Origin of the sequence: Psychrobacter sp. H7-1 (genome assembly GCF_904846585.1) — a bacterium.
GTDB classification, from domain to species: domain Bacteria; phylum Pseudomonadota; class Gammaproteobacteria; order Pseudomonadales; family Moraxellaceae; genus Psychrobacter; species Psychrobacter raelei.
Map to the genome: position 1 here is coordinate 1 of NZ_CAJHBH010000014.1, position 57,671 is coordinate 57,671.

The 57,671-nt window shown below is 46.0% G+C and carries 46 protein-coding genes, 2 tRNA genes and 1 pseudogene (1 of these 49 running past the window's edge); 25 read left to right on the forward strand and 24 right to left on the reverse strand.

The features are described 5' to 3' along the window. Window positions 1-122: 122 nt before the first annotated feature. The 8 genes from JMX92_RS06065 to JMX92_RS06100 form a co-directional block, all read right to left on the reverse strand. Window positions 123-1,244 (reverse strand): FAD:protein FMN transferase, encoded by a 1,122-nt coding sequence (locus JMX92_RS06065; RefSeq protein WP_201544499.1) that lies wholly within the window; start codon window positions 1,242-1,244, stop codon window positions 123-125. A gap of 124 nt (window positions 1,245-1,368) precedes the next feature. Continuing rightward, complete coding sequence (locus JMX92_RS06070; RefSeq protein WP_011959389.1) at window positions 1,369-2,169, reverse strand: SDR family NAD(P)-dependent oxidoreductase; 801 nt, start codon at window positions 2,167-2,169, stop codon at window positions 1,369-1,371. A gap of 148 nt (window positions 2,170-2,317) precedes the next feature. Beyond that, a complete protein-coding gene (nqrF, locus tag JMX92_RS06075; protein ID WP_011959391.1) occupies window positions 2,318-3,556 on the reverse strand; it encodes an NADH:ubiquinone reductase (Na(+)-transporting) subunit F in 1,239 nt (412 codons plus the stop codon). A 64-nt stretch (window positions 3,557-3,620) separates the two neighbouring features. Beyond that, on the reverse strand, window positions 3,621-4,229 hold the full coding sequence (gene nqrE / locus JMX92_RS06080) for an NADH:ubiquinone reductase (Na(+)-transporting) subunit E (protein WP_011959392.1): 609 nt from the start codon (window positions 4,227-4,229) through the stop codon (window positions 3,621-3,623). Further along, window positions 4,229-4,903, reverse strand: coding sequence for an NADH:ubiquinone reductase (Na(+)-transporting) subunit D (locus tag JMX92_RS06085; RefSeq protein WP_011959393.1), 675 nt, complete (start codon window positions 4,901-4,903; stop codon window positions 4,229-4,231). Before JMX92_RS06085 ends, nqrE begins: the two co-directional genes overlap by 1 nt. Before the next feature lies 1 nt (window position 4,904). Further along, entirely contained in the window at window positions 4,905-5,768 is an 864-nt protein-coding gene (locus JMX92_RS06090) for a Na(+)-translocating NADH-quinone reductase subunit C (RefSeq protein WP_155586764.1), read from the reverse strand. Next, window positions 5,752-6,984: an NADH:ubiquinone reductase (Na(+)-transporting) subunit B gene (locus JMX92_RS06095; RefSeq protein WP_011959395.1), complete on the reverse strand. Its 1,233-nt coding sequence runs from the start codon at window positions 6,982-6,984 to the stop codon at window positions 5,752-5,754. The genes JMX92_RS06090 and JMX92_RS06095 overlap by 17 nt, the downstream gene beginning before the upstream one ends. Before the next feature lie 5 nt (window positions 6,985-6,989). Further along, on the reverse strand, window positions 6,990-8,354 hold the full coding sequence (locus tag JMX92_RS06100; RefSeq protein WP_201544501.1) for a Na(+)-translocating NADH-quinone reductase subunit A: 1,365 nt from the start codon (window positions 8,352-8,354) through the stop codon (window positions 6,990-6,992). Window positions 8,355-8,743: 389 nt separating this feature from the next. On the opposite strand from JMX92_RS06100, the gene hisA reads away from it, so the two are divergent. Together hisA and JMX92_RS06110 are read left to right on the forward strand one after the other, a co-directional pair. Next, complete coding sequence (hisA, locus tag JMX92_RS06105; RefSeq protein ID WP_011959397.1) at window positions 8,744-9,523, forward strand: 1-(5-phosphoribosyl)-5-[(5-phosphoribosylamino)methylideneamino]imidazole-4-carboxamide isomerase; 780 nt, start codon at window positions 8,744-8,746, stop codon at window positions 9,521-9,523. A 172-nt stretch (window positions 9,524-9,695) separates the two neighbouring features. Further along, window positions 9,696-11,309, forward strand: a complete 1,614-nt coding sequence (locus JMX92_RS06110; RefSeq protein WP_201544541.1) for a mechanosensitive ion channel family protein — start codon at window positions 9,696-9,698, stop codon at window positions 11,307-11,309. A gap of 152 nt (window positions 11,310-11,461) precedes the next feature. Here JMX92_RS06110 and JMX92_RS06115 read toward each other — a convergent pair whose 3' ends face one another. Continuing rightward, the gene (locus tag JMX92_RS06115; RefSeq protein WP_201544503.1) at window positions 11,462-12,730 is read right to left on the reverse strand and encodes an alpha-hydroxy-acid oxidizing protein; all 1,269 of its coding nucleotides are present in this window, start codon (window positions 12,728-12,730) and stop codon (window positions 11,462-11,464) included. Window positions 12,731-13,245: 515 nt separating this feature from the next. On the opposite strand from JMX92_RS06115, the gene JMX92_RS06120 reads away from it, so the two are divergent. From JMX92_RS06120 to JMX92_RS06130, 3 genes are all read left to right on the forward strand, one after another. Continuing rightward, the gene (locus tag JMX92_RS06120; protein ID WP_110815909.1) at window positions 13,246-14,199 is read left to right on the forward strand and encodes an MBL fold metallo-hydrolase; all 954 of its coding nucleotides are present in this window, start codon (window positions 13,246-13,248) and stop codon (window positions 14,197-14,199) included. A 398-nt stretch (window positions 14,200-14,597) separates the two neighbouring features. Next, window positions 14,598-15,902, forward strand: a complete 1,305-nt coding sequence (locus JMX92_RS06125; protein WP_227675285.1) for a hypothetical protein — start codon at window positions 14,598-14,600, stop codon at window positions 15,900-15,902. A gap of 142 nt (window positions 15,903-16,044) precedes the next feature. Continuing rightward, the gene (locus tag JMX92_RS06130; protein ID WP_201544505.1) at window positions 16,045-17,034 is read left to right on the forward strand and encodes an NADP-dependent oxidoreductase; all 990 of its coding nucleotides are present in this window, start codon (window positions 16,045-16,047) and stop codon (window positions 17,032-17,034) included. Window positions 17,035-17,139: 105 nt separating this feature from the next. Here the strand turns inward: JMX92_RS06130 and JMX92_RS06135 are convergent, their stop codons facing one another. The 3 genes from JMX92_RS06135 to JMX92_RS06145 all read right to left on the reverse strand — a co-directional run bounded on the left by JMX92_RS06135 (window position 17,140) and on the right by JMX92_RS06145 (window position 20,836). Then, window positions 17,140-17,778: an alpha-ketoglutarate-dependent dioxygenase AlkB family protein gene (locus JMX92_RS06135; protein ID WP_011959402.1), complete on the reverse strand. Its 639-nt coding sequence runs from the start codon at window positions 17,776-17,778 to the stop codon at window positions 17,140-17,142. 26 nt (window positions 17,779-17,804) lie between these two features. Next, window positions 17,805-18,752, reverse strand: a complete 948-nt coding sequence (locus tag JMX92_RS06140) for an alpha/beta fold hydrolase (protein WP_201544507.1) — start codon at window positions 18,750-18,752, stop codon at window positions 17,805-17,807. A gap of 173 nt (window positions 18,753-18,925) precedes the next feature. Continuing rightward, window positions 18,926-20,836: an ABC transporter ATP-binding protein gene (locus JMX92_RS06145; RefSeq protein ID WP_201544509.1), complete on the reverse strand. Its 1,911-nt coding sequence runs from the start codon at window positions 20,834-20,836 to the stop codon at window positions 18,926-18,928. Window positions 20,837-21,322: 486 nt separating this feature from the next. Between JMX92_RS06145 and JMX92_RS06150 the strand changes: the two genes are divergently transcribed. Together JMX92_RS06150 and JMX92_RS13750 are read left to right on the forward strand one after the other, a co-directional pair. Next, a complete protein-coding gene (locus JMX92_RS06150) occupies window positions 21,323-22,207 on the forward strand; it encodes an EamA/RhaT family transporter (RefSeq protein ID WP_201544511.1) in 885 nt (294 codons plus the stop codon). A 62-nt stretch (window positions 22,208-22,269) separates the two neighbouring features. Further along, window positions 22,270-22,335 (forward strand): annotated as a pseudogene (locus tag JMX92_RS13750) (IS3 family transposase); the annotation flags it as partial. 73 nt (window positions 22,336-22,408) lie between these two features. Here the strand turns inward: JMX92_RS13750 and JMX92_RS06160 are convergent. Next, window positions 22,409-23,374 (reverse strand): D-2-hydroxyacid dehydrogenase, encoded by a 966-nt coding sequence (locus JMX92_RS06160; RefSeq protein ID WP_201544513.1) that lies wholly within the window; start codon window positions 23,372-23,374, stop codon window positions 22,409-22,411. Between the two features lie 602 nt (window positions 23,375-23,976). Here JMX92_RS06160 and rapA point away from each other — a divergent pair. The 3 genes from rapA to JMX92_RS06175 all read left to right on the forward strand — a co-directional run bounded on the left by rapA (window position 23,977) and on the right by JMX92_RS06175 (window position 27,908). Continuing rightward, window positions 23,977-26,859 carry an RNA polymerase-associated protein RapA gene (gene rapA / locus JMX92_RS06165; protein ID WP_201544515.1) on the forward strand — a complete coding sequence of 961 codons (2,883 nt, stop codon included), beginning with the start codon at window positions 23,977-23,979 and terminating at the stop codon, window positions 26,857-26,859. A 141-nt stretch (window positions 26,860-27,000) separates the two neighbouring features. After that, the gene (gene ybaK, locus JMX92_RS06170) at window positions 27,001-27,468 is read left to right on the forward strand and encodes a Cys-tRNA(Pro) deacylase (protein ID WP_011959409.1); all 468 of its coding nucleotides are present in this window, start codon (window positions 27,001-27,003) and stop codon (window positions 27,466-27,468) included. A gap of 65 nt (window positions 27,469-27,533) precedes the next feature. After that, entirely contained in the window at window positions 27,534-27,908 is a 375-nt protein-coding gene (locus JMX92_RS06175; protein WP_201544517.1) for a 5-carboxymethyl-2-hydroxymuconate Delta-isomerase, read from the forward strand. A gap of 4 nt (window positions 27,909-27,912) precedes the next feature. On the opposite strand, the gene JMX92_RS06180 is transcribed toward JMX92_RS06175, so the two are convergent. Then, window positions 27,913-28,401, reverse strand: coding sequence for a hypothetical protein (locus JMX92_RS06180; RefSeq protein ID WP_201544519.1), 489 nt, complete (start codon window positions 28,399-28,401; stop codon window positions 27,913-27,915). Between the two features lie 166 nt (window positions 28,402-28,567). Continuing rightward, entirely contained in the window at window positions 28,568-30,388 is a 1,821-nt protein-coding gene (locus JMX92_RS06185; protein WP_011959412.1) for an acyl-CoA dehydrogenase C-terminal domain-containing protein, read from the reverse strand. A 483-nt stretch (window positions 30,389-30,871) separates the two neighbouring features. Here JMX92_RS06185 and JMX92_RS06190 point away from each other — a divergent pair, with 483 nt between their 5' ends. Beyond that, on the forward strand, window positions 30,872-31,975 hold the full coding sequence (locus JMX92_RS06190; protein ID WP_201544521.1) for an FUSC family protein: 1,104 nt from the start codon (window positions 30,872-30,874) through the stop codon (window positions 31,973-31,975). A 72-nt stretch (window positions 31,976-32,047) separates the two neighbouring features. Here the strand turns inward: JMX92_RS06190 and aroE are convergent, their stop codons facing one another. Beyond that, window positions 32,048-32,845: a shikimate dehydrogenase gene (gene aroE, locus JMX92_RS06195; RefSeq protein ID WP_201544543.1), complete on the reverse strand. Its 798-nt coding sequence runs from the start codon at window positions 32,843-32,845 to the stop codon at window positions 32,048-32,050. Window positions 32,846-33,417: 572 nt separating this feature from the next. Here aroE and JMX92_RS06200 point away from each other — a divergent pair. After that, window positions 33,418-34,113 (forward strand): hypothetical protein, encoded by a 696-nt coding sequence (locus JMX92_RS06200; RefSeq protein WP_011959416.1) that lies wholly within the window; start codon window positions 33,418-33,420, stop codon window positions 34,111-34,113. Window positions 34,114-34,173: 60 nt separating this feature from the next. Next, window positions 34,174-35,145, forward strand: a complete 972-nt coding sequence (locus JMX92_RS06205) for an aminotransferase class IV (RefSeq protein WP_201544523.1) — start codon at window positions 34,174-34,176, stop codon at window positions 35,143-35,145. Here JMX92_RS06205 and JMX92_RS06210 read toward each other — a convergent pair. Continuing rightward, a complete protein-coding gene (locus JMX92_RS06210) occupies window positions 35,117-35,938 on the reverse strand; it encodes a DNA-methyltransferase (protein ID WP_201544524.1) in 822 nt (273 codons plus the stop codon). The two genes, JMX92_RS06205 and JMX92_RS06210, sit on opposite strands and share 29 nt — an antisense overlap. 3 nt (window positions 35,939-35,941) lie before the next feature. After that, on the reverse strand, window positions 35,942-36,196 hold the full coding sequence (locus JMX92_RS06215; RefSeq protein WP_201544525.1) for a hypothetical protein: 255 nt from the start codon (window positions 36,194-36,196) through the stop codon (window positions 35,942-35,944). Window positions 36,197-36,286: 90 nt separating this feature from the next. Here JMX92_RS06215 and JMX92_RS06220 point away from each other — a divergent pair, with 90 nt between their 5' ends. Beyond that, complete coding sequence (locus JMX92_RS06220; protein WP_201544526.1) at window positions 36,287-36,505, forward strand: helix-turn-helix domain-containing protein; 219 nt, start codon at window positions 36,287-36,289, stop codon at window positions 36,503-36,505. Between the two features lies 1 nt (window position 36,506). Continuing rightward, the gene (locus tag JMX92_RS06225; RefSeq protein WP_201544527.1) at window positions 36,507-37,193 is read left to right on the forward strand and encodes a hypothetical protein; all 687 of its coding nucleotides are present in this window, start codon (window positions 36,507-36,509) and stop codon (window positions 37,191-37,193) included. Here JMX92_RS06225 and JMX92_RS06230 read toward each other — a convergent pair. Continuing rightward, window positions 37,190-38,089, reverse strand: a complete 900-nt coding sequence (locus JMX92_RS06230) for a DNA adenine methylase (RefSeq protein ID WP_201544528.1) — start codon at window positions 38,087-38,089, stop codon at window positions 37,190-37,192. The genes JMX92_RS06225 and JMX92_RS06230 overlap by 4 nt on opposite strands. Before the next feature lie 184 nt (window positions 38,090-38,273). On the opposite strand from JMX92_RS06230, the gene mltG reads away from it, so the two are divergent. Next, on the forward strand, window positions 38,274-39,455 hold the full coding sequence (gene mltG, locus JMX92_RS06235) for an endolytic transglycosylase MltG (RefSeq protein ID WP_011959421.1): 1,182 nt from the start codon (window positions 38,274-38,276) through the stop codon (window positions 39,453-39,455). Window positions 39,456-39,551: 96 nt separating this feature from the next. Then, a complete protein-coding gene (tmk, locus tag JMX92_RS06240) occupies window positions 39,552-40,178 on the forward strand; it encodes a dTMP kinase (protein ID WP_201544529.1) in 627 nt (208 codons plus the stop codon). 143 nt (window positions 40,179-40,321) lie between these two features. Here the strand turns inward: tmk and JMX92_RS06245 are convergent, their stop codons facing one another. After that, window positions 40,322-42,604 (reverse strand): cation:proton antiporter, encoded by a 2,283-nt coding sequence (locus tag JMX92_RS06245; RefSeq protein WP_201544530.1) that lies wholly within the window; start codon window positions 42,602-42,604, stop codon window positions 40,322-40,324. Between the two features lie 704 nt (window positions 42,605-43,308). Here JMX92_RS06245 and JMX92_RS06250 point away from each other — a divergent pair. Further along, complete coding sequence (locus JMX92_RS06250; RefSeq protein ID WP_227675286.1) at window positions 43,309-44,847, forward strand: Do family serine endopeptidase; 1,539 nt, start codon at window positions 43,309-43,311, stop codon at window positions 44,845-44,847. A gap of 206 nt (window positions 44,848-45,053) precedes the next feature. Here JMX92_RS06250 and JMX92_RS06255 read toward each other — a convergent pair. The 3 genes from JMX92_RS06255 to JMX92_RS06265 all read right to left on the reverse strand — a co-directional run bounded on the left by JMX92_RS06255 (window position 45,054) and on the right by JMX92_RS06265 (window position 46,368). After that, window positions 45,054-45,129: transfer RNA gene (locus tag JMX92_RS06255), tRNA-Glu, on the reverse strand. Window positions 45,130-45,261: 132 nt separating this feature from the next. Next, window positions 45,262-45,337: transfer RNA gene (locus JMX92_RS06260), tRNA-Ala, on the reverse strand. 146 nt (window positions 45,338-45,483) lie between these two features. Beyond that, entirely contained in the window at window positions 45,484-46,368 is an 885-nt protein-coding gene (locus tag JMX92_RS06265) for a pirin family protein (RefSeq protein WP_011959425.1), read from the reverse strand. 206 nt (window positions 46,369-46,574) lie between these two features. On the opposite strand from JMX92_RS06265, the gene JMX92_RS06270 reads away from it, so the two are divergent. After that, complete coding sequence (locus JMX92_RS06270) at window positions 46,575-47,081, forward strand: YgjP-like metallopeptidase domain-containing protein (RefSeq protein WP_011959426.1); 507 nt, start codon at window positions 46,575-46,577, stop codon at window positions 47,079-47,081. Between the two features lie 126 nt (window positions 47,082-47,207). Here the strand turns inward: JMX92_RS06270 and gltX are convergent, their stop codons facing one another. Continuing rightward, window positions 47,208-48,725 (reverse strand): glutamate--tRNA ligase, encoded by a 1,518-nt coding sequence (gene gltX / locus JMX92_RS06275; RefSeq protein WP_201544532.1) that lies wholly within the window; start codon window positions 48,723-48,725, stop codon window positions 47,208-47,210. Window positions 48,726-49,193: 468 nt separating this feature from the next. Between gltX and rsmH the strand changes: the two genes are divergently transcribed. From rsmH to mraY, 6 genes are all read left to right on the forward strand, one after another. Then, window positions 49,194-50,213: a 16S rRNA (cytosine(1402)-N(4))-methyltransferase RsmH gene (rsmH, locus tag JMX92_RS06280; protein WP_011959428.1), complete on the forward strand. Its 1,020-nt coding sequence runs from the start codon at window positions 49,194-49,196 to the stop codon at window positions 50,211-50,213. 153 nt (window positions 50,214-50,366) lie between these two features. Then, window positions 50,367-50,825 (forward strand): cell division protein FtsL, encoded by a 459-nt coding sequence (locus tag JMX92_RS06285; RefSeq protein ID WP_011959429.1) that lies wholly within the window; start codon window positions 50,367-50,369, stop codon window positions 50,823-50,825. Continuing rightward, window positions 50,818-52,920: a peptidoglycan D,D-transpeptidase FtsI family protein gene (locus tag JMX92_RS06290; RefSeq protein ID WP_201544534.1), complete on the forward strand. Its 2,103-nt coding sequence runs from the start codon at window positions 50,818-50,820 to the stop codon at window positions 52,918-52,920. Before JMX92_RS06285 ends, JMX92_RS06290 begins: the two co-directional genes overlap by 8 nt. 104 nt (window positions 52,921-53,024) lie before the next feature. Beyond that, on the forward strand, window positions 53,025-54,734 hold the full coding sequence (locus JMX92_RS06295; protein ID WP_201544536.1) for a UDP-N-acetylmuramoyl-L-alanyl-D-glutamate--2,6-diaminopimelate ligase: 1,710 nt from the start codon (window positions 53,025-53,027) through the stop codon (window positions 54,732-54,734). Between the two features lie 63 nt (window positions 54,735-54,797). Continuing rightward, window positions 54,798-56,315, forward strand: coding sequence for a UDP-N-acetylmuramoyl-tripeptide--D-alanyl-D-alanine ligase (locus JMX92_RS06300; protein ID WP_201544538.1), 1,518 nt, complete (start codon window positions 54,798-54,800; stop codon window positions 56,313-56,315). A 315-nt stretch (window positions 56,316-56,630) separates the two neighbouring features. Continuing rightward, window positions 56,631-57,671: the 5' portion of a phospho-N-acetylmuramoyl-pentapeptide-transferase gene (mraY, locus tag JMX92_RS06305; protein ID WP_011959433.1), read on the forward strand. It continues 81 nt past the right edge of the window; 1,041 of the gene's 1,122 nt are visible here — the first part of the coding sequence; the start codon lies at window positions 56,631-56,633; its stop codon lies beyond the right edge, outside the window.

Here is a 57,671-nt window from a genome sequence, read left to right on the forward strand (position 1 = left end):
AACCGCACCTGCTGTGATGGCAGGATTGTTCCAGTGGCTTAATTTTAACGAACTGGTAAATCATTATTCCCCTGACAAACTACGTCAATTCGCTGATGCGGCTAGTAAATTTGTGTAGATACCTATGAAGCTAGAGGGTCGGCTTTGTTCTTTTTAATCTCCTCAAGAGAGGGCACTTCATCATGGATCTTACCATCTTTGGGTATCACAAATAGCACTGCCAAATTATGCTGCTTAGCGGTGGCTAGCGCTTTTTCGTAAGTCATGGCGGTCAAAGCAGTCGCCCAAGCATCGGCCAAAGAGACACTATCTGCCACGACAGACACAGAGGGCGCACCGCCGGCAATGGGCTGGCCGGTGGTGGGGTCTATGGTGTGGCTGTAGCGGCGACCATCGAACACCACCGAGTTACGATAGTTGCCCGAGGTGGCCAGATGCAGCTTGTTGCTTAAGAGGGGCTGACGAATGGCCGCTAGGGTATAACGCTCGCTGACGGTACTGTCTATGATGGGCGCATCAATGGCAATTTGCCAAGGTTGGGCGTTTTGGTTCACCCCTGAGGTGGACACTTCACCACCAATTTCCACCATGTAGTTATTAATTTTATAGTCTTTGTGCAGCACCTCAGCAATCACATCGACCCCATAGCCCTTGGCGACAGATGAGAAGTCCAGCGCCACGTTTGGCTTGTCTTTGCTAAGCTTATCTTCGGTGAGCTTGATACCTTTAAAGTCGAGTAGGGCTTTGGCTGTGGCTATCTCAGAGGCGCTTGGCGGGTTTTGTAATCTTTCGGCCGTCATTACTGTGCCAAATCCCCAAAGATTAATTAGCGGCATCACAGTAGGGTCAAAGGCGCCGCCTGATTGTTGATACACCTGTTTGGAGTCATTCAATACTTTTATAAAATCAGCATCTACCGTGATTGACTCACCAGCGCCCAAACGGTTGAATTTAGAGATGGTCGAGTCTTGCATGTAAGTCGACATACTGAGGTTAATCTGCTGTAGACGCTTATCGATGGCTTGCTGAATCTCGTCTTGATTCACCCCTTTTGGGTTTTGGAAAGTGATGTGATAGCTGGTTCCCATGGTCTCACCCTTGATATAGTCATAGGTAGGAGGTTGATCACAGCCGCTCATCATCACAGTAGTGGACAGCATAAGCGTGCCCATTATGGCTTTTGAAGCAGATAAGTTGGAGGATGACCCGGTGGGTGATAACAGTGCGGAGAATAAAGGCGTCATAAGTATATTTTTATAAAAATAAAGGAGAGGGGCTGATATAAGGTCGTCTTATATCAGCAGGAGGGGATATATTTTAACGCTATTAATGGGCTTTGTGGCAGCTTTACTACTTAACTTTACTTTACTACTTAACTTTTGCGCCGCGGATAAGTTTATACAGCTTAGGCGGTGATACCCGGTTGACTAAGGTGGCAAACTTCTCTTTTTGACCTGCGACGATAATGTACTCCTCGTCTTGAACCAAGGCTTTCACCGCTTGCTTGGCAAAGGCTTTGGCACTTAGGCCTTGGTCAGTGGCGTCATCCATCGTGCCTTGAGCGCTGCCATCTGCAGTCAGGGCATTGATGGAGACGTTGGTCTGGATAAAGCCTGGGAATATGGTGGCCACTTTAATATTGTCCTCACTTAATTCGGCACGCAAGCTATTGGCCCACATGTGAATGGCCGCTTTGGCCGCACCATAAGCACCGCGATATTGTGTGCCCAGTAATCCGGCCACACTTGAGACCATCACCACCTTGCCGCCACCCTGGGCAATCATATCTGGTAGTACCAAACGCGTTAGTCGGGTCTGAGCAAAATAATCAATTTCCATCAATTGGCGCTCAACAGCCTCACTGGTCTGCATAATTAATGAGCGCTGACTGACCCCCGCGTTATTAATCAGCCAATCGACATGGCCCGCATTTTGGATAACGGTGGCATAAGCCGCTTCAGCTTGTGCGACGTCTAAGATATCAAAGGGCACCACGACGTGTTTTGTCGGTTTTTTACATTTGGCTTTAACGGCCTCGAGCTTTTGTTTATTGCGCCCGCTTAATATAATTGTGGCACCGCGGCGAGCGAATTCTATCGCCAGCGCTTCACCCAGCCCACTTGAGGCACCAGTAATCCAAATGGTTAGGTTATTTAGTTTGGTTTTCATAAGCATCCTTTCTTATGTGACAGAGTTAGTAGGGCAGATTTTATAAATAGTGGCCATAAAAAAAGAGCCTCCATTGAGGCTCTTAATTTATCACAGTTTATCGGCTTAAGAGCAGTGGCTCTTTGTCAGCAGGCATTCATCCCGCTCACTAACCACCGAAATCATCCAATAAGATGTTTTCATCTTCGACACCTAAGCTGTGTAGCATGTCGATAACCGCGGCGTTCATCACCGGTGGCCCACACATATAGAATTCACAGTCTTCTGGGTTTGGATGGTCTTTTAGATATTCCTCAAACAACACGTTGTGAATGAATCCTGTATATCCTTCCCAGTTGTCTTCAGGCTGTGGATCAGACAGTGCCACGTGCCATTCGAAGTTATCGAACTGCTCCGCTAACATGTCATAATCTTCAACATAGAACATCTCGCGAACCGAACGTGCACCATACCAGAAGCTGATCTTACGATCTGAGTGCAGACGTTTTAACTGATCGAAAATGTGCGAGCGCATTGGCGCCATACCTGCACCACCACCGATGAATACCATCTCAGCTTTGGTGTCTTTAGCGAAGAATTCACCATAAGGACCTGATACAGTGACCTTATCACCTGGCTTTAAGCTAAATACATAAGATGACATCTTGCCTGGTGGGATACCTTCAGGGCCACGAGGCGGCGGACTGGCAATACGGATGTTAAACTTGATAATGCCTTTTTCATCCGGATAGTTGGCCATTGAATAGGCACGGATCACTGGCTCATCTACTTTTGAGACATATTTAAATAAGCCGAAATGATCCCAGTCACCGCGATACTCTTCTGCAACATCGAAGTCTTTATAATGCACTTCATGCGGCGGCGCCTCAAGCTGTACATAACCACCGGCACGGAAGTTGACCTCTTCACCATCTGGAATTTTTAATACCAGCTCTTTAATAAAAGTGGCCACGTTGTCGTTCGAGACAACCTCACATTCCCACTTTTGTACATCAAAGAATTCTGGGTCAATCTCGATTTTCATGTCTTGCTTCACCGCAACCTGACACGCTAAACGCATGTTGTCACGGATTTCGCCTTGAGTGAAGTGACCTTCTTCAGTAGGCAGAATAGAACCACCACCCTCGATGACTTTACAGCGGCACTGGGCACAGGTTCCACCACCACCACAAGCGGATGATAAGAAGATACCTTCGCTGGCGAGAGTTTGTAATAGTTTACCACCGGCTGGGGTTACCACATCATTGTCAGGATTGCCATTAATATGAATGGTGACATCCCCTGAGCTGACCAATCTTGAGCGGGCAATCAAAATAATGGCTACCAAGCTCATGATAATCAGGGTAAACATGGCGACGCCGCCAATGGCGGTACCAAATAACTCCATGATTTTTGTCCTTTTTTAAATATTAAAATCGCTTGTTATCTATTAAACGGGCAATGTAAATCGGTTAAATTGACATGCCACCAAATGACATAAATCCAAGCGACATCAATCCGACAGTAATAAAAGTAATACCTAAGCCGCGTAGTGGGGCAGGTACGTCTGAGTATTTTAGCTTTTCACGGATACCCGCTAATAAAGCAATCGCTAATGCCCAACCAAAACCAGCACCCACACCATAAGTTAAAGATTCAGTGAAGTTGTAGTCACGCTCAACCATGAACAGTACGCCGCCCATGATGGCACAGTTTACAGTGATTAGCGGTAAGAACACCCCAAGTGCGTTATATAGTGAGGGCACAAATTTATCCAAGAACATCTCAAGGATCTGAACGGTAGCAGCAATCAAAGCGATGTAGCTTAGCAGCCCTAAGAAGCTTAAGTCGATATCTGGGAAACCTGCCCAAGCCAGCGCACCATTTTTTAGGATGAACTGAAACAAGAGGTTGTTTAGTGGTACGGTGATACTCATTACCACGATAACGGCCACACCAAGACCAATGGCAGTAGATACTTTTTTCGATACCGCCAAGAAGGTACACATGCCTAGGAAGTAGGCAAGCGCCATGTTTTCAATAAAAACAGACGTGATAAATAAGCTGACATAATGTCCCATTAGTGACCTCCTCCATGAGCCATGCCTTTCGACTGCGGCTTAATAACAAACTCAGGCTCTTCTACTTGCTCAGGCTTCCAGATACGTACTACTGTGATAAACATCGCAATAATAAAGAAAGCAGAAGGGGGAAGTAGTAATAAGCCATTTGGCACATACCAGCCACCATCGGTGACGGGTTGTAGTAGGGTAATGCCTAAGATGCTGCCATTACCTAAGAGTTCACGAATAGTGGCCACAAATAGCAATACCGCTGAATAGCCAAGACCGTTACCAATACCATCTAAAAAGCTTGGTACAGGAGGATTACTCATAGCAAACGCTTCAGCACGGCCCATAACGATACAGTTGGTGATAATCAAACCAACGAATACCGAAAGTGACTTACTCACATCATAAGCCACTGCTTTTAGAATCTGATCCACCACGATTACCAGTGAGGCAATAATGGTCATCTGTACAATAATACGGATGCTTGAGGGAATACGATTACGGATGGTTGAGATAAAAAAGCTTGAAAAAGCCGTTACCAAGGTCAAAGCAATACACATAACCAACGCGTTTTTTACGCTGGTTGTTACTGCCAGTGCCGAACAAATACCCAAGATTTGTAACGCAATGGGGTTATTGTCAAAAATCGGCGTGGTTAAGATTTTTTTAGTTTCTGTAGCCATGTTATGCCTCCTCGCCCGCAGTGGTTGATGTCTGAGCGTTAGCTGTGTTGTTCGGAGTGCCACTACGTAAGTTGTCTAAAAATGGTTTGTAACCGCGGTCACCCAACCAAAATTGGATAAGGTTTTTTACACCGGCGCTGGTTAAGGTTGCCCCACTGATGCCATCTACCCAGTTTTCGTTTGGCTTAGGTTGACCGGCTTTAGTAACCCCTGTGGCCACTTCGCCTTGGTCATTATAAGCATGAACGCCTTTCCACTGATCACGCCATTTATCTTCTTCAATACGGGCACCAAGACCTGGGGTCTCTTTATGAGCGTACCAACTGATACCTTTTACCGTATTTAAGTCGCCCTCTAAGGTTAAGAAGCCGTACATGGTGCCCCAAAGACCATAGCCATGTACCGGAAGTACCATCAGCTCAGGTTTGCCATTGGCATCATTTTTTACATAAACTTTGGCAAATTTTGGCGTTGAGCCGATACCAGCTGGGTCATCATTACCTAAGTCGATGCTTAGCGCCTTGTTTTTAGAAGCTTGGTCGGCATCGTACTTGTCAATATCTGTGATACCGGCAGTCGTTAGCTCTTGCTCGGTTGCGTACTGACCTTTTTGTAGGTCCACCAATTTTACTTCAAAATCTTTAAAGCGCTCTTCGACATCTTGGTTGGTGTCTTTCGCTGGGTCAAATAAGCCGGCTGCTACCAAGATGTTTTTGTTACGGTCAAGTAGCTGGTTGTCTACTTGAGCGGGTTTTAAGCCTACTGCTACGGCGGATACCATTACGGAACACACCAAACATAAGACTAGGGCCACCATAATGGTGGTCATGTTTGAGTTTGAGCTTTTCTTAGTCTGCTGGGACATGACGCATCCTCCGAGCCGTTTGACGTTTGATGTTTGCTTGAGTGACAAAGTAGTCAAACAAAGGCGCAAACAAGTTAGCAAATAAGATGGCTAGCATGATGCCTTCTGGGAAGGCGGGGTTGATGACGCGAATTAACACCGTCATAAAGCCAATCAAGATACCATATGCCCAGCGGCCTTTGTTGGTGTGAGCAGCTGATACAGGGTCGGTGGCCATAAATACTGCACCAAAAGCGAAACCGCCCAATACCAAATGCCAGTACCAAGGTAGACTCATCATTAAGTTGTCGCTTGAGCCGACAGCGTTAAATACCATTGAAGTGGCTACCAGACCGACCACACAGCCGGCGATAATGCGCCATGAGGCAATGCGAGTCCAGATAAGCACAATCATACCCAGTAAGATAGCTAGGGTAGATACTTCACCAATACTGCCTTGCATGTTGCCTAAGAAAGCATCCATCCACGTAATGGCTGAGCCGTAAGCGTCGACGAATTTATCTGGTGTCACACCAATGGCCGCTAGACCTAAAGGTGTTGCCCCTGAGAAGCCATCAACAGCCGTCCAAACAGTATCGCCTGACATGTAAGCGGGGTAAGCAAAATACAAAAACGCACGACCTGATAGGGCAGGGTTTAAGAAGTTTTTGCCGGTACCACCGAACACCTCTTTAGCGACAACCACACCGAAGCTGATGCCAAGGGCAACTTGCCATAAAGGAATATCAGGTGGCAAACACAGTGCAAATAGCACTGAGGTGACGAAGAAACCTTCGTTCACTTCATGACCACGCACCACAGCAAACACGATCTCCCAAAAGATACCGACTGCGAAAGTTACGATATAAATGGGTAAAAACTGCATGGCGCCATAAACGAAGGCGGCCCACATACTGTTTGGATCATAGCCGACCATGTTGGTAATAGCCGTGCGCCAGCCTTCAGGCTGTAGTCCTAACTGGCTAATGGCCATTAACGCTTGATGACCGACGTTGTACATACCCCAAAACATGGCAGGGAACGTACATAACCACACCACAATCATGATGCGTTTTAGATCAATACCATCACGGACGTGCGCCGCTGAATGGGTTGTGCTGCTTGGCTGACGTAAGAAAGTATCGAACATTTCAAACACAGCGTAGTATTTCTCAAGTTTGCCACCTTTGGTGAAATTAGGCTCTAAGCGGTCAAACATATTGTGTAAAAATTTCATCAGCGTTAGCCCTCCAGCTCGATGCGAGTTAAGTTATCACGCAAGATGTCGCCAAACTCGTATTTACCCGGTGATACAAAGGTACAAAGTGCCAAGTCTTCTTCATCAAGCTCTAAAGCACCGAGGTCTACTGCTGAGATGATATCTTCAACAATTAGGGCACGTAGTAATTGGGTTGGCAAATAGTCTTGTGGCATGACTTCCTCGAAGACGCCAATGGGCACCATGGCACGAGGAGAGCCATTTGTGGTCGTGGTAAAGTTGTATTTTTTGCTCTTAAAAAACTGCGAGATATAAATAGGCAGTTTTGAGAAGCGGTTAAAGCCTGGGCTAAAGAAGTGGAACGCTGGGCGCTCATAGCCTTCTTGTAACACGCTTACTTGGTTGTGAAAACGGCCCAAATAAGCGGTGGTGCCAATGGTTTTACGGCCGGACAATACCGAGCCGGTAATAATACGGTTGTCACCAGAGATTAATTCACCTTGAGTCAGCTGAGTTAACTCGGCACCGCGCTCAGTAAGCACCAGATGTGGCTTGGCCACCGCAGGGCCTGCCAAGCTAATAAGACGGCTGGTATATAAGCGGCCTGTGGTAAACAACTTACCAATGGCAATCACATCTTGAAAGCCAATGGTCCACACCGTGACATCACGGCTGACGGGGTGTAAAAAGTGAATGTGGGTACCGGCATTACCTGCAGGGTGCTTACCTGCAAAAGCATGATATTCGGTGCTGTTGCCAGGCGCTGTTTTGGCGACTTTTGGCAAATTGGCATTGCCATGATGACACACATAAGTTTTGGGAGATAAGGTCGACAAAACGGCAAGACCATCATCGAAGGCTTGCTGTTCTTGCTGGATAAGCAGCATCGGGTCGAAGGCTAATGGACTGGTATCCATTGCGGTGACGAAGATAGCTTGTGGACGCGCACCAATTTCAGGTGTACGGCTATAAGGGCGGGTACGAAACGCCGTCCATTCACCAGATTTGATTAATTGCGCTTGCACAGCTTCAGCATCTAATCCCGCCAACTCGTTTGAGGCATATTGCTTGAACGTCACCTCATTAGCATTTGGGCCGGCATTGGGATCAATCTCAATGACGAGGCTTTCAAATACTCGGCGGTCGCCACGATTAACAGCAACGACTTTACCTGAGGCGGGTGCGGTGTAGATCACACCAACGCGTTTTTTGTCTTCAAAAACAGGTTGGCCTTTTGTGACAATATCACCTTCTTTAACGTTCATTGTGGGCTTCATACCGACATAGTCGTAGCCCACAAGTGCAACGTGCTTTGGCGAATGCTGGGTGATTTCACTGCTGGGAGCGCCAGCAATGGGCAAATCAAGCCCCTTTTTGATGGTAATCATAAGCGAACTTATTCCATAAGCGAAGAAAGGCCAGACGTCCTGTCGGGTTTGCACAAGTCAAGAACGGCGCAGTGACCGAGATATGATCTTGCAAAGATAAGATGTAGCAGCAGTACGACAAAAACGCACTTCAGAACTATAAAACCCGCGAGATTTAGGAAAAATGCTTACGAATAGTTATACCTGTGCTAACCTCTTAGCATAGAAGACAGTGGCGACTGGCTACCAAAATACATATACAATATAACCTAGGATTATACGTTAAATTACCCTAAAATTGCCAGTATGTTTGCTAATTTAAGCAGTTTGAGGCTACAAATGTAACCTAAAAATGCTTTTTACTCACCCTATATTTTTCCTCGCTTACTATTTAAGCTAAGGCCTTTGATATGCGTACTCAATCTCCTTTTACCCAAAATACCGATGTAACGACCGCTGTGGCACCACTTCTTATTCCTGCCATTGATCTAAAAGATGGCAAGTGCGTGCGTCTTAAGCAAGGCCGTATGGAAGATGACACCGTATTTTCTGACGACCCTGTGGCGATGGCCACTCGCTGGGTGAATGAGGGTGCCCGTCGTTTGCATTTGGTGGATCTAAACGGTGCCTTTGATGGTGTGCCGGTGCACAAAGATGTGGTGATGCAAATCGCTAAGGCGCATCCGAACCTACCTGTACAGCTTGGCGGCGGTGTACGCAGCCTACAGACCATTGAGCATTATCTGGCTGCGGGATTGACCTATATTATTATCGGTACCAAGGCGGTTGAAAACCCAGAGTTTGTGGAAGAGGCTTGCCGAGAGTTTGCCGGTCATATCATCGTCGGCATTGATGCCAAAGATGGCATGGTTGCTACCCATGGCTGGGCCAATGTCACCGATACTAAGGCCACTGAGCTTGCTAAGCGCTTTGCTGATGCTGGCGTATCTTCTATCGTGTATACCGATATTGCGCGTGATGGCATGATGCAAGGCGTGAACGTCGAGCAAACCGTGAATTTGGCCCGTGTTGGTGGTCTGCCGGTTATCGCATCAGGCGGCGTGACTGATATGAAAGACATTGAGCTGCTAAAACCCTATGGCGACTGCATTGAGGGTATCATTACGGGCCGGGCTATTTATGAAGGCACCCTAGATTTGGGCGAGGCTCAGGCTTATTTGGATAAGTAGTGCACCCCAAAGCCCAGTAGATATTCAGATAAGCAGACCCTCAACCTAAAAACATCAGAGTAACCGGAGAACAATGCCCTTTTTTTTAAAGCTGTCTCATAGCCACCGCACCACTGAATCTGGCTTGCGCCTAAAACCCATCACCGCTGATAGGGGCAGGCTAGGGGCTGTGATGCTCCTTGTTAGTGCGTGGCTATGGTGCTTGCCGGCGCAAGCGCTAACTGAAGCAGAGCAGCAAGGTACTAACAGTGAGGCCGCAAGCGTCAGTGCCGAGCCGGTGGCGAGTAATCAAGAGATTGAGCAGCAACCGGTGGACTCAGATAAGCCAGACATAGCTGAGATACCGGGCGCGGTCAATGTGCCTACCGCGGGCAATATAACCGACAAAGATACCGTGATTGCCACCAAGCCTGATCAGGTCAATGATCAAGATATCAAGCAGCGCATTAGCGGTATCTACTCTGAGATTGAAGGATTAAAAGCGCTTAGCGTTACGGTTAGCCAAGGTGTGGTCAGTATATCGGGTGAAGTGCCCAATGAAAAAAAGGCGCAGCAAGCCATTAGCTTAGCCAATAGGGTCAGCGATGTGGTGGCCGTCGAGGACCGCATTAGTCGTACGCTGGATGTGCAAGACAATGTCACGCCGGTAATTAGTTCGCTAAACCAGCAAATCCGTGCTTTTATCCAGGCGTTACCGCTGCTGGTAGTGGCCATTTTAGTATTTGCTGCGGTGGTCTGGTTTGGGTCTTGGCTGGCACGGCGTGAGTCGTTATGGCAGCGCATCACTCCCAATCCCTTTATTGCCGAACTGCTGGCACAAACGGTTAAGGTGCTGTTCTTTATTATTGCGCTGTTGCTCGGCTTAAGCCTGATGGGGGCTGAGGCCATCATTGGCACCTTGCTCGGAGGTGCCGGTGTCATCGGTATTGCAGTGGGCTTTGCAGTAAAAGACACCATTGAAAACTATATTGCCTCTTTGATGCTTAGTATCCGTCAGCCCTTTCAGGCGCGAGATTTGGTCAGTATTAATGGTCAGCAAGGCATTGTGGTACGTCTGACCAGTCGGGCCACCATTTTGATGACCTCAGATGGCAATCAATTGCGGTTGCCAAATTCAGAGGTGTTTAAAGGTACTATCTTAAACTATACCAAAAACCCCGAGCGCCGCTTTACCTTTCAGTTGGGCGTCGATGCTAATGATGACCCCTTAGCAGCAATCAAGGTAGGCTTAGAGGCAGTTAACAGTCTGGATTTCGTCCTTGATAACCCAAAAGCTGTGTGCATTATTACTGAAGTCGGTGACTCCAATATCATGCTCGAATTTCAAGTATGGGTCGATCAAACCGATACCGATATCATGAAAGCTCGTAGTATTGCTATTCGTGAAGCCAAGCATGCTCTTGAGGACCATGGCTTTAGCTTACCTGAACCGATTTATCGGTTGCGCTTTAACCAAGATGTAGAGCATGCCATCATGCAATTGCATAGCGCCTTATCCGGTGAATCAGCAGAGTCTACTGAATATGACAACAGCTTTGTGGCAAATAACCCTAAGCTGATTGAAGCGCTGAGCAAACAAATAGCGGCACTCAATAATCAAGCCAAACCAGATACCGTGCAAAAAGAGCAAGCCAAGCAGCGCGCCAAGCAGATACTGGGTGATAAGGCGGTCAAAGAGATCTTTGATGCCAAGCCTGATCCAAAATTGATGCAAAAAGTAGAAGAGGAAATCCAAGACCACAGCGGTGATAAAGACTTATTAGATGGCAATAGTCCGCAAGAGTAAGCCGTTGTCATTTGAATGTACAGTCAATACCTTCATGTACAGTCAACACATTAATATACAGTCAGAACCAAAAAAAAGCTGAGCTCCCATATCGGGGCTCAGCTTTTTTTGGTATTCACACCTATAGGCTTTTAGCGCTTAATTATCAGCTCTTAGCCATTATAAGTGTCGTATTTCTCATTCTCACCAACGATATCAATGTAGCTTGGATTTAAATCAGACAGTTTGGCCGCACCACTAAGTAGCATGGCTGTTTTTAAATCTTGCTCTAAGAACTCAAGCACTGACTGAACGCCTTGCGCGCCGCCTAAGCCTAGACCATATAATACTGGACGACCAACGGCCACAGCATCTGCACCCATTGCCAAAGCACGTACAACATCAATACCACGGCGTACACCACCATCTAAAATGATAGGCACACGGTTGTTTACAACCTTAGCAATGGCCGGTAGCGCAGTCATACTGGCAGGTACACCATCGATTTGACGACCACCATGGTTGGATACTTGAATGGCATCGGCGCCGGCACGGATAAATTTATCCGCATCATCAGGGCGTAAAATACCTTTAACAACGACAGGTAGACCGGTGAAGCTCTTGATGAACTTAATGTCTTTGGTGGTTAAAGAGGTCTTTTGATCAAAGAAGTTACCAAAGCCGCCTTTTTTCGGATCATGGTTACCGAAGTTTTTGTCAGGACGGAATGGGCTGCCCATGGTTTTAAAGTTATCAGGCTGACCTGGGCCTAAGGCATCAGCAGTCAAGATGATGGTTGAGTAACCTGCTTTTTTGGCACGAGTAAGTAGCTGACGTGTCACAGCTTCATCATTGTTGTAGTACAACTGGAACCATTTTGGACCAGTTGTGGCACTTGCAATCTCTTCTAACGTGGCATTTGAGGCCCCAGAAGAGCAATATAAAGTTTTGGCTAGGCCGGCACCACGTGAGGTATCTTGCTCAGCTTTTTCATGCACCATAGCATGAGCACCCATTGGCGCAACCATGATGGGTGAGTTTAAATCTAAGCCCAATAGGCGGGTTTTGATATTAATGTCATTGTTTGATAGACCGACTAAGCGCTTAGCTGCGATACGGTAGTCGTTAAAAGCACGGCGGTTTTCACGTAAGGTCCATTCTTCACCAGCTGCCCCTGATACGAATTCATAGCCGGCTCTAGGAATGACGGCACGCGCTTCAACTTCCAAGCGGTCTAGACTGATGACGTTTAATTTCTTTTCTGCGGTGCTGGCAAGATAGGGCGCAGGTGGCGTCTTGGCATCATTCGCCGCCGCAAATACTTGGGTACTCATTAACGGTAGGGCAGTGGCGCTTAGACCAATACCGGCAGCGCCGATTAGCTGACGTCTGGAAAGTGATTTGTTAGCCAACGCTTCAGCTGATTTGTTAGAAGTTGTCATGATAGTATCCTCAAATTAGGTAAAAAACCAAGGTTAAAGGTTTATTAAACAAGCATAAAACAGCTGTTAGGTTACGCTGTCAAAGGGGTGTAATCATTTACTTAGCAATTTCTTATAATCCTTATAACTAACGCTTTTATATTTTTCTAGGCGTCTTTTCAGCAAGCTGAAAACTCAGTTATTCGGTATAAGGGATATATTATGCTTAGGTTTTTATTTTACCTTGTATAAACAATCCTTGCACTATGTTAAATTTTATTAATGAAAGATTGCTGATATAATAGAGTAACAAATCTATAGAGCTTTTACCACAAGGTATAAGCTCTAAAATCTCTATTAATCCATCTGTATTTTTTTACAAAAGTTAATCATAAGTTACTTAATGAATCACAAGTTAACATAATGAAATAAAACTTTAGGAATTAAACACACTAAGATATAGTCTACATTATAAGTTAAAGATTATGAGTAGTGGTTTAATTTCATTACCTATTATAAAATTTTGGAGGTTTATTATGAGTTTTTTGAAAAAATCTATGTTGGCATTGGCAGGGTTAACCTTGTCATTGGCTGCAACAGCGGCCTCAGATACCGGGGTAGCGGTTGATAAGTCGAAGATTGGTGCACGTCCTGTGTTGCCTGACTTTACTGTAGGCATGTGTGATGATGCGGCACCTACTCTCGTGCATCTAAAAGACAACTTATATCGCCATACCAACGGCAAAGGTTTGGCCGTGCACAGTGGCATCGTTATGATTACCGATGAAGGTGCTTTGGTTGTTGATGCCGGCGCGACTTGTGCGGCTGAATGGTTAAATAAAGAGATTAATGAGCGCTTTAAAGTACCCGTCAAATATGTGGTAGTGACTCATGCTCATGCTGACCATATGGCTGGAACGGATGTGTTTCAAAGAGCAGGTGCAACAGTGGTCGCCAATCAGCGCGCACTTGAGCCAATTATTGGTGAAAAACTACCTTATGCCGTGCCAGATAAAGTCTTTGACAAGGACATGAGCATTACTTTGGGCGGTGAAAAAGTAGAGCTACATCACGTAGCGCCAAGCCACTCAGACAGCATGACCATGGTGTTATTCCCCCGTCAGAAAGCGCTACAATGTACCGACGTGTGTCAGCATAAGACCATGCCATACAATGACTTCTTAGACTTTTATTATCCAGGCTGGATTGATACTTTAGATTGGGTAGTGGCTCAAGATGTGGATATCATTGATATTGGTCACTACACCCCAGCCACTAAAGCGGATCAAGTGGCCTTACGCAACTATATGGTAGATTTGCATCAACAAGTACTCGACTTAACCCGTAGAGGCCAGACTTGGGATCAGTTATATCGTAACGTGAAATTTAGTCCAGAAGTACAAGAGTGGACTAACTTTAGTAACATGAAAACCCTAAATGTCCTAGGTATGCACCGCTGGGTAACGAACCATCGCCGTGGTATGTGGTAGGCCACCTCTATAATTAAAATCTAAGTGATAAAGACTTATCGTCTATCACCTTAACGCTACAATATCGAAAACTAAAAAAGACGGGTATCGGTTAGGCCCGTCTTTTTTTGTGTCTAAAATTTGTCTAAGCAAAGAGTAGGTATGAGCTATGTCAAATTTTACTTAACCTTTGTTAATCATATATTAATATAACTACCACATTTTTTTGCAAAAAAAACAATAAAACTCAGCTATCTTATTTATTAACCTTCGCCGTAAAAGAGTCCGTTTAACGTATCTAATTATAGTTAGTTTTAGATTAGGGGTGACTTTAGGGAGGGCGGATGTCAATTAAATGCCCATAAGCGAATAACTCACAACTTAATAATCAGCAATCAATAAATAAAAAGGCAAATACCATGAGTCACATTACAACTTACAATGAATTAGTCCAAGCAGTCATGAAAGGTGAACAAGAGCTGGTCATCGGCCGAAGCATCTTGGTCAGTAGCTCGTTTACCTTAGCCCCTAATGTGATATTGCGAGGTGAAGCACAAGAAAACGGCGAGCTGCCAACCTTATCGTTTTCGCGTACCGATGGTATTGCCTTAACCAAGAATAACCGCATCAAAGACTTAAACATTCAGGCCGATGCCTCACACCGTGCTATTTATAACATCTTGCAAGAACAAGATTTGGGCAACTTTCAATTTGAAAATCTAAGCCTAGTCGGGCAATTGTCATTCATCACCCGTCCAGGTACTAAGTCGGCCAAGGTCAGCATTAAAGATGTAGACATTATCGCCTGTGATGCGCGCCATTACCCAGAGCAGCCGCAAAAGTACGGCGTCAATGTGCTTCAAGGTGCGCTGACTGTGTATAACTTTAATAGCGAAAAAGACAGCCGGATTGATTTAACGATAGACAATATTACGATTGGTCGTAAAAATGCCCCTGTATTAGGCTCAGGCTTATTTGTTTCAGGCTTTGGTGATGAGGGTGGTACGGTTGTGGCTGATCGCATTACCACCGGTGCGGTGTATTCAAATGGTAAATTGCCGTTTGGCGTACCCGATATCATTACTGCCGCAATCTTTATTGTCTATGGTGCCACTGTCAAACAGCTCACCCATAATGAGACCATCGTGACTTATGGCGTTAGCGATATGGTGTTAGATACTTGGGGACATGTGGATAACTGGCTGTCAGAAAAAGATGTTATCTCGTACGGCCCAAGCGGTATAGGATTCGTAAACTTCGGTACTGTGGGTAACTTTGTGGTAAAAGGCGATGTGAAGACTTATGGTCTAGGGGCACGTGGTTATAACCAGTATGATGGGACAGTGGATAATATCGAATTTGGCAGTATCGAAACCTTCGGCGATGGCTCAATTGGTATTCAGTTAAGCCGTAAAATTGGCAAGCTGACTGTGCACCGTGATGTGATTACCCACGGTGGTGAAGGCCAGTCACTGGTGAAAGGGGTATTATCTACCCTAAAAGCCATTGGCTTATCGGTTAAAGAGGGTGGAGAAGCTGAGCAAATTAATATCGGTGGTAATTTAGAGACCCAAGGCAATGAGGTAAATACAGTAGAAGTTAATAAAGGCGGTAAAATTCATGCCATACAAGTGGGTGGTGGGATTGTTGCCAAAGGCGAGAAAAGCAAACGCCTAGATATCGAAGACGGTGCAGACGTACCTGAGTCTTTAAAAGAGGCTTAATGCAGACATTGTAGTGATGCTTTAGGCAAGGTGGCAGTCAAGATGGCATCGATATACAGAGTTAGGCTAGAGTTCTTAGCATAACGGTATTATGCTGTAGGACTACCACTCACTAAAGCAATAACAATACAAGGAGTATGTCATGTCTTCAATGTATCCACAGACACAATCGGCCATCATCATCACAGAATTTGGTGAGGCAGATGTCTTGCAATATCGCTCAGATATGGTGGTGCCTAGTCTTGATACAGGTATGGTCTTAGTCAAGATTGCATACGCTGGCATTAACCCAGTCGATTATAAAACCCGTCAAGGTTTGGGCTGGGGCGCACAAAGTCTCAAAGACAATCAGTTTGCTGCCAATCAGCCTGCGATATTGGGCTTTGATATGGCAGGCGAGGTGGTCGACAGTACCGTAGCGGACTTTAAGCCAGGAGATAAGGTGGCTGCCTTAAATTTCCAAGGCGGCTGCTATGCTCAATATAATACTGTGGACGCTCAAGTGTTGACAAAAGTGCCTGAAGCGGTTGATCTAAAGACAGCCGGTGCGCTGCCTTGCGTCGGTACCACTGCCAAGCAAATGATTGATTTTGCTGATATTAAACCAGGTGAGCATGTGGTTATGAGTGCACCTGCCGGCGGGGTGGGCCATCTCACCTTACAAATGCTGGTGAATGCCATCGAGGAAAAAGGCATTAAGATTACCCTTATTTGCTCGGCTGAGAAGTATCAAAAAATCGGTAGTTTCATTGACCCAAGCAAACTTGAAGGCTGGATCGACTACACCAAACAAGAGGCTTTTCCAGAGCTTGAGGCCGATTTATTATTAGACTTGGTGGGCGGTGAAGCGGGTAAAAAAGCATTAGCCGTGGTCAAGACCGGTGGCCGTGTGGTGGTATTGCCTTCGATTTGGGCCGATGAGCTAAAAAAAGCGGGGGCGGATAAACAGCTACAAGTAGAAGGCTTTATTGCTAAGCCCAATGCTCAAGACTTGGCCGCAGTCTTAAATCAGATTGCCCAAGGTAAGCTTGTGCTTCAGATCCAAGATACTTATCCATTGGCAAAAACTGCCGACGCACATCAGGCGCTAGAGACAGGGGACAGCTTTGGTAAGATTGTGCTGGAGATGTAGGGCTTTATTTAAGTGTGATGCAAGCCAATTGTCTAATACACAGCAGATTACCGTATTAAGATTACAGCTCTAAGATTACCGTATTAAAATTACCGTATTAATGCATTAAGGATGGTTAAGCATATGGCGGAAGGTTAGACTTATCCGCCCGGTATCCACCTTTTTAGTCTTAGTGATACTGTGTTTCCAGTACTGCTGAGTATCACCACGCATCACGACCAGTTGTCCTGACTCAAGATAAAGCTCGACTTTATCTTGAGTTTTTTTATGCTTAAACACAAATTTACGGGTGGCACCCAATGACAGTGAGGCGATAATTGGCTGATACCCAAGCTCAGGCTCATCATCGGCATGATAGCCCATGCCCTCCTCGCCACTAGGGTAGTAATTTAGCAGACAACTGTTAAATTGAGTGCAAATTTTTAGCGGTTGTAATTGCTGTTCAATCATATGTTTCACGTGAAACACAGCCGGATGCCAAGGCTCAATAGGGCGGGTATGTCCTGAATAAGTATAGCTAAGTGCCTGTGTGGATGCGCTTGGGGTATCTCCCATCCACACAATCTGCCGAGTGGTTATATGGGTTTTGCCAAACAAAGTAACTTTGTCAGACTGCCAAGGCAACTCGGCAAGCAGCTGCTGATACAGCGCTTTATCATCAGTGATGAGTCGCCCCAAATCATTGACAATACCGTCATAGGGCAACAGATTATCGGTCGGGGCTGGTGCAAATAAAGTGCTCATAAGCTTATATCTTTATGGCACACCAGCTAGCGTGACTGCAGCTTAAAAATAAGCTTGGCACACTGCTCTGGTGCTTCCATCGGCACTAAATGGCCATAGTCTGCTAAGGTGGTTATCCGGTCGCGGGGCACAATGCCTTGCCAGCTTTTGCGAACATCATCGCTGACAAACATGGTGGGCTTGGCCAAAATCAGATGGTAGGGCAGATTTAATTGATTAAGTTTTTTTAGGGCAGGGGTAATATAGGGCGTGCCAAAGTAGCTGGCCAGCTCATATTGTGGGCCAAACAATAGCGTAAATCCGCCTTCAGGCTTTTCAATTAAGCTATTGGCAGCAAACAGGCGCAAGTTCTCATCACTGATACGGCGAAAAGGTGACTGAGCGCGCAGATGTTGATAGTAGGCCTCGACGCTCTCCCAGTCTGCTTGTTTGACTTTGGTGCTTTTAAAGGGCTGACGAGTTAATAACACACGTCTGGGTATACGGCTATACAGCAGCGATTGCGCTTTGGTAAAGGTCACTGGGTCAATTAAATAAATAGCACAAAACAAATCCGGGCGTTTGGCTGCTGCCAGTGCAGTAGCCGTAGCGCCTTGGGAATGACCGATGCCGATGACCGGGCCACTTTGGGTTTGCTCTAAGAATTCAATCAGCATGTCAGCGTCTTGCTCCCGAGTCATCACCTTATCTTGGGGTAGGTCATGCCAGTAGCCACGCATCGCCAAGCTGGTCACATGAAACTGGTCACTTAGTGCACTGAGTAACGGCTGATACACACCCACTGTAAAGCCATTACCGCCATAAAAATGAGCCATAGGTTTGGGCTGCGGCTGATTATTTGATGACTCAATCTCTGACACAGTGCTGTCAGAGGCAGTATGTAATTGAGCAAAGTCATAGTAGCGGGCCTGTTTGCCCGAAAGCTTGATACTATGCTCAAATTGGGCGGTGTCATTGACCTGAAGTCCTTTCATGTATGCATCCTTTTTTTAGCTGTTTGATAGCCAGCGGCCTGCTAGCCAGCTGTGTAATAGTATAAGCGGCGCTAACAGGCTTGCTTATCTAATTATAAGCTCACTAATCATAAGCCTACTAATCATAAGCCTACCAATCATGAGCCTAGGTTAGTCTCATGCTAAACTTAAGCTTACGTCGTTATGTCCTCATCATCGCCTAAGAAGCCGCCACTTTGTCTTTGCCACAGACTGGCATAAACACCGTTTTTCGCCAACAACTCTTCGTGACTGCCTTGCTCAATAATGCAGCCTTTGTCCATGACCACTAAGCGATCTAACGCGGCAATGGTCGATAGACGGTGGGCAATGGCGATCACAGTTTTACCCATCATCATGCTGTTTAAGCTTTCGGTGATGGCGTGCTCAACTTCTGAATCGAGCGCACTGGTGGCCTCATCTAACAATAAAATGGGCGCATTTTTTAGCATAACTCGGGCAATAGCGATACGCTGACGTTGCCCCCCTGATAGCTTAACCCCACGCTCACCAACCTGTGTATCAAGCCCGGTATTGCCTTTGGCATCGTGCAGGCCTTGGATGAAGTCCCAAGCCTGTGCCTGCTTACATGCCGCGATAATCTCAGCGTCTGTGGCAGTCGGGCGGCCATAAGCAATGTTCTCACGCACTGTACGGTGCAAAAGCGAGGTGTCTTGAGTGACCATACCAATCTGTTGGCGCAGACTCTCTTGCGTCACCGCATCAATGGCTTGACCATCAATAATAATATGTCCGCCATCGACATCATAAAAGCGCAGTAGCAAATTAACCAAGGTCGATTTACCCGCCCCTGAACGCCCCACTAAGCCAATCTTTTCACCAGGTTTGATATCCAGATTAAAGTTATCGAGCAGCTTAATGTAGTTTTTGTGCTTGGTTGATGCTTCAGGCTTGCTGTCTTCTGTGGCGATACTCAGGTCGCTGCCTTCATAGCCGAAGTCGACGTTTTTAAACTCAATATGACCCTCACGAACCACCATATCCGGAGCACCGGGCTTGTCCACCACGCTTTGCGGTGCAGACAACGTGCGAATACCATCTTGCACCGTACCCACGCTTTCAAACAAGCTGGCCATTTGCCACATAATCCAGTGGGTTAAGCCATTTAAGCGCAGTGCCATAGCGGTAGCTGCGGCAATAGCGCCCACACCCACATCACCGCGCTGCCATAAGTGCAGACCAATGGCGGCGGTACTGCCAATTAAGATGACGCTAATGAGATGGTTCACAAATTCCAGCGCCGTCACCCAGCGCATCTGACCATGTACTGTGGCCAAAAACTGCTTCATCGCTGATTTGGCATAACTTAGCTCACGCTGAGAGTGGCTAAATAGCTTGACGGTCATAATATTGGCATAAGCATCGGTAATGCGCCCAGTCATTAGGGCGCGTGCATCGGCCTGAATGCTGGCTGTTTGCTTTAATTTGGGCAAAAAATACCAAAGCGTAAACCCAAACAACACCAACCATAGCGCAAAGGGGATAAGCAGTAGACTATCGAGCTTGAATAAAATAATGCCACTGGTGACGAAATACACCAGCACATAAATCATCATATCCACCACAGTTATCACGGTATCGCGCACCGCAAGCGCTGTCTGCATCACTTTAGCAGAGACGCGTCCTGAGAATTCATTTTGGTAGAACTGCATCGACTGACCCAGCATACGCTTATGAAAGCGCCACCGCATCTGCATTGGGAACACGCCTTGGATAACTTGGAAGTGAACCAAAGCGGCAAAGCCGACCCAAAATGGACTGATAATCAGCACCACAGCCATCAGCTTTAATGGTCCGCTTTTTTCTGCCCACAGACTAGAGGGGGTATACATCCCAAGCCAGTCGACCAGATTGCCAATCCACGCAAACAGCATGGCCTCGTACATACCGATACCGGCTGTGAGAATCATAAATAACAGCAGCCAGCCACGCAGACCATAGGTACAGGCCCACAAAAACTTAAACAGTCCCTCTTTGGGTAGCGGGATCTTGTTCTCTGGGAAAGCTGAAAGACGGGTTTCAAAATAGTGAAAGAGCTTTTTCATAAAAGTCAGCAGGATCGATGTTGGTTGTGATGAAAGATAGTGGTTTTAGAAGGCACAAATCGTCATAGTAGAGGAATAATATGACAACGCAGCACTATCTTTTTTTGAGTGTCGCATATCGATGCGATACCAGATAAAAAGCTGAGTAGCACAAAAGCTGGATGCTATATTTGAACAAGCAATAGGTATATAAACAACAACTACACGTTTAACCCTAAAAAGTCGGCTATAAAGCCGGCTCTATAAGTATAGGTCTGATAGTCCGTATAATCAGAGCTGATATGGGCATAAGACAGATAGTTTGTACTAGATAGGGATAAACCGGCCAGAAACAAGGGCTTATTTTAACAAATTGCTGACTGCCAAGGCTGATTTTGCGTTAAGCTGTGATATGAGGTGTCAAAATTAGGTCGAGCAAAATATCTTGTATCTTTCGAAATAAATTGTTATATTCTTCGCTATTTTTATGAATTGGGCTCAAAAACTATGACATATCTGGTTATCGCTGTGCTATGCAGTGTGGCAGTTTCTATTTTGCTCAAAGTGCTTCGTCATCAACAAGTAGATATCCGCCAGACCATCGCGGCCGGTTATCCTGTGGCATTTTTGCTCACATTTGTATTACTCAAGCCAGACTTGTCAGGAATAGGGCAGCTTGGTGATGCGTGGGGTATTATTCTGCTGCTGGGCATATTACTACCTTTGGTGTTTGTCATCTTAGGCCGAGCCATTGAGTCTGTTGGCATTATCGCTACTGACGCGGCGCAAAGACTGTCACTGATTATTCCTATTTTTGCCGCCTTTGTCTTATTTGGTGAAACCTTGACCACGCAGCGCACCTTGGGCATAGCGCTTGGGTTTTTGGCATTATTGGCGCTCATTACTCGTAATCCGGAGCCGGCGGTGGTTGGACAATCGGTCTACTCCTCAACACCCAATACGGCACCAATAAAAAGACCAGTTGGGCTATGGCTGCTGGGGGTGTGGCTGGGTTATGGGGTGATTGATATCTTATTTAAGCAAGTGGCCAAACAAGGGGCTGCTTTTGCGTTGACCTTATTTATGGCCTTTGGTCTATCTGCTGTCTTGCTATTTATGTATCTGATTGCCAAAAAGACCGTGTGGGACAGCAAAGCCTTGATTGCAGGCGTGCTGCTTGGGGCATTAAATACGGGTAATATCTATGCTTATGTCAAAGCGCACCAAGTGCTGTCTGACTCGCCAAGTGTGGTGTTTACGGGTATGAACGTTGGGGTTATTGCTGTGGCCACATTGGTTGGCGTATTTGGCTTTAAAGAGTCACTCAGTAAGCTTAATATTGTGGGTATCTTACTGGCCATGGCTTGCGTGTTTGTGCTGTTTTGGGCGTAGTCTGTTTATGGGCTAGGTAGCCTAGGTAGCCTAGGTCGCCACGGTGTGAGCTCTCTTGCCATGAGCGTATTCAACTTAAACTAAAAGGACTGAGTCCTGTGCAATACAGAACTCAGTCCTTGATCTAAACTAAACCGTCAAACATTTGGGGTTCAGTTAAATGCTATGGGGCTTTTTTGATAAACGGCTACTGCTCAATAGCTAGGATGACACTGAGTGTTTGTGTGTGGTAATAAACTCACTGACCTGTTTGGTTAAAATATCCCACAGCTTTTGCTGCGCAGCCTTACTGGCCCAAGCATTGTGCGGACTAAAAATCAGGCGTGGATGATTTTTTTGCCCCAATTGCCATAATGGATCCTCCTGAGTGGTCGGCTCTTGTTCAAACACATCAGTGGCGTAGCCCAGTACTTGACCTTGCTCTAGCGCTTCAACCATGGCTTTTGAGTCTACAATTCCGCCGCGTGCCACGTTCACCACCAAGGGTTTTTTGCTCATTTTGGCCAAAGTATCAGCGTTAATGAGGTGCGCTGTTTTTTCGGTCAATGGACAGTGCAGGCTAATCACATCAGAGGTCTCGAGCACAGTGTCAAAGTCGGTATACTCATCATTGCGCGGCGCTTGACCTTGATGCTCGGCCCAAAGCACAGTCATGCCAAAGGCTTTGGCAATTTCGGTGACCCGTTTGCCAATGGTGCCGACACCGATAATGCCCAAGGTGGTATCCTCTAAGTCAATTAATGGCACATCCATCAGGCTGAAGTTGCCTGAGGCCTCCCAGCTGCCATCGATGACTTTGTTGTGATAATGAACACCGGAGCGCAGTGCCGCCAACATTAACATAAAGGTATGTTCTGGCACACTTTTTACGGCATAACCGGCGACATTGTATAGCTCAATACCCTGTTTTTTACAGGCGTCAGCATCCACATTGTTCATGCCAGTGGCCGTTAATTGAATGAGCTTTAGGTCCGGCAAAGCGGCGATAACCTCAGCGCTAATTTTTACCTTATTGGTAAATATAATCTGCGCCCCTTGGCAGCGCTCGATGATTAACTGATCGTCTTGGGGCGTCTCATCAAAGGTTTGATATTCATCAATACCTTGAGGTTTTGGCAGCGCCAATCCTTCCAAAAAAGTGCCTCTGTCTAAAAAAACCGCTTTCATTTGTTGCTCCTTATGACTAAATGGCTTATTGAGTGGCCCATTCATTCATCTGTTAACTGATACATTGGCTGATAACTGATACCTTGATTAATGAGCTGGTCTAGAACAATGGCCATTTAAATTTTTTATTATTGTGTACAGTGGGGGTATAAACAGTTGTTGATACAAAATTATGGCTGTAAGGGCTCATCCTAACATTGTGGCGCCAAGTTCAAAAGGGCGTCTTTAAAGACAATGGCCAGCCTACATCGCTTAGTATCTTAATAGATGGTAAGGTGACAGCGCCCAAAACTGCATTAAAATCGGCAGATAGTGAACAAAATTTGATTAAATCAGCCAAACAGACGCAAAATTGGTTAAAAAAGAGTCAAATTAGGCGTAAAATTGATTCCTTTTACATTATTTATTATAAGTTGCCGTAAAACCCTGCCTGACTCTAAAGGGCTTTTTAAAGATTAGGTATAGAATTTACGAACTTTGACCTCATTAACGTAGATAGTGCTTATAATCCTTTATAATAAGACATAACTGACAGCGTGCTAGATATCGTTGTGGCTTGTGCCTAAGCAAACTCCACATTTAATAAAAGAACTGATAGATTTATGACAATAGCTGCTTTAATTCCCGAATTCGCCGTTGGTCAACGTTATTTATCCGACACCGAAGCCGAGCTTGGCTTAGGCGTGGTTATTGATGTTGACGACCGCTGCGTGCATATCTTATTTGCCCAAAGTGAAGAGACCCGGGTATATGCCAAGAACTCTGCGCCTTTATCCCGAGTGACCTTTAAGGTGGGCGATGAAATTACCGATCAAGATGGTAATGCTCATATTGTCACCGGCGTTGATGAGGTGATGGGCGTGATTAAGTATCATGTGGACGGCCATCCGCGCGGTATTATGGAGACCCGTTTGGCAGCCAATATCACCCTAGCTAAGCCATTAGAGCGCTTATTGGCAGGTCGTGTTGAGCGTGGGGATTGGTATGAGCTACGTCAAGATATCTTGCGTATGCAGTCAGCCTTAGCCGGTCACCCGCTTAAAGGCTTGATGGGTGCCCGTGTGGATATTATTCCGCATCAGTTATATATCGCTCATGAAGTGGGTAAGCGCATTGCACCCCGTGTGTTATTGGCAGATGAGGTGGGTCTGGGTAAGACCATCGAAGCAGGACTGATTATCCATCAGCAGCTGCTAACAGGTAAGGCGCAGCGCGTACTGATTTTGGTACCTGACAGCTTACAGTATCAGTGGATGGTTGAGATGCGTCGCCGTTTTAACCTAAACTTTGCCCTATTTGACTTGGTGCGTACTGCGGCTATTAAAGAGCACAACCCAGATCAAAATGTGTTCACCACTGAGCAGTGCATCATTGCAAGCTTAGATTTGCTGCTTGATCATCATGATTTATATGAGCAGGCGATGGAGGCGGGCTTTGACTTATTGGTAGTCGATGAGGCGCATCATCTGCACTGGGACCCCGAGCAGGGCGGTAATGATAAGTATGAGCTAGTAGCAGACTTCGCGCATGAGACACCCGGTGTTCTATTATTGACTGCTACCCCAGAACAGTTAGGCATTGAGAGTCACTTTGCGCGTTTGCGTTTGCTAGATTCTGACCGCTTTGATGATTTGGATGATTTTATCGCCGGTCAAGCGGCTTTTTCTGATACTGCGGCAGTGGCTGAAGTGTTGATGGATGACAAGCCACTGACTGATGGTCAAATCAACGCATTGACCCACTTATTAGGTATGCCTAACCCAGAAGAGCTGGCCGGCATTAATGAAGATGACAAGCTGCGCACCTATGCGCTAAACCAGTTATTGGACCGTCATGGTACAGGCCGTGTGCTGTTTCGCAATACGCGTGATAGCGTCCAAGGCTTCCATGGTCGCACCAGTCGTCCGCATCCACTGCCTTGTCCAGACAGCTGGCAGGGCAATTATCAAACTTGTGGCAAATTACGTGAGCAGCTTTGGGGTGAAGAAAATCAACCCGATGGCGGCTGGCTAGAAGATGATCCGCGTGTGCCTTGGCTCATTAGTCTGTTAAAAGAGGAGCTCAAGCAGAAAAAAGTTTTGCTGATTGCCAGAAGCGGTGCCACTGTTGAGAGCTTAGAGGCGGTTCTGCGCCTACATGCCGGTATCAAGACGGCCATCTTTACTGAGCAAATGAGTCTGCTTGAGCGAGATCAGGCGGCAGCCTTCTTTGCCGATGATGCCGGCGCACAGATTTTGCTGTGCTCAGAGATTGGCTCAGAGGGGCGTAACTTCCAGTTTGCCAGCCACTTGATTTTATGGGATTTACCGGCCAACCCTGATACCTTAGAGCAGCGTATCGGCCGCTTAGATCGTATCGGTCAAAGCCAAAAGATCACCTTACATGTCCCTTACGTGCAAGGCACTGCCCAAGAGCGTATGTATAAATGGTACGATGCGGCGCTGAACATCTTTAACCACATCTCGCCCACAGCGCAGACGGTACAAGAGCAGTTTATTGTGGATCTCAAGCCGCTGCTTGAAGGGGCTGATACACCCGAGAACCGAACAGCATTAGAGGATTTAATCACTGAGGCAGGTGCAGTACGTCAAGCGTTAGAGGCAGAGTTACAATCAGGTCGTGACCGTCTGCTTGAGTACAACTCGTGTCGTCCACGTGTGGCAGGCCGTATCGCTGATGCGATGAGCGACTTTGATGCCAATAACCTATTGCCGGCTTTCTTAGACCGCTTCTTCTCTTCACTCAATCTAGATCACAGTGTACAGCGTGATGGATCTTGGATTATCCATCCACCAGAGGCCGAAAACAGCCAGCATACTGATGTGGATAATCTACCCATTTCTGAAGATGGTATGACGCTAACCTTTAAGCGTAGCCAGGCACTGATGCGTGAAGACATGGACTTCTTGACCCATGAGCATCCGCTGATGTTGGCCATTTATGACATGGCCAATTCTGGTACCTTTGGTAACACTACAGTAGCTATGTTAAAGAGCAACACAGTACCTGAGGGCATGCTGCTGCTTGAGGTGAATTTTAGAATCACCACCATTGCGCCAAAAGTACTGAACTTAACTGCCAACCTGCCCACCCAAATGCTGCGAGTGTTCTTAGGGGAGCAAGGCGGGGACTTGTCAGAGCGCATCACCGCAGATATGATTTTGCCACACATTGAGCGCCTGGACAAAAACCGTGCTCGCCAAGTGGTGAAAGTGCGCAGCCAAGTGATTGAATCGCGTTACCATGATGCTGAAGCCATTGCTCAAGGTAAACTTGACACGATTAGCGCTCAGGCTTTGGCACGCTTTAGTCAAATTTGGGAGCGTGAGATTAACCGCCTAAAACAGCTACAGCAAGTGAACCCCAACGTGCGTGATGAAGAGATTGAGCGCCTTGAATCGCTTAAAGCACAAGGTGAGCAGGCCTTGACCAATTTGTCATTGGTGCCAGATAGCATTCGAGTATTGGTGGCGGTTAAGCCTTAGACTCAGTCTCTACCAAAAAAATCAGCGACAATTTAGCCTGATCGAAGTTGTTAGATGCCCCACTTATCAGTGGGGCTTTTAGTTTTTGGTGTAATGCGTTACTCTAAAACCACTTCAATGATATTGTAGAGGGCAGTGCATATGACCCCAGCTGTGAATTTAGCCAAAAAACTCAAACTCGATTATCAACTACATGAATACCAGCATGATCCCAGCGCTGAGTCTTATGGACTAGAGGCCGCTGACAAGCTGGGTCTGCCACCCGAGCACGTGTTTAAGACCTTAGTGGTGGCCACTGAGAGTGATAAATTGGCGGTGGCCATTTTGCCAGTAATTGCCACCCTTAATTTCAAAAAAATGGCCAAGGCTATGGGCTGCAAGAAGGTGCAAATGGCCGACCCCAAAGTGGTCGAGCGCAGCAGCGGTTATGTGCTGGGCGGCGTCAGTCCCTTAGGACAAAAAAAACGACTGCCAACTGTCATTCATGAGTCTGCCCAGCAGCTGACGACGATGCATGTCAGCGGCGGCAGACGTGGGCTGGAGATTGAGTTACCGCCGGCGCAATTGGCGCAGGCACTGACGGCTAAATTTGCCGATATTATTGATTAATACTTTAGATTTAAGTCACTTATGTCACTTTTTTGACTTCAACTTACCTTATATAGAGTATCCTAATGCCACATGTTATTGTTCAAGCCACCCCCAACGTTACCATTAATCGCCCTGAGCGCTTACTAAAACAGCTCAACAGCTGCCTATGGGAAACTGGTCATTTTGATAAGCCGCAAGCCATTAAAGCGCGCCTGCTTGATGTAGAGACTTTCTTAGTCGGTATAGAGGATGATCAGCAGCAAGAGGGGTTTATTTATCTGCAATTAAGACTGATGCCCGGACGCAGCCAGCAGATTCGTGATGAGCTGGCTGAGAAGCTACGCATCTGTTTGCAGCAAGAGCTTGAAGCACAGCAGTCTGGCCGAGTCACTATTCAGTACTGTGTTGAAGTCATTGAGCTTAGCGCAGCTTACAGTAAGGTGCGCGTGCAGCCGTAGTCCACTACTGACAGAGGTCTTGACTGGCGTAGGTGGGCAGGATAATCACTTCAGCTTGATAGCCGGCCTTGCCGCCTTGAGTTGCCATTAAGTTGCGGGCAATGCGCAGCTTATAGGTACCCGTCTCGGGCAAGCAGTTTTGATAGACGATACCGCCCTTACTGCCGTCTTGCTGACCTGATGGCATGTGTAGTACGCCGACATTTGCCGTTTCTGCAGTGCCTTTTAGTGGGGTAATATTGATTAAGGCAAACTGACCTTTTTGTGCTTTAAACTGATACCAAGTATCTTGCTGCTTGGCCGCTAATATCCCAGATACTTTACTGCTGACCGCCCCTTTCTCGAAGTGCAGAGGCTTGATAGAAGCCGCTACACCGAGCTGACTTACTCCTAGCAGCGCCAATAAACAAAGCTTAGCACCGCCTATTTTGCTGCGGCTTTTAAGGCTTAATTTGTGTTTATGTGATGCGTTAACGGGGTGAATAATAGCCATAACTTGTCCTCGGGTTAACTAAAAATGAGTTAATCGGCTGATAAAAGGCGAGCTGTTTAGTATGAGCTGAGCTTGCTTTGGTGTGAAGTAAAAAATTGTAGAGGTAAAAAAACCGCCCTAATAAATAGGGCGGTTTTTTTAATCTAGTGGCCAAATAGCCGATAGATTAGTCTAAGAAAGCAAAGTGCTCGATGTCCATGTCAGTCATAGACGAGCTTGGCGCTACCATGCTCTCAGCATGACCTGAGGTGCGTGGTAGGATCTTATCAAAGTAAAATTCAGCAGTTTGAATTTTGGCTTTGTAGAATTCAGGGGCTTCTACACCACCGTTTTCAAGCTTGTCATAAGCGACAGCAGCCATACGTGCCCAGTGATAAGCCATCATGATGTAGCCTGAGTACATTAAGTAATCCACAGAAGCTGCTGAGATGATTTCACGGTCTTTACGGGCGCTTAGCATTAGACGTACAGTTAGCGTATTCCATTCGGCACATAGCTTGGTTAATGCCCAAACAAATTTACGCATGTTTTTATCCAGTGCATACTCACCACACCATTTCATGATGCTTGAGGTGTAATCACGGATGATTTTACCTTTTGACTGTAAGATAACCTTACGGCCTAATAAGTCTAATGCTTGAACGCCAGTAGTACCTTCATATAAGGTTGAGATACGAGCATCACGAGCGATAAGCTCCATACCCCACTCTTTGATATAGCCATGACCACCATAAACTTGCTGGCCTTCTTTAGCCGCTTCAATAGCCAGCTCAGTTAAGAAGCCTTTTAAAATGGGGGTATAAAAACCTAATTTGTCATCCCACTTCTCAAATTCTTCGTTGTTATTTTCAGCCACACCCTGTGACATCTTATCGGCATAACGGGCAGCATGATAGATCATTGAGCGACCGCCTTCAGCGAAAGCTTTCATGGTCAATAACATACGGCGCACATCAGCGTGGTTGATAATCGCATCGGCTACTTTTTCAGGCTCTTTTGTGCCAGAAAGGGTACGCATTGAACGACGCTCTTTGGCATATGGTAAGGCGTTTTGGAAGGCCAATTCACAATGAGCTAAGCCTTGGATACCGGTACCGATACGTGCGGTGTTCATAAAGGTGAACATGGCTTTTAGACCACGATTTGGCTCACCAATTAAGTAGCCTTTAGCATTATCGAAGTTTAGAACACAGGTGGCTGAAGAGGCGATACCCATTTTGTGTTCAATAGAGCCACAGCTTACGCCATTGCGCTCGCCGGCTTCGCCTTCTTCATTGATATTGAATTTAGGTACGATAAATAGTGAAATACCACGGGTACCTTCAGGCGCATCAGGAAGGCGCGCCAGTACAATATGAATAATATTGTCAGTTAGATCATGCTCACCACTTGAGATGAAGATTTTTGTGCCATTAAGCGTATAGCTACCATCTTCTTGTGGCACAGCTTTGGTTTTTACTTGACCCAAGTCAGTACCCGCTTGTGGCTCAGTTAAGCACATAGTGCCTGACCACGTGCCTTCTACCAATTTTGGCAAGTAAGTATCTTTTTGTTCTTCAGTACCATACTGCATCAAGGTGTTGATACAGCCAGTAGTTAGGCCAGGATACATCGCCCAAGGCCAGTTTGCGGTACCCATCATCTCTGATTTAATAAGGTTTAAAGACATGGGTAGGTTCATGCCGCCGTACTCTTCTGGGTACGAGATACCTTGCCAGCCGCCTTCAACGAACTGGTTATAAGCGTCTTTAAAACCTTTAGGCGTCGTTACCACGCCATTTTCAAAATGGCAGCCTTCAGCATCGGCTGGCTGATATAAAGGGCTAAGAATATTTTCGGCAAAGTCGGCCATGCCTTGCAAAATCATATCGACCGTTTCAGGGTCGGCATTGGCACCATTGCTTAAGTCTTTATAATGGTTTTGAAAATCAAAAACATCGTTTAATAAGAACTTCATGTCACGAAGGGGGGCTTTATAACTTAACATAAGGCAGTCTCTTTTATTTTTTAAGTGTCGCTGTAAAACATTATCACCACTGGATAATGCAAGGCTTTATAATGAAACAATGAAAGTTAGTATAAGCGCAATTTATATAAAAGCCTATTATTTATAACTATTATTCATGTGTGTATACTTGTATCATAACCATAAGTTAAATTTAATAAGCACAGCTGCGTCCAATATTAAATAAAAATTAACTATAAATACTCTTAAACTAGAGCCAACACAAAGCATAAGGCGGCAAACAACCCTTGATGGGTTTTATAAGCAATAAAAAACAGTTAAGGTAGATGATAACTTTAATGACTCACCGTTTAATTAATATTAATTGTCAATCAGTATGCTATAGCTTTTAGATTCTCGCCACATTTCGGTGTAGTTAAAGTGTCATTTTTGGTTTTAGTTTGTTTCTTGATTCGATATATATGCCTTCAATAACATTTTTATAATTAAGAGTCCGCATCTTTTATGTCAATTAAACGTTTAAAACAAATCGCCAAGCGCGAGGCTGAGCATCTATTCACAGTTAGGCCAAGTGCCAAGCCTTGGCATGTCAGCCTCTCTGCAGCACTGATTATTGTCTCTACCATTCTTATTGGTGCTTTATACCATAACTTGCCAATGGGTATCTTGGCGTCATTGGGCGCTATGATTATCCTAAACCAGCCCGTTGCAGGGAGTTTGCGCCAACGCCAAGGCTTGCTATTGCTCATGGGCATTATCATGGTGCTAAGCTTTAGTGTGGGTCTCATAGCGCATCAGGTTCAGTTATTAAAATGGCCTTTATTCACGCTACTTTGTTTTATCGTGGTGGCCATAGGTCGCTACATGCATCTGCCTCCGCCGGGTAGTATGTTTGTGCTGATGGCATCTGTCATCGCCATATTTATGCCTGGGGGATGGGAGGATATGCCAGGTAGGATAAGCGTGGTAGCCGCCGGTGCGCTATATGCTTGGGTCATGTCTTTGTTTTATAACTTAGCGGTGGTGGGGGTGGCATCTGAGCCTGCGCCCTCTAAGCACTACTATGAGCTGGGGCTAATTACTGAAAGCTTAATCGTCTGTTTTTTTGTGGTGTTGTCGCTTGAATTGGCGCTGTGGCTAGATATGCCTTATCCTTATTGGGTGCCTGTAAGCTGTTATATTATCATGCAGGGCATGCAGTTACGTACGATGTGGATCAGGCAACTGCACCGTGTTTTAGGGACCGGCATTGGGGTGTTTGTCGCCGCGTTTTTATTGTCGTTTTCATGGAGCAATGTAGGGGTAGCGTTGGTGATTTTTTGCCTGCTATTGTGGATAGAGACGTTGGTGTCTCGCCATTATGCTTCGGCAGTTATTATGATCACCCCTTTGACGATATTTATTGCGGAATATGGTAAGAGCGCCGCCCATACCGAAGTAGGGGCAATGGTTTATCAAGGGATAATGCAAGCGCGGTTTTTGGATACTTTATTGGGTTGTGTGGTCGCTTTATTAGGCGGTGTGGTTATGCAGTCCACTTGGCTAAGGCGACCGCTGATGACACTTGAGGCCAAAGTTTTTCAAGACAAAATCCGACTGCAAAAATAGACCTTTTTTGACGATACAACGAAGCCCAGAGCAGCCAAAATTAGATAATTAAATGAATAATTAAATAAAGAATTAAATGAATAAATTGGTATCTACCGCCTTACCGGTCCATTGAGTAAAGCTTAAAGCCGCCTGACCGATTAGCATACCGTAGCCCTCAGAGACTTGGGCGGAGTGTGAGTGAAAATGGGTCAAAAAAGGCAGCTCACGGCCATACATCATGTCATAAGCATAGCCGCATCTAAGTGCTTTACTAAGTGGCAGGCTGTCGCCAGATAAGCCAATGGAGGTGGCATTTATGATTAAATCGTATTGACCCGTGAGTGCCTCGATGGTGCAGCTCGTAGGGGCAATGGTTGCAATCAAAGGATGGGCGCTACAAAGCTGGTCTATCAAATCTTCAGCCTTACTGAGCGTGCGATTGGCAATGGTCAGCTCGCTTATACCCGCTTCAATCAGTGGCAATACCACACCTCGTGATGCACCGCCTGCGCCCAATATCGCCACTTTAGCGCCCTGTAGCGGCCAACCCAATTGCCGTAAGTGATTGACCAGACCTTGACCATCGGTATTATCACCAAACAGCTTACCGTCTTTGAGTAACAAAGTGTTGACGGCGCCTGCTACCTGAGCATGTGCAGATAAGCCGCCTTGCTCGGCGCACATCTGATAAGCGATCTGCTTAAAAGGCACCGTGACATTAGCGCCCACACCGCCGCCATTAAAAAACGCTTCTACCACTGCCGTAAAGCTGGCCTTATCGTCAGGACAGTATTGACGTGCATAACGAATATCGAGTCCGGTTTGCTTAGCGAATTGCTGATGAATTTGTGGCGATTTACTGTGTGCAATGGGATTACCAATCACCATAAAATGCTGCGTCTGAGCATCAACTGAGCATTTGGTGTCGGAGTTTGAATCAATAGTAAGATTACGGCTGATGTCAGATGGGATCATAAGGCACTCTTTAAGTAAAAAAATCGGTGGGATAGTGCACTGTGGCTTGACGATAGTATCGAAAAATATCAAACGTATCGAAAAATATCAAAAAAGTGTGTGGCCGTGTTAGGCTCAAGCAAGTCAACTATTATGCTACGCTGCTTATGGGTGACTATAATTTAGTACAAAAAACTTAATATAACAAACCCACTATCGTCGTGACAGCCCCCTGTAAGGTTTTACTGGGGCTTCATGCTTTTTCCACTATGCAATGGCGGGGGTTTTGGATACACTAAGCATTCGCTGCTGTATCAAATTGGCTCGATAATTGACCCCCATTTGATGCTAGGGCAATAATACGGCTAAATGCTATTATGGGCGTCATTATCAGTTAGCAATACAGTCCCAATGCCCTAAAAGTGATGCCTTTATTGTGAAGGATTCATTGAAAAGTTACCAAGGTGGGTAACGGTTTTACAATATAAGTGAAAAGGTGTGCGTGAATGATTTTCAGCATTATTTCGAACAAGCCAGCCAACGCTTCTCTACCACAGTCTTCCGCTCAAGGCCTTGCTACTCGTATAGGCGCCTTGGGTCTGGCCGCCTGCTTATTGGTTACGGGGTGTAGCAAGGTAGAGGAGAGCACCACCAGCGTAGAGACCACCGCGGAGCAAGCTTTGGCCGATTCTGGAGCAGCCGAGAGTACGCCTGATATGGCAAACAATCGCACCAAGGCCGCTGTGGTTCCTGAGGGTAAGCCGGTGAGCTACGATGTCGAAAACTGGAAGAGCGATGACAGCAAACGCCTTGAGCCCACAGATCTAAAACAACTGCAGCGCAAACTGGGCAAAGTGACGGTAACAGATGAAAATAGCCTAGATTACGCCAGTAACACCGCCATAAAATACCGCTTTATGAAAGGCGATGAGCCTTATCTAGACATTATAGACTCACAAGAATACCTAGAATTCGGCTGGTATTATGCCAACCCCAATGACTCAGACAGCGAAAAGAAAATGAGCATTGACCATGCCAAAAAAATGTACCAAGTAGCCGCCGAGCTTATGGGCTCTGAAGGCAGTCAACTGGTTGCTAACATGCTATCGGGCCAAATCACCAAAAATAAAAAGATCGGTGAGCGTCAAGTTGAACTGGCCAAATGTGAGTTTTATAGCTGTATGTTGGTATTAAAAAAGTAGCTGTGTAGCGGCAGTTTGTCGCCCAATAACCCCATTACTCATCACCCTAAGGATACGTCTATGTCGCATGCCATGCAGTGGTATCAGATGAGTGATACCGGCTTAGTGGCTTGGGATAAGTCTGCTTCTGATACGGCCCCCAATCTTCGGGCCTTGGCGTATGGGGATGGGTTTTTTACCACCATGGGTGTGTATGATGGTTCACTGCTATGGCAGTCCTACCATCAAGCGCGCTTGCGATCACACTGCCACGCACTCAACTTATCTTTGCCTACCCCCACCAGCGAGGCGCTATGGCAAGCACTACAAGCGTGCGCCGCCAACATAACCCATGGTCTTATCAAAATTATCATCTCACGCCCTACGCAGTCTGTGCGTGGCTATGCTTATAGTGCGTCAACTGAACACAATGAGGCGCTTATTTGGGTGGGGATTATGCCAAGCGATATCTTGGCTCAGCAGCAAGCTCGGTTCTTAGACTTACCCCTAGGCATTAAGGCGCCCTCTGCTCATTTATCTGGCTCGCTTGGGCAGGTGATTTTGCAGCAGCCTGCGACCATTGCCACCTGCTTGCAGTCACGTCTTGCCAGTTTTCCTGCGCCACTTGCCGGACTTAAAAGCCTAAATCGTTTAGACGGGGTGATGATAGCGGGCGAGTTGCAGCGCATGAAGCAGCAACGCCCCAAGCTGACAGAGGCCTTGGTGGCCGATATGGCTGGCAACTGGGTCGAAGGGGTGATGAGCAATGTGTTTTATCAACTCACCAGCGATGATGATCATATCAAGCATCAATGGTTTACGCCGCCCATTGAGGCATCGGGAGTGCGCGGTACCATGCGCCAAGTGATTATCGATAGATTGGCAGCTTTAGGACAACCCGTGGTTCTTCGCGCTTTGCAAGATGCCGATTTACTCAGTCTAGAAGCCTTGTTCTTTTGTAATGCGGTTCGCGGGGTGATGCCAGTGCGTGAGCTTATTGTGGGTAATCAGTGGTTAGAATTGTCTATAGAGCTTTATTTAGCAAGCGATTAAAATGCTGTTTAAAAAATTGCTTACGCCCTTCTTGTTGTAAATCGTGATATCTGTCTTCACTTAGCTTCATAAATTCATCTTCTTTATCTATTCCGATGAAATTTCTTCCAAGCACATTAGCTGCAATACCAGTTGTTGATGAACCTGTGAACGGATCGAGAACGAACTCCTCTTTTTGGGTAGAAGCTAGAATAATTTGAGCCAATAGAGGGAGAGGTTTTTGTGTCGGATGTTTTCCGCAACCTTTCTCCCATTTGCCGATAGCTGGCAGGCGCCAGACATCTTTCATTTGCTTATCGTTATTAAGCTTTTTCATAAGATCGTAGTCAAAATAATGCGGAACTTTAGGATGTTTTCTTGCCCAGATAATAAATTCAGTAGAGTGTGTGAAAAAGCGGCATGAGAAATTAGGTGGCGGATTCGTTTTTTCCCAAGTAATCACATTAAGTATTTTGAATCCGAGCTGCGGCAATATAGTGCCTAGTGTAAATATATTATGGTGGGTACCACTTATCCAAATAGTCGCATTATCTGCCATTTTTTCACGAGCTTTAGCTAACCATTCATAGGTAAAGTCGTAAGTCTCAGTATCTGTTGTAAACTTATCCCATTTTCCTTTATTAACGGATTGAACCTTACCATTCTTAACAGTTAGACCGTCATTAGATAAGAAATAGGGAGGATCAGCGAAAATCATATTTATTGGTTGGTTAACATTATCAAGAGCTGACAAACAGTCACCTTGATAAAGAGTGAATTCTTTATTATTGCTTTGAAAGTATGGAGTTTGCATATGTTATTCCAACATATCTGCTAAAAAATGGAGCAGTGTTGGGAGATCGAATGTACCTTCTGCAAAGCCATATTGTTCACAGTCTTCAGGAATTAGAACCTGCTGGCCAAGAAATCTAGGATCTTCACTGATTATTCTTAAGGTATTAACTAACTCCTCTCTTACTACTACAGGACTCTGTGAGCCTAAAGTTTCATCAGGTACGTTTTGAGTGGGTGTTTGCTGAATATTAATAGTGATATTTTCGATATTAAGCATAGCAGAACCTTAAGGTAAGTATTTACCTGATTTAAAAATGACACTTATTGTGTGTAGTTAAAGTCTAACGAACTCTCGAGAATAAAGCAAATGAAAGAACCAATTTTAATTAAATTCGGACAACGTATTCGAGCTTTACGTAAAGAGCGTGGACTTAGCCAAGAACAATTGGCTGAGAGGGCGGGCTTTCATCGTAACTATGTGGGAATGATTGAGCGTGGAGAGCGTAATCCTTCGCTGCTTAATATAGAAGTATTTGCTAAAACGTTTGGTATGAGTTTGTCGGAACTATTTAACGTAGAGGACTAAAATGAAGATTGAAGAGGCTTTTAAAGTATTACCAAAGTTTTACAATATCAAGTTTGGAGACTTAAAAAATCATGAAATGTTAGCTGAACCTATTGATCTTGCAAGTATTAAAAAAAACAAAGGTTTTGCTGGACAGTTTTTAGAAAGGTTATTAGGTTTAACTTTATCAAACCAAATTAGAGACTTTGATAATGGTGAGCTAAAAACTAATAAGTCTTACCCTGATGGTAAACCTATGGAAACTATGGCTATTACCCAAGTAGGTAGACAGTTTGATGAGTTATTTTATAGTGATAAAAAGTTTCATGAAACTCACCTATATCAGAAAATAGAAAGTATTTTATATGTACCAGCTGTTAAGGGAAACAAAGAAGAGGAATGGTATTTTCTACCAGCTTATTATTTAGATCTTAGGGATAATGGAAGTCTAAAAAATATTTTAGACAATGATTTTGAGCTTATAAAAGAGAAGGTTCATAATTTGATGAATGATACTGAAGATGGCATGTTACATACAGTTAGTGGTCAATATATTCAGATCAGGACCAAAGATAGCAAACCTTATCATCCAATATATTCCCAATACTTAGGTCGTAATGTATCTAATAAGGGTTTTGCCTTTTATTTCAAAAAAGAGTTCATGATAGCAATACAAGAAAAATCTATTCCAAGTATTGCTATTCTCTAATAATTCCTAATCAGTAGCTCATTAATCTTACCGCGTTTGCTACCTTTTGAATTTATACTTCTTCCTGCCGAAACGCGATCAATAGTATATTCTGAGTATAGTTCATCAAAGAACCTATTTTCAGGATCTAGGTTAGTAGTATCTGAGTTGCTAAGAAGCCACTGATACCCTTGATTATCTAACAAGTCACAAGCCTGCTTTAGTTTTACTTGGTCTTCATCGTTAAAGCTGTCCTTGGCATAGGAAGTAAAGCTAGATGACTCACTTAATGGTTTATAAGGTGGGTCAAGATAAACAAAGGTTGGCAGTTGTTCCTTATTAGAGTCTTGTGCTGTCTGTATCGTGTCTTCAAAGCTCATATTAAGGATTTCGACATTCTGGAGTAACTCAGAACATCTATGAATAACTTCTTCAAAAACAAATTTTGGTTGTTTATAGCTGCCAATAGGCACATTAAACTTATTTTTACTGTTCACGCGATATAGCCCGTTAAAGCCTGCTCTATTCAAGAACATGAATAAGCCTGCATGTTTTATAGCATCTGTTTCTCTAAGATTAAACTCTTCACGTTTTGCGTAGTAATAAGGCTTTTTAGCTTCTTTATCTTCTAATTGAACATATTCATCTTGAAGTGTTTGAAGGTAGTTTAATAGTTTCTGAGGATGTGACTGAACCACCTTGTATAAGTTAACCAGATCAGTATTAATATCACTCAATATTACTTTGGTAGGCGGGTTTTGACTATCTAGTAAATGCAGGGCGACAGCTGCACTACCAACAAAAGGCTCAACGTATTGGTAAGGTTGACCCGCTTCTATATACTCAGGGAGTCTGCTTGTAATCTCAGGTATAAGTTGGCTTTTACCACCTACCCATTTTATAAACGGTTTTGCCATTAGCTGCGCCCACTTTGAAAATCAAATAGCTCAACATTATAGCAAATAATAAGTAATCAAATCTCAAGCAACCTTGAATGCTTTTTTCAGATAAAGGTTAAACTTGCGCTTAGATGACTAATCCCCATTGAATATCCGAGCATACAGTGCTAAATTCTAGCAAACTTTTACCTCGTGAGTGGCTATGAGCGATTCTAATTCAAAAAATCCCAGCAATACCCCGCACAATCCATCAGATGTTGACCAAAATGAAGCACCTCACACTGACGTCTCCTTAGTCTGTGATGACCCTTCTCGTCATAAAAAGCCGCCGCAAAAACCCACATCCAATCGCAGCTATCAGCTGCTGCTGGTACTGGGATTAATGGCTGCTTTTGTGGTGGCTATGGCTTATCAGACCCTGTTTGGTCACTCTGATCGACCCGCCGGCGACTTAGTGGTGGAAGAGGGTCAAAGTTACTATGGCTTCTTACCACAGTTTCAGCGCGATGTGCCCATGTTCTCAGCCAGCTTGGCCAAGCTTTATATCAAGTCGGCCGTTGATACGCCACTAAAGGCAGGCACCTATGAAGTGCCTGCCAATGCCAGCTTAAAGCAGCTTATTGATGCTTTTAAACAAGGCGAGAAAGTGGACATGGTGGCCATTCAGATTATCGAGGGCAAGACCGCCGCTGATTTATATAAAGTGATTGCAAACACGCCGGGTGTCACCTTAGAGGTACTACAAAAAGACGGCAAGCCCAAACCCAATTTGAAGCAGCTGCTGGGTATCGATGCTGTCACCCCAGAGGGAGAGTTTGCTGATAATCTAGAGGGCTGGTTTACCCCAGACACCTATCACTATGCCAAAGGGGTGACCGACAAGCAGATCTTGACCGATTTGTACCAGCGCCAACAAAAAGCGCTGGATGAGGCGTGGGCGAGCCGCTCTAAAGGTCTGCCGTATAAGTCGCCTTATGAAGCCTTAATTATGGCCTCAATCATCGAAAAAGAGACCAGTGTCGATAGTGAGCGTGAATTGGTGTCTGCGGTGTTTGTAAACCGTTTGAATAAGCCGATGCGCCTACAGACGGATCCTACCATTATTTATGGTATGGGTGAGCGTTATGAGGGCAACATCCGCCGTGCTGATATCAATGAAAAGACCGCTTATAACACCTATCAAATCGACGGCTTACCACCCACGCCCATTGCGCTACCCTCACCGGCATCTATTGACGCTGCGCTACATCCAGCTGACAGTGATGTGTTGTACTTTGTGGCGACGGGTACCGGCGGTCATAAGTTTACCAAGACTTATGCGGAGCATAACCAAGCGGTAAAAGAGTATTTGGCGGTGATGCGCCAACAAAAAAGCGGTCAATAAATAGATGTAGGCGAACAACAAGTACGCCTATTAGATGTGGGGAAAAACACCCTGATATTAACAAGGGTGATACTGGCAACAACGAGGTAATCGACATTGAGTCTAGGTAAGTTTGTAAGCTTTGAAGGCACCGAAGGGGTAGGAAAAACCACAGCGATTAATGGCTTGTGTGAGCGCTTGCAAGCTCAAGGTATCGAGTATGTCCGCACCCGTGAGCCAGGCGGAAGCCCCTTTGCTGAGAAGCTGCGTGAGTTGTTGTTAGACACACGTACTCAGATTAATGATGACACTGAGCTGTTATTGATGTTTGCTGCGCGCAGTGACCATCTAGCGCAAGTTATTATGCCGGCATTAAGTGCAGGCAAATGGGTGATCTGTGATCGCTTTATTGACTCTACTGTGGCCTATCAAGGCTATGGACGAGGCTTTGGAAATGCCGATATGCTACATAAAATCGAGGCTCTTATTGCAGGGTTTGTACCGCGTTTACCTGACATTACCTTGTGGTTAGATCTGCCAGTCGCCGAGGGCATGCAGCGCGCCGGCAAACGTAGTGTAGCTGACCGCTTTGAACAGCAGCAACTTGATTTCTTTGATCGTGTTTATCAGGGTTTTGAGGCTCAGCAGCAAGCACAGCCGCAGCGCATTCAGCGTATCGATGCTCAAGGTGAGGTAGAGCAAGTGGCGGATAGAATTTGGCAGGCAGTCAGCCAGCAGCTATAGCGGGGCAGCCTAAAGGTGAGACTTTGCCTTTGCTTCAATGACCGACTTCACCTCTTGCCAAGCTTTATTTTGCTAAGTTTTGAGTCATAAAAAAGAGCAGCTCGTATTCGGGCTGCTCTTTTTTTGCGGTGTGTAACCTGGTTTTAAGACAATTTATCTGAGCTATTTTTGGCATGGGTATCAGGCAGACGCTGCGGATCTAGTGACCCATCAGGTTGTCTGGGTGCTTGTGAATTGCCATTGTCCTGTGACTGTAGTGATTTTACGGAGGCCGCTTTGCTCACTTTGGGGGCAGCTGCGGCACTGTCAGAGTGCTTTTGTAGGCTTTGCTCAAGCTTATTGGCCAGATCTGCCTCAAGCTGAGTGGCCGGTAGCGTAGAGGCTGCCGACTTCGATGCCGTGTCTGCATGAGCTGTGTCTTGAACCACTTGGCTATCAACGGCTGCCGTTTGGGCATCAGAGGCGGCCAGTTTAGGTTCAGCTTTGGCAGGAGTCGTGGCCGCTTGGGCGCCATAGTTGGGGTCACGCACATCTTCATTGAGGGTCTTTTCTTTGCGTTTTTCAGGCGCTTTGGAGGTAGACTCAAACTGCAAGTCGGCCAAAGCACGGGCCTGATTTTGCTTTTCTGTGACATCGACTGTTTTAGGCTGTACTTCATCTTCAATGACGAGCGCTACCAGCTTGTGATCACGAGGAATGTCATTTTCAAAGCTGTCGGTAATCACATGCAAATGACCTTCTTTATCAATGGTATATAAGGGGACAAATTGCTTATTATCAGCGCGATACTGGCTGTAGCTATAGCTGTCGGTAATGTTGGTGATTTTGATGCGTGCCTTTTTAGACAGCATACTGGCCATCTTGGTATAGGTGGCATCTTTACCGAACAGCCAGCGTGAGGTGAAGTTGGCACGGCGGGTTTCGCGTTCGGTTTTGGCCTTATCTTCGGTGAATTTTAGACGGTAAATTTTTTGTTCGCCAAATTCATGACGGTAATGCAGCTCAGATAAGGTATTCATCTCCTTATCGGTGCTCATCGCAAATAAATGGCCAATACCAATCAAATCCAAATGCCGATCGGCATGGTCTGAGATGGGGTTACCAAAGTAGGTGCGTAGGCCAGACATACGTGCTTTAGCAATATTGGTGTAGTTATTGTGCGCCACCAATACATCGAAGCCTTGGTCTTGTAGAGATTCAGCCACTTTTAAGGCCACAGGGTTTGAGCCGACAATCAGTACACCATTGCTGGCAGGCTCACGCACGCCCAATAGGTTACCCACCATTTTAGCACCCAAGCCTTGGATTAATACAGTACCGATAATCACCATAAACACTAGGGGTACTAACAGCTCAACACCTTGAATATCATACTCTTGCAAGCGAATGGCGAACAAAGAGGAGATGGCAGCAGCCACAATACCACGTGGCCCAATCCAGCTGATCATCATCTTCTCAGAGGTCTTTAAGTTCGAGCCCATAGACGATGCCCACACCGATAAAGGGCGTGCCACGAACATCACAATGGCCAGCAGCACCAAGCCTTGGAAGCCCACACTCAATAAGCTGTTTAGCTCTACACGGGCAGCGAGTACGATGAACAACACTGAGATGAGTAAGACGGTTAATGACTCATTAAACTCCAAGATTTGCTCACGCGGAAAGCCTTTCCAGTTAGCTAGAGCCACACCCATGACCGTCACGGCCAGTAGACCTGATTCATGTTCTAAATGGTTGGATAAAGAGAACAGTAGCAGCACAAAAGCTAAGGTAAAGACGTTGTGTAAGAACTCAGGAATCATATGGCGCTTGATCAAGTTGGCCAATACGAATGCCCCAAACATACCGATGGCGGTGGCAATAACCACAATCTCAGCGAATAAGAAGATACTGTTGGCCTCTCCGCCTGAGATGATATATTCATACACCAAGACCACGGCGATTGCGCCTACCGGATCAATGATGATGCCTTCCCATTTTAGGATATTGGAGATGGTTTTGTTGGGCCGCACACTGCGCAGCAAAGGCATGATTACCGTCGGCCCGGTCACACAGACTAAGGAGCCGAACAATAAAGCGATAAGCGGATCGACATCAAACAACAAGTAGGTGGATAATGCCACCACAGCGATAGTAATCACTACCCCTAAGGACACCAGCATTTGTACCACTTTACCGTGCTGCTTAATCTCTTCAAACTCTAAGGTCAATGAGCCTTCAAATAAAATAATGGCCACGCCCAAAGAGATAAAAGGGAATAATAAATCGCCAATGACCGCATCAGGGTCGAAATAACCCATAACTGGACCGACAAAGATGCCAATGAGCAATAAAAATAAAATAGACGGCTGTTTTAAATACCAAGCCAGCCACTGCGCTGCAATGCCAAGCCCAACCACGCCAGATAATAATAAGGCGGTATCCATGAAAAATTCCTTGTGTTTGCAGTGTCATTTAGACCAAAAGCGGGCGAAACTAAAAAATATCTGGGTTCCCTGCTACTTGTCAATGGTATATAAAAGCGACACCGAAAAAAAAGCCTAGTGAGTAACGACTAGGCTTTGCTAACTACAATATAAAGATAACCAGCGTAACAAATACTGAGTTTTAATCAGGTTATCATATCACGAAATAAAGTAACACATCCGATACAATGGGGCAGTTGCCACAAAACGGCGACTAAAACTGGTTAAAACTGGCGTTGATTTTGAGTAAAAACAACCCCTTTTTTTCAAAAAAAATAGGCGCTATTGCCTAAAATAAAAGGGCTAACGCTCAGGATAATTTTGTGAAGTTAAATTGGCATCAGCCGCGTCTGGATTTTAGGTAACAAAATAAAAAGCATGTGTAATTGGCGTGTTGAAAATCTATGATATAAGTCGTGTAGCATATAAAGCAGTTACGATATAGTATAAACGTCACTCATATAAAAAAAGTAATGCTCGGTCGGTGTATTGCTAGGGTTATAAACTTAATTAAGCTCAATGGTTGTCTAATAGAGTATCACCTCGTCTTTGATGACCCTGCGGTTATGCCTAAGCACACACCTTTACTCATTAAGACCTAAGCGGGCCAGTATATTTTGCTTGTCAGCGGATCTTTGAGCACAGACTCACTTGGAGAATCAACAATGAAAAATACGCCCAACAGACCAAAAACGATAGTTAGCGCATTAAAAACAACTTACTTGTCTCAAAGCTTACAAAAAAGCCAACAAAAGCTTAAAGCGTTCGGTGCAGGCTCTGTGCTGGCACTGAGTGGCTTTGGCATAGGTAGTTTGGGGCTAATCGCAGGCACAGCTTTATTGGCCACCTCTGCGACTATACCTACGGCAGCACAGGCCGCGGTTGTGGCTTCAGATTTCTCAGATTTGGTGGAGCAGGTGAGCCCAGGCGTTGCTAGAGTCAACGTAGTGACTAAGGTGAGTGAAGAGGAGCTTGCCAAGGCTCAAACGGTTGAGCTGCTGCGACAGTTCTTCGGCGACCGCATTCGCATTCCAGGTGCCCAAACAGCCCCGGCCATTGAATACAACTATGGTACGGGCTTTTTTGTGACCTCAGATGGTTATCTGTTGACCAATCACCATGTGATTGCGGGGGCAGATAAAATTACGGTCACCTTAAATGACCGCACCGAGCTTGATGCCACTTTGGTCGGCAGTGATGAGCGCTCTGATGTGGCGGTATTAAAGGTAAAAGCCCAGCCAGGTAAGTCTTATCCTGCGCTGCCTACCGGTGACTCCAATGCGGTAAAAGTGGGTGAGCCAGTATTGGCTATTGGCTCGCCTTTTGGTTTTGATTATTCAGCGTCGGCCGGTATCGTCAGTGCCAAGTCGCGTAACTTCTCACGGGATATTAGCGTGCCCTTTATCCAGTCGGATGTGGCGCTAAACCCAGGCAACTCAGGCGGTCCACTATTTAATCGTAACGGCCAAGTTATTGGCATTAACTCACGAATATTCAGTGGTACTGGCGGCTATATGGGACTGTCTTTTTCTATCCCCATTAATGAGGCGATGGATATTTATCAGCAGCTAAAACAAACCGGTACAGTATCACGCGCTTATCTGGGTATATTCCCTCAAGACATCGACCGCAACTTGGCCGAAGCTTATGGCCTAAGTAAGCCGCAAGGGGCGCTACTGATTAAGGTTACCCCTAAATCGCCAGCAGAAGCAGCTGGCCTAAAGGCGGGCGATATCATCACCCATTACAACGGCAAAATGATTTTAGAATCCTCTGACCTTTTAAACATCATTAACCGCAGTAAGCCAGGTGAGAGCTTTAAGGCCGATGTATTGCGTCAAGGCAAAAAGATTGCAGTCATTGGTAAGTTATCAGCAGCGCCCGATGATGTGGCACCAGATGCGGTGGTCACTAAGTCTAATAACAGCCAAATTCGTCTAGGCTTGCGCATTCAGGCGCTGCCTCGTGAAAGCTTGGCACAGCTGGACGGAGAAGGGGTATTGGTAACCGAGGTGGATCCTACAGGGATAGCAGCCAGAGCTGGTATAAGAGCCGGTGACGTTATCACTAACCTGCATCAGAAGTCGATTAAGAGTATCGATGACTTCCAGCGGGCGCTACGTCAATTACCTGAGGCGGGGGTGGTGACCATTGAGGTGGTACGTCAAGGTATCCCAGCCATTATCGGTCTGCGTTTGGATTAGCACTGACGCTTATGCGTATTGCCTATTGCAAGAAGGCGATGTCATTTTATAGGGTGGCATCGCTTTTTTTGGGCTATTGATGGGGATGGGGCGTTTACCGGTAATAAGGTGCTGGACTAATACACCGACGTAAAAAAACCTCCAATCGTTCTGATTGGAGGTTTAGTGCTTATCTCTTAAATAGATTAAGGATAAGCTCGAATAGGTGGTATCCCGTAGGGGATTCGAACCCCTGTTACCGCCGTGAAAGGGCGGGGTCCTAGGCCTCTAGACGAACGGGACACAAAATCATGTAAACATGAAATAGTTTTACAACGTAAGGTGCTATAAATAGCGTTGCCTAGGTGCTTACGTTGGTGCCGTTGATACTCATTATATATTAAATATTTTGATTATCAACTGTCTTAGAAAATATGGTGGAGCTAAACGGAGTCGAACCGTTGACCCCTTGCATGCCATGCAAGTGCTCTACCAACTGAGCTATAGCCCCTCTCTAAGAGTGGGCGTATTTTAGGCAATATCTCAAACCTTGTCAACACCTATTTTCAATTAATTTGTATTTTTTGCAAAAAAAAGGCCACGGACTAGCCGCAGCCTTTGGTTATCAACCGTTATACACAATTGATAAGAGACAAATTAAGCACCTTCACCGAAGCGGCCTTGCTGGAAGTCGTTCACCGCTTGGATGATCTGTTGCTGGCTGTTCATTACAAATGGGCCATACTGCACAATCGGTTCATTTAAAGGACGACCAGTTACCAAGATGACTTTGGTATCTTCATTACCGGCCTGAATAGTCACCCCATCAGCATTCGGGTCATTTTTCAAGATGGCCATGTTTTTAACTGGTATACGCTTGTCCTCAATGCTGGCGCTACCACGGTAGACAAACACAAAGCTATTGTGGCTGGCTGGAATATTGTGACTAAAGCTGGCACCGGCCGGCAAATGAATATCTAGATACGTAGGCTCAGTCACCTCACGAGTAACCGCACCTTCTACACCATTGGATTCACCGGCAATGACGGTTACTTTTGTGCCATTTTCGGTCACGAATTTTGGCAAATCAGCATCTTGGAAGTCTTTGTACCAAGGGGCATTCATTTTGTCTTTAGCTGGCAGGTTTAGCCATAGCTGAAAGCCTTCCATCGCGCCATCTTCTTGCTCAGGTAGCTCAGAGTGAATCACGCCACTGGCAGCGGTCATCCACTGCACACCACCATTTTCAAGCAAGCCTTCATTACCGGCACTGTCTTTGTGACGCATACGGCCTTCAATCATATAAGTTACGGTTTCAAAGCCGCGATGAGGATGGCTTGGAAAACCTGCGATATAGTCATCTGGGTTATCGCTTTTGAAGTTATCGAGCATCAAGTAAGGGTCAAGGCGATGCTGTAATTGATGAGTCAGTACGCGGGTTAATTTAACGCCTGCACCATCTTGTGTGTCTACACCAGCATATAGCTGCTCAACTTGACGAGGTTGGGTAATGGTCACATCATTTTTTACAGAGGTAGTCATTGTTATTCTCCTAATGATTGATATATCTTCTATTTGATGTCTTATAGTATAGAATTCAAGGTATCGTAGTTTGGCGTTTTTGTTACTGTATATTGTTAATGTAACATAATGATATGCGCTGTTAAATTAAGAAATTCTTATTAAATGATTTTCTTTTTTCAAATCATCCACCCACCCAGTTATAACCTGTAAAAAGAGAGCCTTAGGTGACTGCATTAAAATATATTGCCCATTATCCCGAGCAAGTTCAAAGCCAAGCGCGCGCCTTAATCGCCCAAGACAAGCTTGGTGATTATTTGCAGCAAAAATATCCCAATCGGCACCAGATCCAAAGTGATAAGGCACTGTATCAATACGTCACTGAGCTAAAAAACCGTTATATGCGCAATGTTGGCACCTTATCTCAGGTGAGCTATAACAGTAAGCTGAGTGTGCTAAAAAATGCGCTCGGTATTCACACCCATCAGTCTCGGGTGCAGGGCAGCAAGCTTAAATCGCACAATAGCATTACTGTGGCGAGCATTTTTAGAGAGGCGCCGTTTGAGTTTTTGCAGATGATTGTGGTGCATGAGTTGGCACATTTCAAAGAGAGCGACCACAATAAGGCTTTTTATCAGATGTGTTGTCATATGCAGCCGCAGTATCACCAAGTAGAGCTTGATATGAGGCTGTGGCTATTATGGCGGGATTTGGAGAGTAAAAAGAGGGGCTAGACGCAGCTGACCTTAATCAAAGTAATGAGCGCATTTGGCTCAAAATAAAAGGACTGAGACTTGTACAATACAGATCTCAGTCCTTTTTTGGGGGCCGTTTAAACTTGCTTTTGTCTAAGTTAACGGTTATTCAGCTGCCAAAAAGTCTGGCATATCCGCTGCGGTTTTCTCAAGCTTTTTCAGCTTTTTCTTGCCAATACCGCCCAAGACTTCAACGGCATGACGCAGGCGAGTTAAGGTCATATCAGCGCCAATAACATACATAGAGTTCATCACAGGCGTCGATGAGGTGCTGCCAGCAATGGCAATAAAGAACGGCGCCATCATGTCACGCAGTTTGATATCGAGCGCAGCGCTTAAGCCTTTAAGTGTTTTAAAGATATTGTCTTCGCTCCACTCAGGTAATGCTTCAAGTTTCCAAGTGGCAATCTGCAGGATTTCCATGATTTGCTCAGGTGTGAGCGTTTTGTGCTCGAAGCTCTCAGCGGTAATGCTTGGCAGATTTTGGAAATAAAAGCCACTCCAGTTCACGGCATCAGACAACAGATGGATACGAGGCTGAATCGCCGCTGCAATGGCGGTTAATTTGTCTGAATCATTTGCCCAGTCCAAAATCTTATTTTTTAACTGCTCTGGGGTTAGCGCACGTAGCCATTCACCATTTAACCAATGTAGCTTTTCAAGATCAAAGATAGGGCCACCTAACGATACACGCGTGATGTCAAAGCTTTCAATCATCTCATCAAGGGTGAAGATTTCTTTGTCATCAGGCATTGAGTAACCCATACGACCTAAGTAGTTTAGTAGCGCTTCTGGTAACACGCCGGCATCACGATAATAGGTAATAGACGTTGGGTTTTTACGCTTAGACAGCTTTGATTTATCTGGGTTACGCAGCAGTGGCATGTGGCACAGCACAGGCATCTCCCAACCGAAGTAATCATATAATAGCTGATGCTTAGGCGCTGAGTTTAGCCACTCTTCACCGCGGATAACGTGAGTGATCTCCATTAAGTGATCATCCACCACGTTGGCTAGGTGATATGTGGGTAGGCCGTCTGTTTTTAACAGCACTTGCATGTCCACTTGTTCCCAAGGAATCTCCACTTCGCCGCGTAGCATGTCTTGTACTTTACACACGCCTTCGGTGGGCACTTTCATCCGAATAACGAATGGCTTACCCTCGGCAGCCATTTTGTCAGACTCTTCTCGAGGTAAGTTGGCATAGCGGCCGTCATAATGAGGGTTTTCACCACGCGCGATTTGTTCGGCACGCATGGCATCTAACTCCTCAGGGGTGCAGAAGCAGCGAAAAGCATGACCTTTGTCCAACAACTCTTGAGCATATTGTTTATAAATTTCACTGCGCTCGCTTTGACGGTATGGGGCATGCGGACCACCATTGTCAGGACCCTCCGCCCAGTCTAGACCGACCCAGCGTAAGGCGTCTAAAATCATTTGCTCTGATTGCTCAGTTGAGCGGCTTTGATCGGTATCCTCAATACGTAGGATGAATTCACCGCCATGTGCTTTGGCAAAGGCTAGGTTAAATAGGGCGATATAGGCAGTGCCTACATGAGGAAAGCCGGTGGGTGAGGGGGCGATACGGGTGCGGACAGGGCGCTGGGCAGTGGTTTGTGTCATGATGCTCTCTTAGGTTTATGTTGAGTGGTTTTAAAATTTGGTTACGATTTATCAAAAAATTTGCAGCAGTAAATGAACTTTAACGCTTATTATAGCAGGTTTGATTTGGCGCTTATAATCTTGGATCTATGCCCGCACTAGCTAAGCTTTTTGGCCAGTTTTTGACTTTTTATTATACTGTAGAGGGCAGGCTATGGGGTATGAATAGGCTTTTTTAAAGCTCAAAATAAGCGGCCAGTGCTCAGCAATGAGGTGGCGCTAAAAGTGGGTTTGGTGCCTGAAAAAAGAGGTAACATATTTTGTTTGGTTAACTTATCTTACTTTTCTTGACATGGTGACATAGCTTGCGATAATGGATGGTTAAAATACCTTATTTATTACTTGCCTGTTTTAACCACACTGATAAGCTAAGTCTGCGATGTTGATGGCTATCAGGTTGGTTTACGTTTTTTAGGAATACTAGCTACTGTGACCGATGTCCCTACCTCCGCACCACGCTCCACCTCAAAATCAGAGTTTAGCCACGAAACGGTGTTACTGTTTGAAACGGTAGCGGCAGTCTTGGGCGAAAAGTCGCTCAATGATAACACCCCCAAGCATGACGGGATTTATGTCGATGCGACCTTTGGCCGTGGCGGGCACAGCAAGCTTTTGCTTAACTATTTAAGTGATGATGCCAAGCTGTTTGTGTTCGATAAAGATCCAGAGGCCATTGATGTGGCCAATGATTTGGCCGCAGAAGATAAGCGGGTGATAGTGGTACACGACAGCTTTGCTGATATGACGCAGTGCTTAAATAGCCGCGGGGTGAGCCAAGTTGACGGTATTATGGCTGATTTGGGCGTCTCCTCACCACAGCTTGATGATGGCAGCCGCGGCTTTAGCTTTATGCGTGATGGTGCCATTGATATGCGTATGGACACCAGCCGAGGACAGCCGGTAGGCGAATGGCTACAAACAGTGGATGAAGAGACGTTGGCCGATGTGTTGTACGATTTCGGTGAGGAGCGTCACAGCCGACGTATTGCTCGTGCCATCAAGGGCATGACGCAGTACACCTCGACTTTAGAGCTTGCGGAGGTGATTAAGCAGGCGCACCCCAAGTGGCAAAAAGGCAAACATCCGGCGACCCAAAGCTTCCAAGCGATGCGTATCTTTATTAACAATGAGCTGGGCGATATAGATAGCTTTTTGGCACAAAGCCTAACGCTGCTTGCCCCTCAAGGTCAGCTTGCGGTGATCAGCTTTCACTCTTTAGAAGACCGCCGCATTAAGCAGTTTTTGCAGCGCCACAGCCGAGGTCAGTATCCTGAAGATGAAAACTTACCGATGCCGCCGCAGCGTCCACGTTATTTTAGTAAGCCCAAACGTATCGCACCAAGCAAAGCGGAGGTCACCGTGAATAATCGCTCAAGAAGTGCTTGGTTAAGAGTAGCAACACGCACCGATACCCCATATAATACCGACCCTAGCCCGCAACACAGCTAGGGCGAACCTAGGCAATATAAATTCAGTTAAATGGATGCGCTAACCGGGGTATGATTAAGTCAATTAACGCCCCAAAACTCCATAAAGCGGCTGTTTTACTGAGTCATTTTTTTTATCCTTAAAGACCGCTGCGGTCATAATATCAGTCACTATATGGCAAATAATAATACCCAAAGCTCGACCCAAATTGATAAAGACTCGTTGGAAATCAGCGAGTTTTTGACCAAGCGCTACCGCGGGGTGAGCGTCTATGGCACGGTCATGATTTTGCTGGCGATCGGCATTATCTGGACAGCGGTGCTGACGTCTGAACAGGTGCAGCAGTATCATGAAGATTATATGGCGCTGCAAAAAATGAAGGTTGAGCACCGCAATTTGCAAATTGAAAATCAGCGTTTGGTCATTGAACAGCAAACCTTTAGTGCCACGCCGCAAATAGCCAGCCGTGCTGTGACTCAGCTGAGCATGTATTCGCCTTCTAATAAAGACAAGCTTATTTTGCAGCCGATGGCCGCTAAGCCTGGGGATAGATTGAACATTGAACAACCCAAAACCGCGTCTGAAGAGACCGACACCACCACCGCACCATCACTAGGGGGCAAAGATGAGTAAGAAGCCTTCTAATCGTCCGACTACCAAAAAAGGCACTACCAAAAAAAGTACCGATAAGCCATTACACGGTAAGGTAACCGAGCCTTTGGTCACCCCAAATAAAACAGCTGCTAATAAAACCAGCAAAGCCAATAATAAGGCTGAGCCTACCTCAGGGCTGTCTAAGCTTAAGTTTTGGAAAAAAGACCAAAGCGACAGTGAGGTCTACACCAGTGTTAAGCACCGCAGCGGCAAAATATTTAAATCGACCACCGTGGGCGCCTCAAGCCGAGGCAGCATAGAAAGTGATCTGATCCGTTTTAAGATTATGTGGGGATTTGCGGCAATTTTTTTGGTAGTACTCATCGGCCGGGCGATGTATTTGCAAATATTCAACGCCCAAAAGTTCATTGATAAAGGCAATGAAATCATTACCAGTGAGCGCACTCAGCATTCGTATCGCGGTATGATTACTGACCGCAACTTACAGCCATTGGCGGTCAGTGCGCCTTTGGCCAGCGTGTCATTTAGCCCATACGACTATGCCCAAGCCTATTACGAGCTGCAAAAACGCATCCAAAAAAATGCCGATGACCCCGAAGCCCAAGCGCGTTTGCTAAAAAAGCTAAAAGAGATGGATTTGGCACAATTGGCCAGCGTGTCAGGCATGTCGCTTGAGCGTCTGCAGCAATCTGTAGCCATTGATAAGAGCGTTGATGCCACTAATGAAGAGGCAGTAAAAGCAGCAATGCCCAAGGGGGCAGGCTCACATTATCTACCTTTATTAAATAAGGTCACCCCAGAGATTGCCGATGCGGTGATGGCGTTAAACTTCCCAGGGGTGTATGAAAACCAAGAGTTTCGCCGTTATTATCCGCAGCCACAGCCCAATGCACAGCTGCTGGGCTTTATGGGCCACAATGCCAATGATCCCAATAGTGGTTATGAAGGCCGTGCCGGTATTGAGCGTCAGTTTGAAAAGCAGTTAGCCGGGCAAGATGGTAAGGTGCGTGTCTTAAAAGACCGCTATCAAAACAGCATTGAAGAGCTGGAGCAAATTAAGCCTGTGGTTCCCGGTCAAGACGTTGCACTGTCTATCGACTCTCGCTTGCAGTACTTATTATACAAAGAGCTTGAGCGTGTGGGCCGTGTACAAGAAGCACGCTGGTCAACTGGTATGGTGGTGGATGTACACACCGGTGAGGTGCTTGCCTTATCGACTTGGCCTTCGTTTAACAACAACAACTTAAATGAAATGACCGGTAATAACCAGCGTAACCGGGCAGTGCTCGATGTGTTCGAGCCAGGGTCAGTAATGAAGCCTTTTACAGTGGCTACCGCTTTAAAATCTGGTAAATATACCGAGAATTCATTAATTAACACCAGCCCAGGTTCTATCCGTGTCAAGGGATATACTATACGTGACCACAATAACCTAGGCTCAATTACCATGGCGACCTTGATCCAAAAATCAAGTAACGTGGCTTCGACTAAGATTGCTTTATCGTTACCCCCTGATGCCATTACCAATATGCAAAAGAACTTCGGCTTTGGTCAAAAAACAGCGCTGCAGTTCCCAGGTGAGCAGCCAGGTATCATTCCAACGCCTAAAGAGAACGAGACCTCGCGCAGAGCGACGGTGAGCTATGGTTATGGCCTGCAAGTAACGCTGGCGCAAATTGCTCAAGCTTATGCAGCGCTTGGCTCAGGCGGGGTGATGCATCCACTGACTTTGGTTAAACAAGACCAAAAACCTGCTGGCAAACGTGTCCTCGATGAAAAAGATGCCATGGCCGTGGTCAAGATGATGGAAACTGTGACTCAGCCAGGTGGTACGGCAACGGCCGCTGCCATTGATGGCTACCGCATTGCAGGTAAAACAGGGACCTCACGCCGAGTCAATCCAAAAGGCGGCTATTACACCGATCAATATCGCACGGTGTTCGCAGGTATCGCTCCGGCGTCCAACCCGCGCTTGGTGACCGTGATCTTAGTTGAAGACCCCCGTCAGACCTATTATGCCGGTATCGTTGCTGCTCCTGTCTTTAAAAATGTGATGCAAGAAGCGCTGCGTTTGTATAACGTGCCGTTAGACAAACCCTTAAAGGCAGAATAGCCGTTTTTAGGCGGCCAACTGTGGCAGTTGGCCGCTTAACTGGTCAATAGGCCACCGTTAGCGCTTTGGTCAATAAACACAAGTAAATTATAAGGCCCTCTAGGATGACACATACCCAACCTGCTCCTCACTTACGCTCTATAGTTAACGCCGCCGTCAAGATATTACCGCAGCATCAGTCCACCTTGCAGCGACTGAGCGTACCGGCAGCGCTTGATGTGCCTTTCTCAAAGTTTGTGCTCGATAGCCGTCAGTTGGCAAAGCGTGACGCGTCATCCGCGCCGGCAGCCTTTGTGTTATTAAAAAGTCAGACTCAGCCTTTGCAAAAAAGCCAGCAGTATGTCCAAACCGCCTTACCGCAAGCGGCATTTATCATTAGTGAGATTGACCCACAGCAGTTAGGCTTAGAGGGATTAGATAAACCAAGCGACTCAAGTCCAGACTGTCCTATTTTATTTGTGCCCGATATCCGTGATGTACTGGGTACTTTGATTCAGTTGAGCCTTTTGTCTGATGAGGCGCTCTCACAGATCGGTGATGCACAGTCTTTGGCACAAACACTGCCGCAAGTTATCGCTGTAACCGGCACCAATGGCAAAACCACCATTAGTCAGTTAATGGCTCAGTTGTGTCAGTTTTCAGAGGTCGCTCAATTACAAAACAGTGCAGTGATGGGTACCGCGGGTAACGGTCGTCTAGACAGTCTCGTACAGGCCAGCCATACCACAGGCGATGCGCTAGCGGTACAAGGCTTCTTACGTAAGATGGGTGATGAAGGGGTGGATTTATTAGCCCTAGAGGCCAGCTCACATGGTCTCGATCAGCAGCGCTTGCAAGGCGTACCAGTCACGGTGGCACTGTATACCAACTTAAGCCGTGACCATTTAGACTATCACCCAGATATGCAAGATTATGCCAAAGCCAAGGCACGCTTATTTGATAAAGCTTATTTTCCACAGTTAACACATGCTGTGATTAATGCAGATGATGAGTTTGCGCCGCTGATGATTGAGACAGCGCAAAACTCAGGGGTTAGTGTCTGGTTGTACAGCTTACAGGGCGATTTTATCGAAAAAAGCGCTCTGCAACGTGATGCCTACTTTATCGGCAAAACCATTGAGCCAAGCTTAGATGGGGTGAAAATTGAGGCCGCAACCAGCTTTGGGCCATTGACGTTGCACAGCCCCTTATTAGGCCGCTTTAACGTGGCCAACCTATTGGCAGCTGTCGCCGGAGCGATCGCGTTAGGTATCGAGCCTGAGAGCATCCCCGCCTTAGTCAAACAGCTGCATGGTGCCAGTGGCCGTATGCAGCGTGTGAGCTTAGATGAGCAAGGCTCACAGCCTGAGCAAGGGGTGTTTATTGTCGATTATGCGCACACGCCGGATGCGTTAACCCAAGTGCTGACCAGTTTGAAATCGCATTGCAGCGGTAACTTATGGGCCATCTTTGGCTGCGGCGGTGACCGTGATAAGGGTAAGCGCCCTCTCATGGCGCAGGCGGGCTTGGCCACTGCCGATAAAGTGGTATTAACCTCTGACAATCCGCGCAGTGAAGATCCGCAAATGATCTTGCAGGACATGCAGCAAGGGATGAGTGACGAGCAGCATGCCAAAACCACGGTCATTGCCGATCGAAAACAGGCCATCGAGTATGCCGTAGAGCATGCTGCCGCAGATGATATCGTGGTCATTGCTGGTAAAGGGCATGAGACTTATCAAGAAATCAAAGGCGTGCGTTATGACTTCGATGACCGCTTAGTGCTACAGCAGGCATTAATTGCGGCGCACAGTTCAGAGACCCCAAGCCGCTAACCTTATCACCTTCATATTTTATATTTCATATCCTGACCATTAAATTAACGAGACGCAATCATCATGAGCCAACGACACCCCGAGAATGGACTATTTATTTGGACACCTGAGCAGCTACTTGCCGCAACGGCTCAACTAAACGGGGAGTGGATAGGGCTTGAAGCGGCAGATTCATCGAGCTTACGTGCCACTCGTATCATCACCGATACCCGAAAAATCGAAGCAGGTGATATATTCCTTGCCATTGTCGGTGAGAACTTTGATGGACACAGCTTTGTGGCGAGTGCCGTGGAGAAGGGCGCTATTGCCACTATTGTCAGTCAGCCGCTATCAGAGGTTAATGTGCCGCAGCTTAAGGTGGATGATACTCGATTGGCTTTTGGTCAAATTGCCGCTTATCGCCGTCAGCAGCATCCTAATTTAAAGGTGATCGCGTTAACCGGCTCTAGTGGCAAGACCACTGTCAAAGAAATGCTGCGTCATATCTTTGCTCAAGTTGAAGCCGCTTCTGCCGATGTGCAAAGCACAACTTTGGTGACCCGAGGTAATCTCAATAACGACTTTGGGGTGCCTATGATGCTGCTAGAATTAGAGCAGCAGCACCGTTATGCAGTGCTTGAGCTGGGCGCAAACCATGTCGGTGAGATTGCTTATACTGCTGCCATGGTCAAGCCAGATGTGGCCTGCATCCTAAATATTGGGACAGCGCATTTGGGAGAGTTTGGTGGCCGTGACAATATTGCCAAGACCAAAGCGGAGATTTATCAGCCGCTGACGCAAGCAAGTACGGCAGTTGTGCCTTGTGATGATGATTATAGCGATCAATTAATGAGCACCGCCAAGCAGCATACCGATACCGTTATTGGCTTTGGTTGGCATTCGCTTGAGCAGCGGACGGCAAAGCTGCCTGCAGTCTATGCTACTGAGGTTAAAACCACTGCGCTACAAAGCCGCTTCCAATTACACTTCGCTATTGAGGGCAAAGCACCTGCCATGGTATCCGTCCTGCTGCCTATGGCCGGTGAGCACAATGTCAGTAATGCCTTAGCGGCAGCTGCCTGTGCTTACGCCGCTGGCGTGTCGGCTGAATTAATTGCGCAAGGTCTAAACCAAGCCAAATCCAGCAAAGGCCGACTGGGTAGACAGCGCTTGGGTCAACATCACATCATTGATGATACTTACAATGCCAACCCCAATTCTATGCGCGCCGCTGCTGATGTACTGGCGGCTCAAGAAGGCACCAAAATTTTGGTACTGGGTGACATCGGTGAGCTGGGTGATGACGCGGTTAGCGAGCATTATAAATTGGGTGAAGCAATTGCTAACAAAGCGGTGGACTATATGTTGTGTGCCGGTGAGTTTGCCAAAGACACGGTAGCTGGAGCCAGCAGTCAAGGCATGACACAGGCATATGCCTTTGATACCAAAGCTGACTTATTGCCCAAGCTTATTGAGCTGGTTCAGACGCAACAGCAGCAGGGCCAAGTGTGTACCTTATTATTTAAAGGCTCGCGCACCACCACGATGGAAACCTTGATTGACGATTTAACACAAATTAGCACAAGCCCCTCATCTCTATAGGTGGCGGGTAGCTTATAACCAAAAATAGCTTATTTAATACGTCGATTGATTCTAGGCTATGTGCATTTTTGGTGAAAAGTTGGATTAAACCTGTTTTTGTTGGTCATTTTTGCGATAATTTGATTTATTTTTACGATAGCCAAAGTTTATTGTCATAAATGGCGGCTGTTGTCTGGTTTGTTAGTCGTGATTTTTAGTCCCAGTTTCAAATTTGCGATATCGCTTTGGCATAGGCTGCGGCGATGTCATTTTTATTTGTGGTGATTAGGGGCTAAAAACACACATAATTTTTTAAAAATTTATGAGGAGTAGGCGGTGTTATATTGGTTATTTGACAGTTGGTTGAGTCAATTCTATTCACCGTTCTCGGCGGTATCTTCGGTAACCTTGCGTACTTTACTCACCGTTATTACCTCGCTTGCTTTTAGCATCATCTTAGGCCCCCGCACCATCGCTTATCTTCGCAGTGTAAAATATGACCAAGCTGTACGTGATGATGGCCCCAAAACCCACTTAGCAAAAACAGGAACGCCCACCATGGGCGGGGTACTGATCCTAACCTCGATTGGTTTTTCGACCTTATGCTGGGCTAATTTAGCCAACCCCTATGTTTGGATTTTAATGGTGGTCATGGTCATCTTCGGGGCTGTGGGCTGGGCCGATGACTGGTTAAAAATTAAGTATAAAAACCCCAAAGGCCTAATCGCCCGTAAAAAGTATTTTTGGCTGTCAGTGGGTGCGTTATTTGTAGGCAGCTCGCTGTATTATATCGCCAGCCAGCAGCCTGACCCTGCTCAAACCAAAGCCATGGTGGATTTGTTAATTCCCCTATTTAAAAACTGGATAGTGCCTTTATCAGCGCTACCGCTGGGCTTAGGCTTCATCATCTTTACCTATTTTGTGATTAATGGGTCATCAAATGCCGTCAACTTGACGGATGGCTTAGATGGTCTGGCCATTTTACCTGTGGTCTTTGTCGCTGCAGGTCTGGGTGTATTTTCTTATGTATCGGGTGATGTGCGCTTCGCTGATTATTTGCATGTGCCTTATATCGCTTATAACTCTGAGGTGACCATTGTTTGTGCAGCCATGATTGGCTCAGGCCTTGGTTTTTTATGGTACAACGCGCATCCGGCGCAGGTATTTATGGGCGATGTGGGCGCATTGGCACTGGGTGCTATGCTAGGTACCATTGCCGTTATGACCCGCCAAGAGATAGCCTTTGCCATCATGGGCGGTCTATTTGTTGCGGAAGCTTTATCAGTTATTCTACAGGTGGGCTCGTTCAAATTACGCAAAAAACGTGTGTTATTAATGGCGCCACTGCACCATCACTTTGAAGAGCTGGGCTGGAAA

Coding starts and splice junctions, on each gene's coding strand:
- JMX92_RS06065 (WP_201544499.1), bottom strand. CDS start 1,244: ATGACGCCTTTATTCTCCGCACTGTTATCACCCACCGGGTCATCCTCC.
- JMX92_RS06070 (WP_011959389.1), bottom strand. CDS start 2,169: ATGAAAACCAAACTAAATAACCTAACCATTTGGATTACTGGTGCCTCA.
- nqrF (WP_011959391.1), bottom strand. CDS start 3,556: ATGGAGTTATTTGGTACCGCCATTGGCGGCGTCGCCATGTTTACCCTG.
- nqrE (WP_011959392.1), bottom strand. CDS start 4,229: ATGGGACATTATGTCAGCTTATTTATCACGTCTGTTTTTATTGAAAAC.
- JMX92_RS06085 (WP_011959393.1), bottom strand. CDS start 4,903: ATGGCTACAGAAACTAAAAAAATCTTAACCACGCCGATTTTTGACAAT.
- JMX92_RS06090 (WP_155586764.1), bottom strand. CDS start 5,768: ATGTCCCAGCAGACTAAGAAAAGCTCAAACTCAAACATGACCACCATT.
- JMX92_RS06095 (WP_011959395.1), bottom strand. CDS start 6,984: ATGAAATTTTTACACAATATGTTTGACCGCTTAGAGCCTAATTTCACC.
- JMX92_RS06100 (WP_201544501.1), bottom strand. CDS start 8,354: ATGATTACCATCAAAAAGGGGCTTGATTTGCCCATTGCTGGCGCTCCC.
- hisA (WP_011959397.1), top strand. CDS start 8,744: ATGCGTACTCAATCTCCTTTTACCCAAAATACCGATGTAACGACCGCT.
- JMX92_RS06110 (WP_201544541.1), top strand. CDS start 9,696: ATGCTCCTTGTTAGTGCGTGGCTATGGTGCTTGCCGGCGCAAGCGCTA.
- JMX92_RS06115 (WP_201544503.1), bottom strand. CDS start 12,730: ATGACAACTTCTAACAAATCAGCTGAAGCGTTGGCTAACAAATCACTT.
- JMX92_RS06120 (WP_110815909.1), top strand. CDS start 13,246: ATGAGTTTTTTGAAAAAATCTATGTTGGCATTGGCAGGGTTAACCTTG.
- JMX92_RS06125 (WP_227675285.1), top strand. CDS start 14,598: ATGAGTCACATTACAACTTACAATGAATTAGTCCAAGCAGTCATGAAA.
- JMX92_RS06130 (WP_201544505.1), top strand. CDS start 16,045: ATGTCTTCAATGTATCCACAGACACAATCGGCCATCATCATCACAGAA.
- JMX92_RS06135 (WP_011959402.1), bottom strand. CDS start 17,778: ATGAGCACTTTATTTGCACCAGCCCCGACCGATAATCTGTTGCCCTAT.
- JMX92_RS06140 (WP_201544507.1), bottom strand. CDS start 18,752: ATGAAAGGACTTCAGGTCAATGACACCGCCCAATTTGAGCATAGTATC.
- JMX92_RS06145 (WP_201544509.1), bottom strand. CDS start 20,836: ATGAAAAAGCTCTTTCACTATTTTGAAACCCGTCTTTCAGCTTTCCCA.
- JMX92_RS06150 (WP_201544511.1), top strand. CDS start 21,323: ATGACATATCTGGTTATCGCTGTGCTATGCAGTGTGGCAGTTTCTATT.
- JMX92_RS06160 (WP_201544513.1), bottom strand. CDS start 23,374: ATGAAAGCGGTTTTTTTAGACAGAGGCACTTTTTTGGAAGGATTGGCG.
- rapA (WP_201544515.1), top strand. CDS start 23,977: ATGACAATAGCTGCTTTAATTCCCGAATTCGCCGTTGGTCAACGTTAT.
- ybaK (WP_011959409.1), top strand. CDS start 27,001: ATGACCCCAGCTGTGAATTTAGCCAAAAAACTCAAACTCGATTATCAA.
- JMX92_RS06175 (WP_201544517.1), top strand. CDS start 27,534: ATGCCACATGTTATTGTTCAAGCCACCCCCAACGTTACCATTAATCGC.
- JMX92_RS06180 (WP_201544519.1), bottom strand. CDS start 28,401: ATGGCTATTATTCACCCCGTTAACGCATCACATAAACACAAATTAAGC.
- JMX92_RS06185 (WP_011959412.1), bottom strand. CDS start 30,388: ATGTTAAGTTATAAAGCCCCCCTTCGTGACATGAAGTTCTTATTAAAC.
- JMX92_RS06190 (WP_201544521.1), top strand. CDS start 30,872: ATGTCAATTAAACGTTTAAAACAAATCGCCAAGCGCGAGGCTGAGCAT.
- aroE (WP_201544543.1), bottom strand. CDS start 32,845: ATGGTGATTGGTAATCCCATTGCACACAGTAAATCGCCACAAATTCAT.
- JMX92_RS06200 (WP_011959416.1), top strand. CDS start 33,418: ATGATTTTCAGCATTATTTCGAACAAGCCAGCCAACGCTTCTCTACCA.
- JMX92_RS06205 (WP_201544523.1), top strand. CDS start 34,174: ATGTCGCATGCCATGCAGTGGTATCAGATGAGTGATACCGGCTTAGTG.
- JMX92_RS06210 (WP_201544524.1), bottom strand. CDS start 35,938: ATGCAAACTCCATACTTTCAAAGCAATAATAAAGAATTCACTCTTTAT.
- JMX92_RS06215 (WP_201544525.1), bottom strand. CDS start 36,196: ATGCTTAATATCGAAAATATCACTATTAATATTCAGCAAACACCCACT.
- JMX92_RS06220 (WP_201544526.1), top strand. CDS start 36,287: ATGAAAGAACCAATTTTAATTAAATTCGGACAACGTATTCGAGCTTTA.
- JMX92_RS06225 (WP_201544527.1), top strand. CDS start 36,507: ATGAAGATTGAAGAGGCTTTTAAAGTATTACCAAAGTTTTACAATATC.
- JMX92_RS06230 (WP_201544528.1), bottom strand. CDS start 38,089: ATGGCAAAACCGTTTATAAAATGGGTAGGTGGTAAAAGCCAACTTATA.
- mltG (WP_011959421.1), top strand. CDS start 38,274: ATGAGCGATTCTAATTCAAAAAATCCCAGCAATACCCCGCACAATCCA.
- JMX92_RS06245 (WP_201544530.1), bottom strand. CDS start 42,604: ATGGATACCGCCTTATTATTATCTGGCGTGGTTGGGCTTGGCATTGCA.
- JMX92_RS06250 (WP_227675286.1), top strand. CDS start 43,309: ATGAAAAATACGCCCAACAGACCAAAAACGATAGTTAGCGCATTAAAA.
- JMX92_RS06265 (WP_011959425.1), bottom strand. CDS start 46,368: ATGACTACCTCTGTAAAAAATGATGTGACCATTACCCAACCTCGTCAA.
- gltX (WP_201544532.1), bottom strand. CDS start 48,725: ATGACACAAACCACTGCCCAGCGCCCTGTCCGCACCCGTATCGCCCCC.
- JMX92_RS06285 (WP_011959429.1), top strand. CDS start 50,367: ATGGCAAATAATAATACCCAAAGCTCGACCCAAATTGATAAAGACTCG.
- JMX92_RS06290 (WP_201544534.1), top strand. CDS start 50,818: ATGAGTAAGAAGCCTTCTAATCGTCCGACTACCAAAAAAGGCACTACC.
- JMX92_RS06295 (WP_201544536.1), top strand. CDS start 53,025: ATGACACATACCCAACCTGCTCCTCACTTACGCTCTATAGTTAACGCC.
- JMX92_RS06300 (WP_201544538.1), top strand. CDS start 54,798: ATGAGCCAACGACACCCCGAGAATGGACTATTTATTTGGACACCTGAG.